Source organism: Hymenobacter sp. HD11105 (genome assembly GCF_054051685.1).
The window spans coordinates 801605-859275 of the sequence record NZ_JBSWBR010000001.1; the positions used below are offsets into that span (position 1 = coordinate 801605).

The window sequence follows — 57671 nt, forward strand, 5'->3', positions numbered from 1 at the left end:
CACCGCTGAGTTTAAAAGCTACGCCTGGCGCGACCCCGAAGTCATAACGATCAAAGCCCGCGACGGCGCCGACGTGTACGCTCGCCTTTACCGGCCCGCCAATGCAGTGGCTCAAGGTCCGGCCGTTATTTTCGTGCACGGCGCCGGCTACTTGCAGAATGCCCACAAGTGGTGGAGCCAGTACTTCCGCGAGTATATGTTTCACAATCTGCTCGTCGACCAAGGTTATACCGTGCTTGATATCGACTACCGCGGCTCCAGCGGCTACGGCCGCGACGTGCGCACGGGCATCTACCGCTTTATGGGTGGCAAAGACCTCACCGACCACGTAGATGGTGCCAAACTGCTTACGGAAAAATATGGCGTCAGTCCCCAGCGTATCGGTATCTATGGCGGCTCGTATGGCGGTTTTATTACCCTCATGGCCATGTTCACTGAGCCCGATGTATTCAAAGCCGGCGCGGCTCTACGCTCCGTCACCGACTGGGCCCACTACAACCACGGCTATACCGACAATATTCTCAACGAGCCTTATAATGACTCGCTGGCGTATGCTCGCTCGTCGCCTATCTACCACGCCGAGGGTCTAAAAGGCGCCCTACTCATGTGTCACGGTATGGTGGACACCAATGTGCATTTTCAGGACATAGTGCGGCTCTCTCAGCGCCTCATCGAGCTAAAGAAGGACAACTGGGAGCTGGCCGTGTATCCCGTAGAGGACCACGGCTTCGTGGAGCCCAGCTCTTGGACCGATGAGTACAAGCGGATTCTGAAGCTGTTCGAAACCAACTTGAAGCCAGCCGGCACGAATGCTACCCGAAGTAGCAGCGGTGGTAATTAAAGATACGTACTACACAAAAAAGCCCCCAGGATGATTCTGGGGGCTTTTTTGGGACTGTTTATTGAGCCATTTATCGTTCCTGTCTTCCTTTTAAAATATATCACTTACGACGGTAGTGGAGCTCTGCTAATGGAAATACTAATTGCTAATCCGAAGTAAAATTAGGCCAAAGCTATTTTTCGAGCGAAAGGATAAAAGGCCGAATTAGCGATTCGCAGGCCGATTTCGTTGCAAAACCAATGCGTTGCTTCAACACCAAAGCTACTGGGGGGCTTTTTAGGCGAGTTATTTCCTTCGTCAATTTCCGTTAGCTTTGCCCCCCGCTACGCTTACTTGCGCGCGACCTAGTTTTTTCACCGACGACGTTTTATTCCGACGCTGATGCCCTATTTATTTACTTCCGAGTCTGTTTCGGAAGGCCATCCTGATAAAGTTGCCGATCAAATATCTGACGCTATCCTCGACGAGTTTCTCCGCCAGGATCCAGATTCTAAGGTCGCTTGCGAAACGCTGGTAACGACTGGCTTAGTAGTAGTAGCCGGTGAAGTAAAATCCAAGGCTTACGTAGATGTACAGTCCGTGGCCCGCGACGTGATTCGTCGCATTGGCTATACCAAGGCAGAATATAAGTTTGAAGCTGAAAGCTGCGGCATTCTATCAGCCCTGCACGAGCAGTCGCCTGATATTAATCAGGGAGTAGAGCGCAAAAGCCCGGAAGAGCAAGGTGCCGGCGACCAAGGAATGATGTTTGGCTACGCCACGCGCGAAACAGCGAACTACATGCCTTTAGCGCTGGATCTGTCGCATCGCCTGCTGCGTGAGCTGGCTGCTATCCGCAAAGAAGGTCAGGAAATGACGTATCTGCGGCCTGATGCTAAGTCGCAGGTAACCATTCGCTACTCCGACGACAACACGCCCGAGGCCATCGACACCATCGTGGTCAGCACCCAGCACGACGACTTCGATGAGTCGGAGGTAGGTATGCTGAAGTGCATCTCGGAGGACATTCGCAACATCCTGATTCCCCGCGTGAAAGCTGGTTTGAGTGCCGAAGTACAGCAGCTTTTCACCGACCAGATTACCTACCACATCAACCCCACTGGCAAGTTCGTCATCGGCGGACCTCACGGCGATTCTGGCCTCACAGGTCGCAAAATCATCGTGGATACTTACGGTGGTAAAGGTGCACACGGCGGGGGGGCATTTTCGGGCAAAGACTCCTCAAAAGTTGACCGCTCAGCCGCTTACGCAGCCCGCCACATCGCCAAAAACCTAGTGGCTGCCGGCGTAGCCGACCAGGTGCTGGTACAGGTAGCTTACGCCATCGGCGTGGCCCAACCTGTAGGCTTGTATGTAACTACCTATGGCACCACGAAAGCACAAGGAAGCAACGGTCTGCTCACCGATGGTGAAATTGCTGAGAAAGTAAACGCTCTGTTCGACATGCGTCCTTTCGCTATCGTGCAGCGTTTCGGCCTGCAAAACCCCATTTTCGGCGAAACTGCTGCTTACGGACATATGGGCCGCGAAGCCGGTACCACGCAAGTAAAGCTGCCAAATGGTGAAACCCAGACTTACGAGACTTTCACTTGGGAGAAGCTAGACTACGTAGATAAGATTAAAGCTGAATTCAGCTTGTAGAAGCTCTTAGCTTCAAGTTAGTATAAAACACAACGGCGCCCTTCCTCAGTGGAAGGGCGCCGTTGTGTTTTAATCAATATGTAAATCCAGCTTAATGACTGGTGAGCTTTTCCTTATGTTTTTTGATCTGACGCTTCAACCCTTCGGTAGCTTCGTCGGTCGCCGCCTCGAACGTAGGGGCATCAGCCTGACTAAACAAGGTATTTCCGGGTACGAAGATCTTGAGTTCAACGGTCTTATTGGCAATCCCGTCCTTATTATTCATCTTCAAAATGACCTCGCCATCCGTGACGCGGTCATAGAAGGTTTCGAGCTTGTCGAGACGCTTCTGGATGAAGTCAAGCAGGCTCTTGTCGGCGGTGAAATGCACCGAATGCATCTGTACTTTCATCGGAAAAAGGGGTTTGGTAAATAGAAAGGAAAAACACTCAACTAGTTACTTAAGCTTTCGGATGGGCTTTGTCGAAGACAGCTTTAAGCTTGTCGATGGACAAATGGGTGTACACCTGAGTGGCCGCTAGGTTAGCATGGCCAAGCAGTTCTTTAATGGCATTCAAATCGGCTCCTTTGCTGAGCAGATGCGTAGCAAATGAATGCCGCAATACGTGCGGATGCTGCTGAGATGAAGCAGTGGTAATCTGGCTCAAATAGTGCTTCACAGTACGATAAACAAGCTTTTCATACAAAGGCCCATGTTTATCTGTAACGAGGAGAAATCCACTGGCGTTGTCGAGCGAAACAAATTCGGCCTGCTTGCGCGCTATATAGTTTTCTAGTGTTATTAGAAGCGTTGGGTTCAGTGGCATTACCCGCTGTTTGTTGCCTTTGCCTGTCACGCGTACTGTGCGAGCCATCATGCTTAGATCATCGTGGCGTATACCAATCAATTCCGATAAGCGGATACCCGTACCGTAGAGCAGCTCCAGAATCAACTGGTCGCGGGCGCCAGCAAAGGAGTCATCAAACTTAAAGCTATTAAGCAGGCCATTTAGGGCGTCCTCCGGCACAAAATCGGGCAGCTTCTTAGCTGTCTTAGGCGAGCTTATGCGCAGCATAGGGTTACGCTGAATAGCGCCGGTGCGCAGCAGATACTTGTAATACGAGCGCAGACAGGCGATTTTACGGTTCACCGTACGCGGATCGCGCTGTTGCTGCATTAGCTCCACAATCCAGGAGCGAATCAGCATGTGGTCGGCCTGCACTGGGTCAGCCAGCTCATAGGTTGTGAGCAGGTAATCGGCAAACTGCCGCAAGTCGGTCTGATAAGAAATAACGGTGTGGGGGCTAAAACGCCGCTCAAACCGCAGATAGTCAAAAAACAGGTTCATACGCTGGAATTCGGCTGCTGAGGGCAGTTATCCAATGTAAGAATTAAATCTGGAAGTTATAGACGCGAAAAAACCGGCTGGTTCGCTTGAGTAAGCAAATCAGCCGGTTATCGCAAAAGCTTTGTAAGCTAAACGCTAGTAATTTTCAGTAGCGTACATAGTCTGCTTGTACACAGCCTTCTCCTTCTGCTTACGCTTGGTAACGGAGGGCTTTTGAAAGAACGTACGGCGACGCAATTCCTTTAATACACCCGTGCGCTCGAACTTCTTCTTGAAACGCTTCAGAGCCCGGTCAACCGACTCGTTATCTTTGATTTGAACGATGATCATATATGCAGTGGAGTTGAAAACTTTCTATTACGGGGGGCAAAGATAATGATTGAGTTGGAAGTTTTAAAAAGATTACGTCGATTTCAACATAAGGATGGGGACAACACTCTCATGATCTACAAAATCCGTACTTCTTATTACCTTATTTGAGCAGCGTCCGAGCAATTACCAGCTTCTGAATTTCGGAAGTTCCTTCGCCAATGGTGCAAAGCTTAGAGTCACGGTAGTACTTCTCGGCTGGGTAATCTTTGGTATAGCCGTAGCCTCCAAAGATTTGAACGCCTTCGTTGGCAGCGCGCACGCAAACTTCCGAAGCATACAGCTTAGCCATAGCCGATTCCTGTGTTACGTTCAAGCCACGATCCTTCATGTCAGCAGCGCGGTACGTTAGCAAAGCGGCAGCTTCGATTTCAGTAGCCATATCGGCTAGCTTGAAAGCAATTCCTTGAAAGTTGGAAATCGGCTGATTGAACTGGTAGCGTTCTTTAGAGTATTGGGTAGCCGCTTCAAATGCCCCTTGGGCAATACCTAGGCTCAAAGCCGCGATAGAAATTCGCCCCCCATCCAGCACTTTCATCGACTGAATGAAGCCTTCGCCTACTTCGCCTAGAATATTTTCTTTTGGTACGCGGCAATCAGTGAAAATCAACTCAGTCGTTTCGGAGGCGCGCATGCCTAGCTTATCTTCCTTGCGGCCGTGTGTGAAGCCCTCCGTGGGTTTCTCAATTACGAATGCCGTCATGCCGTGCGAGTCACCTACTTGGCCAGTACGAGCAATAACAACGGCAATGTTGCTACTCTTACCGTGAGTGATAAAGTTCTTGGCACCGTTCAAAACATAGTAATCACCATCTTCTACGGCAACAGTACGCATGTTACCCGCGTCAGAACCAGTGTTGGGTTCAGTGAGGCCCCAAGCACCAATCCATTCAGCCGAGGCGAGTTTGGGTAACCATTTGCGCTTCTGCTCTTCTGAGCCAAACTGAAGAATGTGGCCGGTGCAAAGTGAGTTGTGTGCCGCCATTGAAAGGCCGATGCTGCCGTCAATCTTCGCTAGCTCGGCAATAGCTGTGACATATTCAACGTAGCCAAATCCGGAGCCACCATATTCCTGCGGCACTAAAACGCCCATCAGACCTAATTCGCCGAGCTGTTTAAATACGTCGATGGGAAATTCCTGACTTTCGTCCCATTCCATCATGCGAGGCTTGATGTGAGTGGCGCCAAAGTCGCGCACCATCTGGGCAATCATTGTTTGATTTTCGGTGGCTACTAATTCCATTGGTGGAAATCGTTTGGGTGGTGGGTGGTGGGTGGTAAAGGTATAACCAGCGAGAGCCGGATTTGGGTTCGCAAAAGTACTACTTTGCTTCCACAGAAGTTTATGCTTGACCTCCGTAGTGCAGCCTGATTTTGAAAGGGTGCACTAATTTGGTTACTTTGAAGGTTTTTCAGGAAGAAAGCAGGCTCATTTTCGGCTCATTTCCCGGTAATTCTCTCTTTTGACTTCGGCTTTTTGGCCTGTATGCTACAACCCATCTTCCGCCGTTTGCTACCTTTCTGGTGGCTTGGCTTACCAGTTCTGTTGCTGTCATTTTCCTGTACTACCTCGAAGGTAACCCGGCAAAATGTACTATTCCGCTTAGAAGGAACCACAGTTGATACGGCCCGCTTACGGACGGCAGTAAACAGAACGGAGCGCAATTATATCATTCAAGCCAATGATTATTTAGACGTTCGGGTCTACACAAATAAGGGGGAGCGCATACTGGATCCCAATGGTGAACTTCCGTTTGGTAACCCTGGCGGATTAAGAGGCGCTACATCCCGACCAGGGGCTGGGGGGAGAACTGGGACAGTTCAACAAGGTGGAGGAACTACAAGCGGCGGAGCTGAATTCTTAGTGCAAGATAATGGCATCGTGAAGCTGCCAATGGTGGATTACGTAAAGCTCAGTGGGTATACCCTTTTGGAGGCTGATAGCGTGCTGCAGATTGCTTATAGCCAGTATTATGAGCAGCCTTTCGTCGTAACGCGAGTAACAAATAATCGCATTATCATACTAGGTGCCGTCGGAGGCGGGGGAGGACAAATAATCCCGTTGACGAATGACAATATGAACCTGATTGAAGTATTAGCTATTGCGGGAGGCATTGATGGCGGAGCAGTAGGCACAGGTGGTAATAGAGTGGGACGTACGACCAATATTCGGCTCATTCGTGGAGATTTAAAAAATCCGCAGATACAAGTTATTGATCTATCGACGTTTGAAGGAATGCGCCGCGCCAATCTGCAGGTGGAACCCAATGATATAGTTTATGTTGAGCCTATACGTCGCCCATTCTATGAGGCTTTGGCTGACGCCGGCCCGGTATTTGGGCTCGTAACCAGCTTAGTAAGCGTGATAAGCACGCTATATATTATTACTACAGTATACAGGAACAATAATTAAGCTTGTTTCCTTCACCTAATAATGTGCGCTGATGGCAGCGAAAGAAGAAACCGAGCTAGAAGAACTTATCCGTAATGCGGGAGGCGTAGAAGCGGAGGAAAAAGAAGACGAAGGGGGCGGATTAGATATTACCACCCTAGTCCAAGTGGCTCGCAAGAGTTTACCCTGGATTGCATTGCTTATCGCCTTAGGCCTTACAGCTTCGTGGCTCTTTTTACGTTACACAAAACCTGTGTACCAATCATCCTCAATTCTGAAAATTGATGAGAAAACGGAAGCCGGTTTATTGGGCCTAGGAGCAGGTGGAACAGTTGAGAAACGTCGGCCCGGAGCCAATTTATCAGGCGAGGTAGAGTTAATTAAATCAAATCTAATTTACCGCAGGCTAAAAGATTCTCTTGCTCTCGACGTCAACTATTACGTCGAAGGCACAGTCTTGGAATCAGAGTTATATACTAGATCACCTTTTAAGGTTACTTATAATATAAAGAACCCAGCCTTTTATAATCGCAAGTTCAATGTCAATTTTAGTAGTTCTACTCAATTTCGACTTAGTTATTTAGAAGGAGAGCAGGAGATAAGTGGGGTATATAATGTAGGCCAACCGCTTAATCTTGCTGGATTAAATCTGCAGTTAACTACCCATGACACGTACTTTGATGCAAATGCACTAGGGGCACAGTTTTACTTCGTTATTTTGGATGAAGGAACGCTCAATGGTTATTTAAATAATAATCTAACTGTTGAGATTGTTAATCCTGAGGCTAATACTGTTCAGATTTCATTTAAAGATTTTAATCCTGCGAAAGCTCAGGATATTGTCAATAAAATTGACACCGTTTATTTACAGGAAAAACTTGCTCAAAAGAAAAAGGCCTCTGATCAAAGTTTGCAGTTTTTAAGTCAGCAGGCTGACGAATACAATAACAGGCTGCAGCGAGCGGAGGATAACTTGCAGTCATTTGCGCGGGAAAACAGAACGTATGATGTACGAGCTGACGCGGCGGCTGTGAATAGTAAAATCATCGCCCAGGAGGAGAAACGCCAGGAGCTACTACAACGCCAGAGCCTATTAGGAGACCTAGCGCGCTTAGTGGAGCAAGAACAGTTAACTGCTTACGAAGACTCAACTGTAGCCCAAAGCATACCAGGGCTAGCAGACTTAGCTGACAGCCGACTGACTCAAGAAATCGAGTCACTTAATAGCCTGCAGTGGGATTTGCGTAGGGTGTTGCGCTCTTATAAAGAAACGACTGAGGCTGTAAAGCAACGACGTGTTCAGATAGACTTCACGAAGAATACTATTCGCCGGCTTCTAGAGCAAAACAGAATATTGCTGCAAGAGCAAATAGCAACAATGAACCGTCAGCGCGATGAGCTTAATAATAAGCTAGATGCATTGCCGCAAAAGGCTACGCAACAGGCTCGCTTACAGCGTCCTTTTGACTTATTCGAAAAAACGTATTTAAATCTAATAAACAAAGACTTAGAGTTTAGGCTCGGACAAGCGGGTACTACAGCTGATTTTCAAATTCTTTCGCCCGCTAGCTTACCGAGCACGCCTATCTCACCTATTCGTACTATGGTGTATGCAATTGGGCTGGCTAGTGGCATTATATTAGGTTTGGGGTTAGTTGCTGTACGCTACTTCTTACACGATACAGTCACCAATGTGCGAGAATTGGAACGGATGACTTCCGCGGCCTTACTGGGAGTAATTCCGACCTACGACAAGGAAAAAATGTCGGTCTCAAAGTTAGTAGTAGACAAGAATCCTAAATCAGCCATTTCTGAATCGATTCGCTCTATTCGCACTAATCTTGACTTTATTAGCTCGGCACGAAAAAAGCGCATTATCTCTGTAACCTCAACGGTGTCAGGAGAGGGCAAAACCTTCGTGACAGTGAATCTGGGGGGCATTATTGCGCTATCGGAGCAGCGAGTTGTGATTCTGGATCTTGATATGCGTAAGCCTAAGGTGAATCTGGCTTTTGGCGCTGAGAACGTACGTGGTATCAGCACTATTCTGATTGAGAAGCATACTATTGACGAGTGTATTCAGCATACCAATATTCCTACACTGGACTTTATCTCAGCTGGTCCTACGCCACCTAATCCATCTGAGCTGATTCTAAATCCCAAATTCGACGAGCTTCTGGCTGAGTTGCAGCAGCAATACGATGTAATTTTGATTGACACTCCTCCGGTCGGCTTAGTGACGGATGGTATCTTGATTATGCGTAAGGCCGATATTCCGCTGTACATCGTTCGAGCTGGCTACTCCAAGAAAGCCTTCCTTAAGAATATCAATAAGCTGATGCGAACTAACAACTTCACTCGCCTCAGCACTATCCTAAATGATGCTAAATCCACTGGCCTCACTGGCTATGGGTATGGGTATGGATACGGATACGGACAGGGTTATTACGATGAGCCAGCTCCAGCAAAAGGCATCATTGGACGTTTGCGGCAGCGCATTTCATAACCCCAAATTTGTAAGCAGTATCTATGGCGTCTTTTCTGCGCAAGCTTTTTAGTAGTACAGCCCCTGTACCACCAAGTGATGAAAGCTTATTAGTAGAACTAGGAGCCGATATGCACTCGCATTTGCTGCCTGGTCTTGACGACGGTGCTGAGACTGTAGAGCAGTCGCTTGCTTTGCTAGGGGCAATGCAAGCGTTAGGGTATCAAAAGTTGATTATGACCCCCCACATTATGGGGGATTTTTATAAAAACACGCCCACAACAATACAGGCGGCACTATTTCGGCTCCGTGAGGCTGCTGCCACTGCAGGCCTAGGCAACATACAGCTCGAATGCGCCGCTGAGTATTACTTAGATGAGTGGCTGGGGGGCAAATTAGACAGTGGAGAAGAGTTGTTGAGTTTTGGTGGTGATAAGAAGTACCTGCTACTGGAAACTTCTTACATGAATGAGCCATTCAACTTCCACCAAATCATTTTTCGGCTCCAAGCATTAGGCTATCAACCCGTATTGGCGCACCCTGAGCGTTATACTTACTTTTACGGTCGTTTTACGGACCTAGAGAAAGTATATCAAAATGGAGTTCTTTTTCAGCTGAATCTTAACTCGCTGGCTGGGTATTACTCAAGTGGGGCCCAACGGGTAGCAGAGAAGTTAATTGATGCTCGCATGGTGAATTTCGTAGGCACCGATGCGCACAATCTAAAGCATACCGAAACCTTACGCACAAAAGTGCTACCAACTGGTTATCTGAAAAAGGTATTAGCTCTGCCGCTGTTGAATAATACCCTACTTTCTAGCTAAGCCCATATCAGTTAATGGGCTACAACCCCACCTTTTGCTTGAGCATACAGTTCTCCAATTTTAAGCCCTCACATGATATTTGTCACCGGTGGTAGCGGCCTGCTCGGCAGTTTTCTAATTCCGGCTCTGGTGAAACAGGGCCATACGGTGAGGGCCTCGTATCGGAAGCAAATACCGTCTATTCCAGCCTCCGACAAAGTAGAGTGGGTAGAAGGTGATGTGCGTGATACCACCTTGCTGCGCAAGGCCTTAGTGGGCGTTACGCACGTCTTTCATTGCGCGGGGTTGGTGTCCTATGCTCCTCAGGATGAAACGCAGTTACAGCAAGTAAATGTGGAAGGCGTAGCGGCTGTAGTAGATGCTTGCCTAGATCAAGCTAATGACATTCGGCTATGCCATGTGTCGTCGGTAGCGGCGCTAGGGGGAGCGGCACCTAAAGATGACGGCGAGGTCGTGAATTTTGTGGTTGATGAGGATGCTAAGTGGGATTTGGGTGCCGAACACGCAACCTATGCTACTTCGAAGTACCTAGGCGAATTAGAAGTGTGGCGCGGCATATCTGAGGGATTGTCAGCTGTCATTGTGAATCCTTCAGTGGTGCTAGGGCCAGCCGACTGGCAACGTAGCAGCACACGTTTATTCCGCTACGCACATCAGGAGCATGCTTTTTATACGCCGGGCAGCCTAAACTATGTCGATGTTCGTGACGTGGTGGAGGCTATGCTGCGGTTGATGTTTCAGGTGGAAGTATCCGGCGAACGGTTCGTTTTGAGTGCCGGATCGGTGCCGCTCCGCGATTTTTTAGCTCAGGCGGCTGCGTGCTTCGGCAAAAAGCCCCCCACAGTGGCCGTCCCAGACTGGGCCGCCGAAACGATCTGGCGCTTAGAACACATACGCTCCTTGCTAACGGGGGCTCGCCCACTTATTACAAAAGATACGGCTCGCGCTGGCCGGCGGCCGGTGGTATATAGCGCGACCAAAGTACAGGCGCTGACCGGTTTTCGCTTTCGACCTTTAGCCGAAACTATAGCTTGGTGTTGCGCGGGGCTGACATCGGCGAACCAGCCTTCGACCGGTGTGGTTATTGTATCCTAAGCCAGCGGCGCTATCTTGAGTAATTCCGCCGCCGGGCGCCGGCAAAGTCTGCCGTTTTGGCGACCTTTGAGTCTTGCACACGAATGAGAATGAACGAGAACTTTGAAGAACGGCAGCAAGTGCTGGATACGGTGCGCCGCTTTGAGCGCATGGTAGCCCAGAACGAGCCCGTCTTTTTTGATTTGGCCGATTTTGAGAATATCATCGACCATTATACAACCAACACGCAGTATGACAAAGCTTTACAGGCTTGCGAAGCTGCTATAGCCCAATATCCGTTTTCCACCGAACTGCTTATCGACCGCTCTCAGGTATTGGCTATGAAAGGCGAATACTCGGCGGCCGCTCAGCAGATTGAAGACGTAGCCCAACTCGATCCTACCAATCCGGATGTGGCCGTAACGCGCGGTATAATTGCCACCCAGAAAGGAGAATTTGCTGAGGCCGTCGCATTTTTTCACAATGCCGCTGAGCATTCTCCTGACCGCGAGGACATTTATTTTAACCTCGGTCTGGCGTATCAAAGCTGGCAGAAGTTTAAGAGTGCAGCTAAGTACTACAAGATGAGTCTGCGCCTAAACTCTGACAACGATATGGCGGTGCAGGAACTGCTGTACTGCTTGGAAGTAAGCGAGCGGCTAGAGAAAAACCTGGAATTCTTTCGGCGCTTCACCGATGAAGACCCTTACTCAGCTATGGCATGGTACAACTTGGGTCAGGCGTATTATCGTTTGGGTAAGTTCGACCAAGCTGTAGCTGCGTTTGAATATGCTATCTTGGTAGATGCAACTTTCTATGATGCGCACGCTTTTTTAGCTAGCACTTATGTAAGTCAGGAGAAATACTCGGAGGCCATAGCTGAGTTCAACCTTAGCCATCCGGCGGGTGAGCCAACGGCGGAAGCACTATGTAACATTGGTGAGTGCTACGAGAAAATGGCCCAGTGGGACCTCGCTCGTCGCCACTATCAGCGCGCCATCGACCTAGATCCGGAAATGGATGAGGCTTGGTTTGGCATGGGCGTAGTGCTAAATGCACAGGAGCGGTGGTTTGAAGCGGCCCATTTCTTTCGTAAAGCCGTCACGCTCTACGATGAAAGTGTGGAGTATTGGCTAGCCCTAGCTGCCGCTGAGTACCAAGTTGGTAATGTAGTAAGCGCCGTGGAGTGCTACGACCGCGCCACCCAGGTAGGCCCCGACAATAAAGACGCGTGGCTGAACTGGAGCATTATTCTCTACGAGCAGGGCAACTACGATGGCGCCATTGACTTGATGCGCAATGCCGTGGAGATTCAACCCGCTGAAGCTGAGCTTCACTACCGGCTGTGCGCCTATTTGCTGGCTGCTGGCCGCTACCGCGAGGCGTACGAGAATCTGGAAAATGCGCTAGTTTTGGACTTCGACAAGCATCGTTTGCTCTTCGAGTATTTTCCGGAGCTGGAATCGCAACGAGCACTGGCTCGCCTGATAGATCAGTATCGGAAGTAGAATTTATCAATGAGTGAATGAGCAAATGGGTGAATGAGAGCAAGACGACTTCATTCACCCATTTGCTCATTCACTCGTTTACTCACTCACACGCATGAATTATCACCTCGACCAACTCCCCGAGCGCACCGCCAAACCCCGCGAACAAGGCTATACCATGGTTATGGATAAAGGCCTGAGCATCCGTGAAGTAGAAGACTTTATAGAAGTAGGCGGCGCGTATACCGACATTGTAAAACTCGGCTGGGCCACTTCCTACGTGGTGCCAAACCTGAAGCGGAAGCTGGAAGTGTACAAGGAAGCCGGTATACCAGTGTACTTCGGCGGAACGCTGTTTGAGGCCTTTATTATTCGTAATCAGTTCGATGACTACCGGCGGTTGCTTTCCACCTTCGGGATGGAGTATGCCGAGGTGTCAGACGGCTCGCTGGAACTCCCCCACGATAAAAAGTGCGAGTATATCCGCACGCTTTCCCAAGATTTACAAGTATTGTCGGAGGTCGGCTCTAAGGATGCGGAAAAGATTATCCCGCCCTACAAGTGGATTTCGCAGATGCAGACTGAGCTAGATGCCGGTTCCATCAAGGTAATCGGGGAGGCGCGTGAGGCTGGCAACGTTGGCTTGTTCCGGAGCACTGGCGAGGTACGCTCAGGCTTGGTGGAGGAGATTCTGACCAAGATTCCTTTTGAGAAAATTCTCTGGGAAGCTCCGCAGAAAGCTCAACAGGTGTGGTTCATCAAGATGCTGGGCAGCAATGTCAACCTAGGCAATATTGCGCCTAATGAAGTAGTAAGTCTAGAGACTATTCGCCTGGGGCTGCGTGGCGACACCTTCACACATTTCCTCGATATGGACGGCGTGGATCCTATGTTCAAGCCTGAAATAAAGACGGGCCGGCCTGGCACTTCGATGCCACGAGGCTAAAGTTCTCCCTTTGAGTTTATAAAAAGCCCCCCGGTCAAGCGCATTGCTAGGCTGGGGGCTTTTTTGTGCGTAGCTAAATACAGACTCAGTTTTCCTTGCTTGGGTTATGGTTTAGTTAACTCTGGCTGCCGTGGCGCGTAAGCGACTATTGCGCGCAAATAATTGGCGCGAGCCTAACTTGTATGAAAAGATACCTGCTATATCTGCCGCTGGCGGCCTTCTTCGCCTGCAATCAATCATCGAACAAAAACCAGGAGGAAACGTCTGCGGCTACTACCGCGCCCGACTCGGCTATGACGGTAGCTACTCCTCAACTGCCGGCACCTTATGCCACTCCATCCGTCAAAAAATTCAGTAAGGTCATTGGCTGGCCCAAGGGCAAAACGCCCACTGTGCCAACCGGCTTTACCGTAACCGAATATGCGGCTGACATGCAAAATCCACGGTGGATTTATGTGGCTCCCAACGGCGATATTCTGATTGCCGAATCAAATTCAGTTGAAAAAACCTCTACGGCCAAGGGTGAAAAGGCGAAAGGCTTAAAGCAGTCGGGCTCGATGAAGGAAACGAGCGCCAACCGGATTACCCTGCTGCGTGACGCCAATAAAGACGGCAAGCCAGAGGTGCGCGAAACCTTCCTGACGGGCCTGAATCAGCCCTTTGGAATGCTCATTATTGGCAATAATTTCTACGTAGGTAATACGGACGGAGTAGTGCGGTATGCTTATCAGCCGGGCCAAACGAAGATTACCACTGGGGGGCAAAAAATCCTGGAGCTGCCCGTGGGCGGCTACAATAATCACTGGACGCGCAACCTACTAGCCAATGCCGATGGCTCCAAGATCTACGTATCGGTAGGCTCGGCCAGCAACGTGATGGAGCGAGGAATGAAGGAGGATGAGGGACGCGCCTTGATTCTGGAAATTAACCCTGACGGCTCCGGAAAGCGAGTATATGCCAGTGGCCTGCGTAACCCCGTTGGGATGGATTGGCAGCCTGGCACGCAGGTGCTCTGGACGGCCGTAAACGAGCGCGACGAGCTCGGCGACGACCTCGTGCCCGATTACATGACCAGCGTCCAAGATGGTGGCTTCTACGGCTGGCCCTACTCGTATTTTGGCCAGAAGGAAGACCCCCGCCGCAAGGGCGAGCGTCCCGATCTGGTAGCTAAGGCTATTGTGCCTGATGTGTCTCTGGGCCCGCATACAGCTTCTCTCGGCCTTGCTTTCTATGATGCCAAAGGCTTCCCGGCCAGCTACCAGAATGGTGCTTTTGTGGGACAGCACGGCTCGTGGAATCGGTCGGCTTTTTCGGGTTATAAAGTGGTGTTTGTGCCTTTTCAGAATAACAAGCCCGCTGGCGCACCCGAAGATTTCATGACTGGTTTCGTGGCTGATGAAGCTACCCGTGAAGTGTACGGCCGCCCCGTAGGCGTAGCTGTGCTCCCCGATGGCGCCCTATTAGTAGCTGATGATGCGGGGGGCAAATTGTGGCGTGTAACGGCAAACCAGAAAGCCAAATAAGCCGCTCAAGTGCGTCAAAATAACGCTAAGACACAACTATGTTGTTCTTCGTTAGACAATTCGGGGCCGAATGACTCACGCTGTAAAAACGCAACATCTCGCGTTTCCTCGTGCGCGCCATTGAGTTTCGCTCGCACTCGTTGTTCAGCGACGAGACGCAAAATGTTGCGTCTTTACAGCGTTCTAGCTAACTCAATCAGCTTCTTACTAATTCTGAAATACATAAAGTTGCTATGCCTACGCCTGCATCGCCCGTCAAAACGCCCCCCAGAAGCCCTTCTCAACGGTTAGGGGAGTTGCTGAAGCGGGCCGGCCTCGATTGGTTTCTGCTGGGCTTAGTGAGTGTTATCGGGCTGGCATACTTGCAGCCAGAGTTTGGGTCTGAAGACGGGCCATTGCCTTTGGATCGAATAGCCCACTACGGTGTTTCAGTCATTTTCTTCTTTTACGGCTTGCGTTTAAGTCGTGAAAAACTGCGGGCTGGCCTGAGCAATTGGCGCTTACACCTGGTCGTACAGGGCACTACTTTCCTGCTGTTTCCGCTGCTATTGCTGGCCGTGCGGCCGCTATTCGATTCGGAGAACGGTCGTTTGCTATGGCTGGGGGGCTTTTATCTGGCCGCCTTGCCTTCCACGGTTTCCTCGTCGGTGGTGATGGTGTCCATTGCCAAAGGCAACCTACCGGCGGCTATTTTCAACGCCAGTATCTCCAGTTTGCTAGGAGTGTTTATTACACCCATCTGGATGGCGCTCTTCCTAACCCCCGGCGCGGGCGGCGGCTTGGGCGCTACCATTCTCGATTTGTCATTGCAAGTGCTGCTGCCGGTGGTCGTGGGCATTCTGCTGCATGGGCGTTTGCACCACTTGGCGCAGCGCTACGCCGGACCCTTGCGCATCCTCGACCAAGCCATTATCCTGCTGATAGTGTACACCTCGTTCTGTGAGTCCTTCGCGCAAGGCATCTTTGAGGACTACTCAGCAAAAGATATTGCGTGGCTTGGAGCGGCTATGCTAGCACTGTTCTTCGCGGTGTACGCCTGCGTGCTGCTAGTAAGCCGGTTAGTCGGCTTCAACCGCGAAGACACCATTACAGCGCTGTTTTGTGGTTCTAAAAAGTCGCTGGTGCAAGGTACAGTTATGTCGAAGGTGCTTTTCCCCGATGCGCGCATTGCGGGCGTGGTGCTGCTGCCGCTCATGCTGTATCACGCCCTACAAATTTTGATAGCCAGCATCATTGCGCAGGCCCTCAGCCGCCGCGCGCCAGCCGAGGCTAGATAGCTATCCTGTAAATGCTAGCTCCATGAAAATGCCCCCAAGCCGAGACTTTGGTAGCAGCCTGCTTTCTTTGCGGTAAAATAACTTCGCCCTCACTTCCCCCTTCATGGAAATCCTCAAGGAAATCATCGATTTTATCTTACATCTCGATAAGCATCTCAGTGAGATTATTCAAGATTACGGCACCTGGACCTATGCCATTCTCTTCCTGATCATCTTCGTGGAAACGGGCGTGGTAGTCCTGCCTTTCCTACCTGGCGACTCACTGCTTTTCGCGGCTGGCTCGCTGGCGGCTCTGCCCGGCTCGCCCCTGAATGTGTGGGTAATGATGGGACTGCTCATCGTGGCGGCCGTGCTCGGCGACACGCTTAATTATCATATCGGCGACTATTTGGGGCCGCGGGTATTCCGCGAAAACTCTCGCTTTCTAAAGCGTGAGCACCTTATTCGCACCCAAGAGTTCTACGAAAAGCACGGCGCTAAAACCATTATTCTAGCCCGCTTCATTCCGATTATCCGCACGTTTGCCCCTTTCGTGGCTGGCGTAGGTACCATGAGCTATAGCAAGTTCCTGTCGTACAATGTGGTGGGGGGCGTTTTGTGGGTGGTTTCGCTCACGGGTGCCGGTTACTTCTTCGGTACTATCCCGGTTGTGCAGAAAAACTTCTCGCTGGTAGTGCTGGCTATTATCGGACTTTCAGTGCTGCCGGTGGTATTTGAGTTTATAAAGTCGCGCAGGAGCAAGCCTGTGCTGTAGGTTTATTTATTAGTCGAGATTATTTCTGAAAAAAGCCGCTCCAATGCTCGTTCGTTGGGGCGGTTTTCTCTTATTGCACCCCCAAGCGCTGGGAGCAGGTAAGCTTCAGTGAAGTATCGTTATGAAAGAATTCGGCCTCATTGGCAAGTCACTCGCCCATTCGTTTTCCCAAACCTATTTCTCCCAGAAATTCTCTGCTCTGGGGCTCGATGACCACCAGTACGAGTTATTCGAGCTGCCTACCATTACTGATTTGCCGGCCTTGCTCGCCCAACACCCCGACCTGCGCGGCCTCAACGTGACTATTCCTTATAAAGAGCAGGTTTGGCCGTATCTGAGCGAGATATCATCGGCTGCCGCCCGTATTGGCGCCGTCAACGTCATCGACTGCACACCCGATGGGCGCTACATCGGCCACAACACCGACTATGTCGGCTTTCGAGAATCGCTGCGTAACTTCTACCCGTTGCGCGGCCCGGAAGCTAGAGCGCTGGTCTTAGGTACTGGAGGCTCGTCTAAAGCCGTGGAAGCGGCCTTGCGTGAGCTGGAGATTTCTTATTGGCTGGTGTCGCGCAATCCCTTGAGCAAAGGGCTCACCTACGACGACCTCACGCCCGAAGTATTAGCTGGACATTCGCTGATTATCAATGCGACGCCCCTAGGTACCTTTCCGCAAGTTGAGGAGTGCCCGCCTATACCGTATGCGGCGCTTACGTCGGGTCACTACCTCTACGATCTGATTTATAATCCCAGCGAGACAATGTTTCTGCGCAAAGGCCGTGAGGCTGGGGCTCAAACAAAAAATGGTTTCGAAATGCTTTGCTTACAAGCCGAGGCCGCTTGGGACATCTGGAATAAATAATTGCATGAGCAGCAGCAGCACCATTTCCATATAGCCTTAAAACACAACAAGCCACCCAAAACGGGTGGCTTGTTGGCTATTGCAATTTGTGTGTTCAGAATATAGGTTGCAAGTAACGCTTATTTTCTGGAAAGCTTGCTGGCAATTTCCGCCGTGTACTTACCCTGATGGCGAGCACCTTCCAATTCGTTCTCGCTGGGCTGGCGTTCCCCTTGGCCGCCGGCTACCGTGCTGGCACCGTAGGGCGTGCCACCGGTTACTTCCTCGTGGCCCATTTGACCTTGCCAAGCGTAAGGCAAGCCCACGATGACCATGCCGTGGTGCAACAGCGCAGTATGCAACGCGCGCAGCGTAGTTTCTTGGCCGCCGTGCTGGGTAGCGGTGCTTACAAAAGCACCTCCAGCTTTGCCTACAAGGGCGCCACGAGCCCACAGGCCACCGGTGGAGTCGAGGTAAGCTTGGATCTGGCCGCAGGCGTTGCCGTAGCGGGTGGGCGTACCAATGATGATGGCATCGTACTGCTCTAGCTCCTCGGGCGTAGCCACGGGCACGTGGTTGAAAGCTTGCTGAGCCTGCGTAGCGCCAACTTTGTCCAGAATCTCTTTGGACAGCGTTTCGGGCACGCGCTTCACGACTACATCATTGTCAGCTACTTGGCGGGCGCCTTCAGCAATGGCTTCGGCCAATTTCCACACGTGGCCATACGTGGAATAGAACAGAACTAGAGTTTTCATGCGGGGTTGTTAAAATGAAGAATGATTAGGAAAGCCTATGATTATGTGCTGCGTGGGGGCAGTGCAAGCGTGTATGTGAAGAAAGATACTCGAATGAGGAGCAAATATATGTATGTACATTAAATGTATTGACATTGTTTCACGGAAAATATTTTCTTTTGTAAATATCTCACATTCAGCTGTTGGGGGGCATTTATAAAATTTTGGCTAAACCCATGCAACCTTACAAGCCAGTACAGGCCTCTACTACCCAAAGCCCGCTACCGCCCGCGAGCATTATTCAGCTATAAGCTACTACGACCGCAACGTATGCAGCGATTTTACACCGACCTATCCAGCAGTAGCCGGGCAGGTTATAAAGCCGGCCCAGAAGGCTACCGTATACGATGAGCGCTTTATCGTCGGCTCTGAGCGTCGGAAAGTTGCGCAACCTATTGTCGGGGGGCATTTCCTCCGATTCTAGCGCGTCGCCTTCGGCCGCTTCCACACTCTCTACTGCTCCTGTGCGCAGCCTCGTTCCGCCCTCCCAGCTCACCGAAGCAGAAATTATCGATGGGTGCTTGGCGGGCAGTCGGCTTATGCAGAAGCATCTCTACGACCGGTTCGCCGCCCGCATGATGGCCGTGTGCTTGCGCTACGCCCAGACCACCTTCGAGGCGGAGGATGTGTTGCAGGAGGGCTTCGTCACGGTATTTACCAACTTAAGCAAGTTCCGCCGCGAATGCCCCCTAGAATTCTGGATTCGGCGCATCATGATCAACGCTGCGCTGCGCCAACACCGGCGCAATAGTGGCCTGGTAGCCATGAGTGAGGGCGAATACCCAGAAGATCTAGCCGGCGAGGAGTTTACGCTCTCCAATTATGCCTTTGAGGAGCTACTAACGCTGGTGCAGGAACTGGCCCCGCGCTACCGCATGGTGTTCAACCTATTTGCCATCGAGGGTTACGGCCATAAGGAAATAGGGGAGCTGCTCGGCATCTCGGAGGGCACCAGCAAATCACAGTACTCCCGGGCTCGGGTCATCTTGAAATCAAAATTAGAGCGCCTCGACGCGCAACGTACGAATGGCACCTTTAGAAAATAATCATACACCTGACCCGCGGCCGACCGGCGACCTGGAGCATTTGTTCCGGCAGAAGCTTGGAGAAGCCGAGGTACCGCCCCGCCTGCACGTGTGGGAGCAACTCGACCACGAGTTGCTGGTGCGTCAGAACGACTCGTATCGGCGCCGCTTACTGCTGCACCGCTGGGTGGCCGCCGCCTGCGCCCTGCTCGTGCTGGGCTGCGGCAGTTGGTTACTGCTGCATAATGCCACGCATTTGCCTCCCAGCGCTACTATAGCCTCCACTACTGTCCGCTCAAATCCAGCTAAGTCGGCTGCATCAACTGCTGCCTCCGAGGCCTTATCGCAGGAGACGTTAGGGGTCGCGCGCGCTGGCTCGACTAATGCAGGACGTACTAGCTCCAGTAATCTGACTGGGTCGGTGGCCTCGGCGGCTAATCAAAGCGCAGCTCGTCGGGAGAACGGTTCTGAGGATGCGACTGGCACTGTCGCCGGCAGGCTCCTACAAGCGGCTAAGTCAGCGGTGGGAATCTCTTCCTCTTCATCGCAAAGCCTGGCTTCATCTGCTTCTGCTGGTAATTCTACTGAAGGAGCCGTTGTGGCTGCGCGTAACCGCCAGGGCCAAGATGGGAGTAGGGCTGGACGTAACGTTGGAACATTCACGCCCTCACTGACCGAAGCTAACGCAGCGCAAAGCGCTACAGGCCTATTTTCTCAATCGGGAGCTACGCTAGCTGGGGCACCCGCGGTAGCCGCACCATTCCGCCGTCCCGAAACTTTGTCGCTGTTGGAAGCTGTACCTCCTACAACCACAAGTTTGTTGGTCCAAACTGCTAAAAATGCCCCCCAGCCAGCTCTCGAAGATATACCCAAGGAGCCCAAAACACAGGGCAAATGGCGCGTAAGCGGCACCTACGCCGCTACGGCTTTCAACCCCAACATCGACTTTAGCTCCAGCGGGTCGGCCAGCGCTATGGACTTTGGCCTCGCGCCCTCTAATTCGGCCGGGGGAAACAATGCCTTTGATCGTAGCCAAAGCATCTATCAATATGGAGCCAGTGAATACCGCGAAAACTTAGAGGCCGGACCCGCGCAGCGAGTGGTAATAGCCGCTGCTTATGCCTTAAACAATAAGTGGACCTTGCTAACGGGCGTAGAAACCGCGCAGCAGCGCGCTTCATCCAAAACGTCGTTAAGCTTCGCTGATTCGAGGTCGGCCTTCGCCGGCCGCGCCAACAATTCTATGGTTGCCCAGTTTTACGCCGGTCAGCGCACCACTGATTTTTCGTATCGCACAGTGGGCGTGCCGGTAGCCGTCCGCTACGGCGCCGCTAAAACGGGCCTGTCGCTGTACGCCAAAGTTGGGGCCGCTGTGAATGTGCTGCTGAAAAGCCGTACGGAAGTGGACGGCAACTCGGCTGCGACCCGCGACTACACGCTTTCCTCTTCTGATTCGCCTTACCGCAAGGTATTAACCTCGGTGCGTGGCGGCGGCGGCGTCCGCTACCAGCCTGCCGATGCCACCTGGAGCCTAGCCCTCGGGCCTGTAGCGGAAGCCGGTCTGAATACACTCAACCAAAACCCCGGCGGCTCGTTTTTCAAGCGCTCCCGGCCATATTCGGTCGGTCTGGAGGCCAGCGTAGAGTTTGGGGGGCAAAAAGCCGCTGCTGCCCGCTAAACGATCAGCGAACTAACGCGTAACTTCCCTACTATGAAACGTCTACTCACGCTTTTCCTCCTCACGAGCTTGCTCAGCGCTTTTCAGTGCGACGACAAAGATTCTTCTCCTTGTCCCAACGATTTTGTGAAAGATAAAATAGCGGAGCTGCAAGCTAAACCCAAGCAGAATCCCGCTGCTGAAATCACCGAATATCTTTATCAGGGCCAACAGGTATACATCGTCTCCAGCGACTGCTGCGACCAGTTTAACTACCTCTACGATGCCTGCGGGCAGGTAATGTGCGCGCCTAGCGGTGGAATAACCGGTAGGGGCGACGGCCAATGCCCCGACTTCAACGACCAAGCTACCAACGCCCGCGTGGTATGGCGCGACCCCCGATAGCATCTGTACCGCAGTAGGGCGAGAGGGTGCGTGATGAATCTAAGTTATAAATTGCCCCCCAAGGCCTAAAAAAGCCCGACTGATTTGGTTGGGCTTTTTTCGTTTCCCGGAAACCTCTGTTGACGCTACGGAGTTATCATGGGCTATCATTTCTGGCAACTGCAAGTCAGCGCCGCTAATATTTCCCTGCATGGAATATCAACTTACTTCCGAGTTCAAGCCTACCGGCGACCAGCCCAAAGCCATTGCTCAGCTGGTGGCTGGCGTAGAAAGCGGGGAGCCGGCCCAAGTACTGCTCGGAGCTACCGGCACGGGTAAAACTTTTACCGTGGCTAACGTAGTGGCCCAGACTGGCCAGCCAACCTTAGTGCTTTGCCACAACAAAACCCTGGCGGCTCAGCTCTACGGCGAGTTTAAGGCGTTTTTCCCCAATAATGCTGTTGAATATTACATCAGTTACTACGACTACTATCAACCCGAAGCCTACATTGCCAGCACCGATGTCTTTATCGAGAAAGACCTTGCTATTAATGAAGAAATCGAGAAGCTGCGGCTACACTGCACCTCCACGCTACTAAGCGGGCGCCGCGACGTGATTGTAGTGGCCTCTGTATCGTGTATTTACGGTATCGGCAACCCGGAGGAGTTCAGCAAAAACGTCATTTATATGGCGCCCGGCCTGCGCTACTCGCGCAATAACCTCTTGTACCAGTTCGTGCAGATTCTGTACTCGCGCACGGAAGTGGAATTTACGCGCGGCACGTTTCGGGTGAAGGGCGACACGGTGGATATTTATCCGGCCTACGCCGACTTTGCCTATCGACTATTCTTTTTTGGCGACGAAATAGAGGCCATTCACCGCATTGACCCTGAAAGCGGCAAGAAGCTGGCCGACGAGAAAAGCGTGACGCTGTATCCGGCCAACCTCTTCGTGACCGGCAAAGACACTTTGCATCAAGCTATCAAGGAGATACAGTTCGATATGATGGCTCAGCAGAGCTACTTCGTGAAGGAGGGCCGCGACCAGGAAGCCAAGCGCATTACCGAGCGCACAGAGTTTGACCTGGAAATGATTCGGGAACTAGGCTATTGCTCCGGCATTGAGAACTACTCGCGCTACTTCGACGGCCGGACGCCCGGCTCGCGCCCGTTCTGCCTGCTCGATTATTTCCCTCAGGATTATCTGATGGTCATCGACGAAAGCCACGCCACCATTCCCCAGATTCGGGCGATGTGGGGCGGCGACCGGAGCCGCAAAACGGCCCTGGTGGAGTACGGCTTCCGTCTGCCCTCGGCTATGGACAACCGACCCTTGACTTTCAATGAGTTCGAAAGCATGTACCGGCAGGCCATTTTCGTGTCGGCCACGCCCTCCGATTATGAGCTGGAAACCAGCGGCGGCGTTATCATTGAGCAAATCATTCGCCCTACCGGCCTGCTCGACCCCGAAATCGACATCCGCCCCAGCGTCAATCAGATTGACGACTTGCTGGATGAAGTAGACAACCGCGTGAAGATGGGCGACCGGGTCCTCGTAACGACGCTCACCAAGCGTATGGCCGAGGAACTACAGAAGTATATGGAGCGCCTGGGCATCAAATCGAGCTACGTGCACTCCGATGTCAAAACCCTGGACCGCGTAGAGATTCTGCGCCAACTGCGCCTGGGCGTAATTGACGTACTGATTGGCGTGAACCTGCTGCGCGAAGGCCTCGACCTGCCGGAGGTAAGCTTAGTGGCTATTCTGGATGCTGATAAAGAAGGCTTCCTGCGTGACCAGCGCAGCCTAATTCAGACTATGGGCCGCGCTGCTCGAAATGACAAAGGTAAGGTGATTATGTACGCCGACCGTATTACCGGCTCCATGCAGCGCGCCATCGATGAAACGAATCGGCGCCGCGCTGTACAGTTAGCTTACAACGAGGAGCACGGTATCACGCCGCGCACGGTGCGCAAATCGCACGACGAGATTATGGGCCAAACCTCGCTGTCGGATATGCGCCGCATCGAGCCCGCCGCGTATGCTGGCCCCGATACCGATACGTTGACGCTGGCAGCCGAGCCCGTTATCGCGTTGATGAAGCGCGATGAGTTGGAAAAAGTCATCAAGAAAACGGAAAAGCAGATGGAAGGTGCGGCCAAAGACCTCGACTTCCTGCAAGCCGCCAAGTATCGCGATGAGCTGGCCCAGCTTCGGCAGATGCTAAAAACCAAGCGTGATTAAAAATTTGCTGTGCCTTACCTTGCACGCTGAGCAAAAAAAGCCCCCCATGAAGCCGTTGAGGATCATTTTTAACTTAGTGCATTGGGGCTGACGATTCGGGCCAGAAAATTGTTGAGGCCCACATCTACTTCTTCTTAAGTTTAAGACTACACTTTGTTGTCGTTTATATGATCTCACTTTCTAACGCACTGCGCATCTATTTCGAAAACCCAGTTGGGCGGGTACTAGAGCATTCCGATGGGTACGCCTACGTGATTTATAATGCGGGGCCGCGTAAGCTCGACCATCTAAAATCTTTCCTGACGCATACTAGTCAGCTACTACAGCGACGCGGATGGCACAAGCTGCTGGGTGACCAGCGCCTGATGGCACCATTCACCGAAGAGGAGCGCCTCTGGATTGTTGATTACTGGATAAGCAGCACCGCCGCAGGCAGCCAGATTTATGGGGCTGTACTTATTCCTGAAGATGTGTTCGCGCGGCTATCCGTGAGCCAAATGATGGGAGAGGCTCGGGAGGCCGCCATGACGTATCGCCTGTTTGAAAGCGAAACAGACGCAGCAGCGTGGCTCCGCCAACTCCCCGATAAGTTGTAGCAAGTTCTACTACAATAGGCTGGTTATCAGCCTAGAGTATATTATATACTATATATAAAAAGCCCCCCAGAGCAGAATCTGGGGGGCTTTTTCGTGCGCAGTATTCATGTTGAGCTAATCTTGCTAAGATACAAATCAGCTAATTCTTGCTTTCAGATAAATAACTGATTAATAGATAAATAAATATAATAAAAAGCTTTCCCGAGAATGTATGGATGCTAGCAATTAGGATTATAATATGGTAATAACAATTTTATAGTGTACATGATTTTGGCAAATGCTACTAACTATTTGAAAAACTATAATTTAAAGCTCGTTCATTCACCCAATATGTATGCATTATGAATAGAATCTACCCATTCTTAGCAAGGCCACTGTTGATTGGTGCCCTACTATTTGGAGGCCACAGCGCCTTTAGCCAAAATAATGACCTTTCGGTGGTCAAGGGCGTTCCGCAGGCAGCATTACAGCACCTGAAAAACAGTAAGAATACTCTTCAACTCACCGATGAGGACATTGCCGACGTAAAGCTCAGCAGCCAGACCCTATCTAGGAAGAGCGGCGTAAAGCACTTCTACTTGCAGCAGATGCACCAAGGCATTGAAATTCATAATGCCATAAGCACCGTTAACATGACCAGCGACGATAAGTTGGTAAGCCTAGGCAGCAAGTTTGTAGAAGATGCGAGCAAGAAGGTCAAATCAAGCAAGGCTTCTCTCAACGCCGAGGCGGCCGTAGCTGCCGCCGCCAAGCACCTGAATATTGCGGTGCGGCAGCCCTTGGTAGTGCAGAAGAAAACCAACAACAAGAATCAGGAGGTTCTGCTGTCTAATGGTGGTATTTCGTTGGAGCCGATTCCAGCCAAACTGGTGTATCAGCCCATGGCTGATGGCAGCCTGCGCTTGGCATGGGAAGTTACAATCGATGAGCTGGATGGTCAGAACTGGTGGATTGTTCGCGTAGATGCAGCTACGGGCGAGTTCTTAGAGAAGGATAATCTGATAGCACACTGTGAGTTCGATAACGACGGCGCCCACGGAGCATCCCTAAGCGACACATATATTGCCCCCAAAGCGGTGGAGCCTCAGCCGTTCAACTTCGCGACGACGATGGCCGATCTGACATCCAACTACTACAATGTGTACCCGCTAACTACGGAAAGCCCAAACGACGGGCCCCGCGTGTTGGTTAGCACGGACGCGGCTGACAAGGTAGCTTCGCCAAGAGGGTGGCACTATACGCCTCTGGGCAACATGACCACCACTCGTGGCAACAACGTGTATGCCTACGAGGATCCTAATGGCTTGAACCCTTTCCCTAATCCTAATAACAACTTTGCCGTTCCGAACTATAGCCCCGATGGTGGCCCAAATTTGATATTTGACTTTCCGATTGACTTCACCAAGCAGCCCGAGACCTATAAGGACGCGGCTATCACCAACTTGTTTTATTGGAACAACGTGATCCACGATGTGTGGTATCAGTATGGCTTCGATGAAGTTAGTGGCAACTTTCAGTTTGATAACTTTAGCAGAGGCGGGCTTGGCAACGACTTTGTGCGAGCCGAAGCCCAGGATGCCCGCATCACCTCGGCTCAAGGGCCACAGCGCAACAACGCCAACTTTGGTACACCAGTAGATGGCCAACTGCCCCGGATGCAGATGTATTTAGGAGTTGGTATTCCTGACCAGAACATGTTCCGGGTTACGTCTCCATCCACGCTGGCTGGTGCGTATCCGGCTGTAGAAGCAGCGTTCAGCCGGCCCCTGACATCTACGCCCGTAACCGGCAAGCTCGTGCTGGCCCAGGCCCCTGTCACGACGCCGACAGGCCGGAGTGAGGAAGGCTGTGGCGCATTCACCAACGCTGCTGTCATTAGGGGTAATATCGCCGTCGTATATCGTGGTACTTGTGGCTTTGCCGATAAAGTGCAGAATGCGCAGATTGCGGGTGCTATTGCCGTAGTTGTAATTAACAATGCGCCCGGTGCCCCAATTGTCATGGGCGGCACACCTACAAACCCACAGCCCGCCATTGTTATCCCGGCAGTCATGATCAGCCAGGCCGACGGGGCCCGTATTCGCAGCCTGCTGGATGCCCAGACTGAAGTAACAGTAGCTCTCAAAAACGATGGCGCCGGTCCTGAGTTTGACGGTGATTTCGATAACGGTGTTATTGCTCATGAATATGGCCATGGTATCTCGAATCGCCTGACCGGTGGTCCTGCTAATGTCAGCTGTCTGCAACCTAATGTTGTCACCAATAATGTTACGGTTGCAACAGAGCAGATGGGTGAGGGTTGGAGCGACTGGATAGGTCTAATGATGACCATCAAGCCCGACGATACGCCTGAAAAACCACGCTTTATTGGTGCGTATCTCCAGGGGCATCCAGCAGCTACTGGTCCTGGTTTTCGTCCGGCTCCTTATAGCACCAGCTTTAGTGTCAATAACTTCACTTATGCTGCAACCAACAACACGGCCGTTGCTGCTCCGCACGGTATTGGTTTTGTTTGGTCGACAATGCTTTGGGACATGACCTGGGATCTGATAAAGCAGTATGGCTACGACGCTGACCTGTATAAAGGCAAAGGCGGCAACAACATCGCCATGCAGCTGGTAATTGAGGGAATGAAGCTACAGGTTTGTCAACCCGGCTTTGTGGATGGTCGTGACGCTATTCTTCTAGCTGACAAAGCACTCTACGCCGGTGCCAACCAGGAACTGATCTGGCGGGCATTTGCCAAGCGCGGCCTCGGGTTTAGCGCTTCCCAAGGATCTTCCCGGAGCAGGTTTGACCAAGTGGAAGCCTTTGATATGCCTCCCCTATTCGCCTGCGCGGCTCCTACCATTACGGTTACGCATATCGGCGGTACTGCGGTTGAGCCCGGTCGCAACACTATTTATTTGGGGTATGGTCCGCAGAGTATCAGGTTACAAGCCAGCGGTGATCCTACGTTCACGTATAGCTGGGCCTTCGTTCCCGGCCTAAGCGGCCTCTCGACTGCGAATCCCGTGTTCACGCCTACCAATCCTGGCACTTACGACCTCACTGTAACCAGCACTAATGCTCAGGGCTGTACCCGCACTACTACTATCCGTGTTGTGGTCGTTGATGTTCGCTGTGGCATCAGCTTCTTCCGTATCCCCGGCAAAGTGCTGGTGTGCCACAACGGCCGTCCAACCTGCGTCAGTACGAATGCCGTAGCTGATCATTTAAAGCATGGGGATACGCTGGGTGAGTGTCAGAACTCGGCCGCTGCCGGCTTAGTGGCGGGCGAGGAAGTAGAAGCCCCAGAACCGCTAGGTCTGACGGCATCGCCTAACCCAGCTAACGACCAAACCTGGCTTGACTTTACCCTCACGCAGAGCGGCAGCTACCGCTTAGAGGTGCTAAATATGCAAGGCAAGGTTGTCAGCGTGGTTGCTGAGGGATCCGGCGAAGCTGGAGAAAACTATTCCTTCAAGTTTGTCAAAGGCCGCTTAGCCGCTGGTGTGTACATGGCGCGCCTATCTTCTGGTAAGCAGAACAAGTTTACCCGCGTCGTCTTGCAGGATTAGAGCTGCAAGCAAGTAGTTAGCAAAAAGCCCCCCAGCACAAATACTGGGGGGCTTTTTTATGTGCGATTATTACTGTTTAGTCTTAAATACATTCAATCAGGGTAAAATATGAGCTCTACAGGGCCATAAGTGGATAATTGCCGGGTTTTAGAACGTTACAGCATTAAAAGTAGGTTAAAGCTAGTTTTGAGAAGCGATGTTTGTATTATTCTATTTTTAGAATGTACATAATTTTGGCAAATGAAATAATTTATTCAAAAGCCTATATAAATAATCTTACTTTCAGAGCCTAATTCATAATCTATCCAAAACCATAAAAAATGAGGAAACTCTTACCATTTTTAGCTAAGCCAGTTCTGCTGGCTATGATGCTATCAGGAAGCTACACTTCCTTCAGCCAGGGAAACAGTCAGGGGAAAGGAAAAGCTGGCAAAAAAGCTGCCCCCCAGTCTGCCGTTAATCACATCAAAAAGAACAAGCAGAAGCTTGGGCTCGAAGACAAGGATATTGCTGACTTGACCCTAAGCAGCGAGACCGATTCGAAGAAAAGTGGCGTTAAGCACTTATATGTACAGCAGCAGTACGAAGGTATTGAGGTGTACGGGGCTATCACCACAGTCACTTTAGATGGTAACGACAACGTTATTTCAATGGGTGACCGCCTGCACAAGCATGTTGGCGAAAAAGTAAAGTCTAAGCAGGTTAACTTAAACGCCGAGGCGGCTGTAGCCGCTGCTGCGAAGTACCTGAACCTATCCTTGAGAGAGCCTCTTTCAGTAAAGGAACAAAGTGGTGATGTAGATAAAGAAACCCTCTTCAGCACCGGCGGTATTTCCTTGGAGCCCATTCCGGCCAAGCTGGTGTATCAGCCTATGGAAGATGGTAGCTTGATGCTGGCTTGGGAAGTAGCGATCTATGAGCTAGATGGCCAGAATTGGTGGAACCTGCGCATTGATGCTGCCAACGGCAACGTGCTGGATAAGCACAACCTGGTTTTGCATTGCGAATTTGACAACAATGGCCCAGCAGGCACTGCATTGCATGATAGCCACGGCCATACGGCCATGTCGCCTTACATAGCGGCCGATGTGAAAGCAAACGTAGCAAACACTGCGGCTGCTGGTGTTGGTAGCTACAATGTGTTTGCTATGCCTTTGGAGAGCCCAAGTGAGGGCCCCCGTTCAATTGTATCTGGCTCCGTTGCCGACAAAATCGCATCTCCTAGCGGGTGGCATTCTACTGGCACTACCAACTATACAACAACCAGAGGCAACAACGTATTTGCCTATGAGGATCCAGACAACACGGGCTACATTGGTTTAGCGCAAGATACATATGGCTACAGCCCAGAAGGTGGTTCTTCCCTAAACTTTGACTTTCCTCTTGACTTCACCAAGCAGCCTGTAGTAAATAGAGATGCAGCCATCACGAACCTGTTCTACTGGAACAACCTGACGCACGATATCTGGTATCGGTACGGCTTTGATGAGCAAAGCGGCAACTTCCAAACGAGCAGCTTTGGAAGAGGTCCTGCTGATGGCGACTTAGACCATGTGATGGCTGAAGCCCAGGACGCGAGGAATATTCCCAACCCTCCTGCTGGCGTGACTACGCGCAACAACGCCAACTTCGCTACTACTCCAGATGGTCAGCGCCCCCGCATGCAGATGTACCTGTGGAGCCCCATCCCAGACCGGGATATGTTCCAGGTTACAGCTCCAGCTGATCTAGCCAAAAGCTACCTTGCTGCCCAAGCATCATTTGGTCCACGGCTGAAGGATACTCCAGTTACCGGTAAGCTTGTACTTGTTAATGGTATCGGTGGCACTTCTACTAATCCAGTAGAAGGCTGTGGCATCCCGACCAACGCAGCTCAGATTCAAGGAAATATTGCTGTGGTGTACCGCGGCAACTGCGACTTCAGCTTGAAAGTGTATAATGCCCAAGCTGCCGGAGCCATCGCTGTCGTCGTTATTAACAACGTGGCTGGTAACCCAGTTATCATGCCTGCGGGTGCAATGCCAGCACCAATTACTATCCCTTCAGTAATGATTTCGAATGTGACGGGAGCGGCTATTCGGGAAAAGCTGAATGCTGGCGTAGAAGTACGCCTGCGCTTGAAAGATGAGAGCACGGGTATTGAACTGGACGGTGACTTTGACAATGGTATCATCGCCCACGAATATGGTCATGGTATCTCTACCCGTTTGGCTGGTGGTCGTCTGCGTACCAACTGCCTTCAGAATGCAGAGCAAATGGGCGAAGGCTGGAGCGACTGGTTCGGCCTGATGATGACGATGAAGGAAGGCGATACGCCTGGTAAAGTTAGGGGTATCGGTACCTACGTTAAGGGTGAGCCAACGACTGGCCTGGGCATCCGGCCTGCTCCTTACAGCACCGATTTTGCCGTTAATAACGCCACGTACGCTACTACCAACCTGACTGCTATCACAGCGCCCCATGGTGTTGGCTTTGTTTGGTCGACTATGCTCTGGGATATGACCTGGGACCTGATAGCTAAGTACGGCTTTGATAAAGACTTGTACAACGGCAAAGGCGGCAACAACATGGCTATGCAGTTAGTAATTGACGGCTTGAAGCTACAGGATTGCAGCCCCGGATTTGTAGATGGTCGCAATGGCATTCTGTTAGCCGATAGAATCAACTACGGTGGCGCTCATCAGGAATTGATCTGGAAGGCTTTCGCTAAGCGTGGTCTGGGCTTCAGCGCTAGCCAAGGCTTGCGTACCAGCCGCTTTGACCAAGTACAGGCATTCGACTTGCCTCCAACGTATCTGTGCACCACTCCGCTGACAGTTACTGCAGTGGCTACTTCCAATGTATTCACGGGCAGCGCAGCTAATGTAGTTTACTTAGGCTATGGTCCTCAAACGGTAATGTTGCAGGCTGATGGTGATCCAACCAACAAGTACACTTGGACTCCAGCTGATGGCTTAAGCGATGCCACCATTGCTAACCCTGTGTTTACGCCTACTGCTGCCGGTACCTACACCTTCACGGTGAAGGCTGTCAACACGGATCTGTGCACCAAGACTGCTTCAATTACTATCACAGTAATTGACGTTCGTTGCGGCAAGAAGAACGACAAAGTACAGGTATGCCAGAAGCAAGGCAATGAGATATGCATCAGCGCTGCTGACGTAATCAATCACCTGCGCAATGGCGGCTCGCTAGGTACCTGCGGTGTGCAAGCAAAGGCCGCAGTAGCTAGTGCAGTAGCTAGCGATGCCTTGTCAACTAACGACTTAACCGCTGCGCCTAACCCCACCAACGCGAACACGACGCTGGCCTTCACATTGGCCGAGAGTGGTGCTTACCGCTTGGAGGTAATGAACATGCAAGGTGCCGTAGTAGCCGTCGTAGCCCAAGGTAAGGGCGAAGCGGGGCAGCGCATCGCCCATGAGTTCAGCAAAGGCCGCCTGGCTACGGGCGTGTACATGGTTCGCTTGACTTCGGGCAAGCAAAGCAAGTTCACTCGCGTCGTGCTGCAGGATTAACGCGGTAGGAATACAGGAGCTTACCAGGAAGGCCGCGACTAGTTCGCGGCCTTCCTTTTTTTGCCTATAATGTCACTGTAAGTCAGCTAATTATCCACGAATGAAGGATCTTGCGCATGAGCAGGGAAGAGTTGAATTAGAAAAAAGCCCCCCAGCTCCACAGCTGAGGGGCTTTTTTCTGAGCGTAGATAAACTTAAGCTGCTGAAGAACACGACACGTGAGCGCCACCCCGCGCAGCAGTTTGCTCAGGTACTAAGGCAATATTATCAATAGACTGCTACTTAGTCGCTGCAGCGCTAGAACATTGTAGCATATCGGCTTGCGCTCCTGTGGTATAGATCGTAGCTATTGCACAGGTACATGAGCGGTTTTGCTACATGCAAGAAGCCGCTCGCTGTCAGCTTAGGTGATGGGCATCATCAGATCAAGTGATCTTGCTCGTGGCATTTGGCCTTGCGCAGTTGCTATTTAGCAGTGCTGGCATCAGTTGTAAAATGGTCAGCAATACGCTTTCTGTCTTACTTTATTCTTTAATGCGATGCTACGCCTGATTGGAAGTGCCGTGTTGGCTGTGCACGGTCTAATTCATTTACTGGGTGTAAGCCCTCAGTTCACTCAATCTGTAACAGCTATTAGCGCCAACTCTGCGCTGAAGAAGTGGTTGCAACTACCTGCAGGCTGGGCAGTTGCTGCGCTTCTGCTGGGCACCGCCGCCCTGGGTGTTTGGGCCAGAAAGCCCTGGTGGTGGGCTGTAGCCGCGGTGGGCATACTCGTGTCGCAGGCGTTCATTATCACACAGTGGCGCGAAGCCTGGGCGGGCACCATTCCAAACATTGCTATTGGACTGGCTGTCCTGGTAGCTGCAGCACTTTCCCTGAGTACGAGCCGAGTTCGGGCCGAGGCGCAGGCGTTGGCCGCTAGTAGTCGGGTCGCGAGTGTGCCACAATTAGTAACGGCTAAGCAGATAAACCGCCTGCCCGATCCGGCCCGCCGCTACTTTACATATGCGGGCATAATAGGGCACCCTATCGTGCAAACAGTGACTGTGCATCAAACTGGCCGCGTCCGCACGAAGCCTGATCAGCCCTGGATGGCCATGAAGGCCGAGCAATATTTTACGGTGCGCCCAGCCAGCTTAATTTGGCTTGCCACTATGTACAAAGCAGGGGTGCCTTTTCTTCAGGTTTGCGACCGTTACAGAGCAGGGCACGGTAGCATGCAAGTACGGCCCGGTGCCCTTCTGACCGTAAGCCACGTTCGTGGCCCCGAAATGGATCAGGGTGCTTTACAACGATTTATTGCTGAGGCCGTCTGGTTTCCAATGGCGTATCTGCAGGATAATATCACCATAGAACCAGTAAATGAGCAGGCTTTCAATGTAACTTACTCAGAAGCTGCCCAACGAGTGACCATCACTCTACACATTGATGCGCAAGGCAAGCTGACGGAAGTAACTGCCCGGCGCTATCGGGAAGTAGATGGGTCATTTGAGCTAAGCAACTGGTCGGTGCAGGTAATAGAATATGGCGAGTTTCAGCACCTAAGATTGCCGAAGGAAGTAAAAATTGTATGGCGCTTACCCGAAGGTGATTTTGAGCCGATAAACATAACTGTGACTAAGCTGCAGTACTCATCTGTTGGCTTTCCGCACGTAAACCAACATTCGCATAAGACTTCTGCATCAGCCTCAACAGCTCTTTTACATCCATTCTCGCTCAACCTTACCGCCTCCTAAGATTGTGAATATAGCTTTTCGAGTTAATGCTTAATGGCAGCAGACATAAAGCCCCCAGCAGCACTCCTGGGGGGCAAAGTAGGCAGGGCCTTAATCTGGGCTTATAATTCTGAGAAGTATACTTTATGCGCTACGTGAGCCAAGCAAACCGGCAATTACATTGAAGCATGATACTACAGGCTCCACCTCATTGACATTTTAAAACTCACTATTGCTTCATGAACCGTGTGCGTTGTGTGCCAGCCCGTAGCTGATATACGCCGCTAGCCAATCGTGATACATCAATTACCACCTGGGAGCTTTGCGCTGGCTGCCGATACACAAGTTGCCCGCGCATATTCCAGATTGTAACCTCCGTATTGAGCGATACGCCGCTCACCTTTAGCACATTTTCTGCGGGCACCGGGCTTACCTCTAGCGCTGCCGGTCCTGTGTTACTAACCACTACTATTTGGGAAAAAGTATTGGCGCCATCTGTATCTGTTTGCCGCAAACGGTAGTACACTATGGGCTGCGGCGGTGCAACATCGAGAAATGAATAGCTGTGGCGACGAAGGGTGGTGCCTTGGCCAGCTACTCTTCCAACGGCTTCAAACTCGGTTCCTGATAGACTCCGCTCCAAGGTGAAGCCCGCGTTGTTCTGTTCGCTGGCCGTAGTCCATTGCACCCGCACACCCGCAGGCACAGCTTGAGCACTAAACTCTACTAAGCTCACGGGCAGCGGTTTGCCTAATATGCTTTTCAAGCGTAAAGCCTCATACCAGCGCTCAGCCATCTTTTCCTCCCCGCGCGCGTTGGGGTGAAGTGCATCATACAGGTCTACTCCTTCTTCAAGACTGAAACCGGTGTTTTGGTCAACCACAACAACGGGCGACTCGGTAGTGCTTTTCTGATTAGCTAAGGCGGGTAGTAAGGCATTCAGCGCCGTGATATCATCATTGACTTCGCGGGAGATGTTGCTGGGGATAAGCTGCGCCAGTAACACTTTCATTGCTGGGTTTGCTTTCCGCACCTCATCAATGATTTTGCCCAAGTTGTCGCGCGTACTTTCTATGCTCTTTCTGTCTACTAGGTCGTTGGTGCCGGCATGTAGCAGTATAATGTCTGGCTGGTGATCGATGGACCATTGTCTGACTTCAGGAAGAAGCATGGTGGTATTCCACCCACCATGACCATGGTGTTGCTTATCAAAGTCTGGGTTTGGCGGGGGGCCATCGTAATTACTTTCTTGCCCACCTACAAAATCCACACTATCCATCTCAGCTAGAGCTATACTAGCTAGCAGTTTCTTCCAAAGCGGCCGGCGATAGCTATCCAAAATGGTGTCACCATGAGTAATAGAATCACCCACTGGCATAATCTTAATTTTGGTCTGCGCTTGGACAATTGTCGGCCATAGTCCCAAAATGCTCAGTAAAACAACCTGCAAAAGACGATTTGCTGATCGTTTTGGTGGAAGAATTTTAATAAGAGTGTAATGACTATGTATCAACTTATTCTTGCTTTGGCCCTATTAGGTAAATTTAAATAGCCATACGAATGAATCATCTAGTTAGATCTCCTCGGCTAATAATACAATATTGCCTTATGAAGCTGCAATAACCGAACTTAACCACTGCTAGAGAGCATTGGTTCTTGCCATTACTAATTAATCAAGTTATCCGAGGCTATAGTTGAATAAATTATGACACTTTCAGAACCGAGCAGGCTCCAACAAGTTGATGATAACAACCGCACATTGACTATGCATATAAGCAAAATCGCCAGCTAGCTATCAAGCTAACTGGCGGGTTTATAATGAGCGAGAAACGAGGTTCGAACTCGCGACCCTCAGCTTGGGAAGCTGATGCTCTACCAACTGAGCTACTCTCGCGATATATGTGGTAAACAAAAATACGTTACATAAATCAATTTGCAACTAGGGTGCGTATCGAAAGAAAGCACCGTTGTAATAGGGTCGTGCTGAGTGCCTGAACTGCTCGTGCCGACTAGTGCCTGATTCGTTTACTTTAAATTGTGTTCTATGGCTGATCTACCTGCTAGCCGCTCTCGTAGTTATTTGTACCTGATAGCAGGAGTTACGCTGTTGGTGCTACAATTCATACGTCTGCCTGGGCACTACGCTGCTTGGCAGAGTGGGACTGTTGACACGTTCCGGTTTACAATGAGCGTCATAGCGATAGTAGTTGCCATTCTTATGATTCGTTTTGGCTGGCGAATGCGGCGTGATGGAAAAGCGTCCGATGAGCCCGGCGACCATTCTATTTCTTAAGCAGACCTAGGTTGTTTGCTGACAGCGTAGCTTTGTGCTGTCATTCTTTCTGGCTTTATGTCCTCTCCACTTCGTATCTCAGTAGCTAAACGCACTGCCACGGTGGCGTCCCAACTCGCTGAACTGGGGCGGCAAACTTTTCAGGCCACCTTCGCTGCCGATAACCGGCCCGAAGATATGGCGGCTTATCTAGACGAGAATTTCAACCCGGAGAAGCAGTTTGTTGAACTGCAAAATCCGCAGACCACTTTCCTGTTGGCGCACATGCAGCAGGAATTGGTTGGGTATGCTAAATTATCAGTCGACTCTACTCTGGGGCTGGAAGACAACAAACCTGCTACTGGACGCCTGGAAATTGAGCGGCTTTATGTGCGCGAAGATTGGTTGGGTACTGGTCTCGGGGCCACGCTGATGCGGCGAACAATAGAAGAAGCCCGCAAGCAAGGCTGCCGAACAGTTGTTTTGGGCGTGTGGGAGCACAACCGGCGGGCTGTCGAGTTCTACAAGCGCTTCGGATTCAGAGAAATAGGTCGTCATGAGTTTCAACTCGGTGAAGACGTTCAGAACGACCTCATTCTGCGGAAAGGACTTTAAGCACCTGTCTCCTATAGCTGAGTTGGCGACTAGTATGTAGCTTAAGTCTTCCGATAAGTAGCAATGGGCAAGTTGCTTATAAGCAACAATCATAGCTGGCAAGTAGGCACTTGATAGCAGCTTGCACCCGCACATATACCGTCTTCGGTGCCAACTGCGTTACTTTGCCCTATTGCTCACCAACCCACATGCTGTGCGAAAAGACCGGCGCGCCTACTTCTTCCTTGGTTCTTTATTGGCTACTCGGCTCTCGTGGTGCCTACCGCTTGTTCTGGCTTATCTGCTCAGTGGCTGTTCTGCAGATAGTCAGGAAAGTACGTTGCCGCCGCCCACTGGGCATTTTGAAGGGCCCCTGACTTACCAAGGTACCGAGCTACGTGCTAGTCTAGATTTGCGGGAAGTGCAGCCAGGACAATTGCAGGGCGAAATACGATTGGCCGACCGGCAAAATATGAGTCTGCCCACGCAGCAGATTACGTATCAGCACCCACGCCTGACGGTGCGCTGGGCTACCGGCGCATCCAGCAGCTTTACTGTTGACCTCACTCGTGAGGGAGATTTTCTGAAAGGAAAGTTTGCTGTCGACAGCGCAAATGCAGATGTTTTGTTGGTTCGTAGAGGTGAGGCGGAGCCATTGCCGTATCGCCAGCAGCTACTTAAGTATAACAGTGGGGGCAATACGCTGGCGGGTACGCTACTCGTGCCCGACGATACTTTGCAAGCGCATCCGGCCGTGGTTGTGCTTCAAAATGCCCCTCAGCAAACGGCGCTGTCGGTCCAGCTCTTGACCGATGTACTGGTGCGCCAAGGTTTTGTCGTGCTGTTTACAGCCGGACGGCCTGCTACCTCCGCTGCGCCGACCAACCCTGATTCGCTAGCCACAGATGTGCTGGCGGCGGCGCGAGCATTGGGCAAGACAGCGGACGTCGACTCATCTCGTGTTGGATTGTTAGGTAGCAACAATGGGGCTATCGCGTTGGCAATGGCGGCCATCCAAGACGATAAAAAAGACAGCGCGATACGCTTTGTGATAGCCGTTGGAGCGCCAGGTACTTCGCCCGCGGCCCGTGCAGCCGGGCAAACTACGCAGGCGTTACGAAAGCAAGGCGCCAGCCTCGCCGATCAGCGGTTGGTTGCGCTAACTCATGGGCAATTGGAAGAGTATGTGCAGCGCGAAGGACAGGGCGACACGAACCGGCTGCACCGTAACCTGCGAAAAATTGCCCCCCAGCCCTGGGCTAAGCTTACTGGTTTGCCAACTAGAGTACCCACCCGCGCTGAGCTTAACCAGCCTCGCTGGCGGGAGATGTCCTTCGACCCGCACCGCACGTGGGCTCAGGTGCGCGTGCCCGTGCTATTGCTGTACGGGGGAGCCGATACTACGCTGAACGTCCAGGCCAGCGCTGCGCGCCTGCGCGGTAGCGCTGGCAGCCGGGGTGGGTCGGCGGTGCGAGTGTACGCTGGCGCCGACGAGCATCTGCTGTTGCCCATGAGTGCTGACAGCGGCAAGTGGCAGTGGCCCCGTCCCGCTCCGGGCTATGTAAACGATCTTATTGGCTGGCTACGCGAGCGCCTATAGGTTAGCAGCTACAAGGGCGTGTGGTAGCAGCTTAAAATAGGAGCATTCCTTTTTCTCGTAGTAGTCGCCACGCCGCCGAATTCAAAAAGGCTTCGAATGATACCCCCGCCGCTGCAGGAAAGCTGCGGGCTACGTCCTTCAGCAGCACTTTCGTGTCATAGTCGGTGGTGAGCTGGGCGCAGAGGTCGTGCAGCCACTGGCCAATGATGGGAGTGGTTTTGATCTCGAAATCTTCAGCTTGTTCATAAAACGTGAGTACCGTTAGGGGGGCTTTTTTACCCGCCTCGACGCGCAGCTCGGGCGCATTACCAAGCCAGAAAAGCCGCAGGTTCTGTTTGGCAAAGTCAGGCTTTGGCGCTTCCTGTACGGCCTGTTGAATAAGGTGGCGCGGTACGGTTGGTTTGGGTACCCGGAAGTCAAACCAAAAGGAAAGTGGCTCCGTTAGGTTTACGCCGTGGAGATAATTGTACAAAGCTTTAGCTAAGCCGGGTCCAAATTGCTCGTGGTCGGTGCCGGTGGGGTCGTCGTGCCAGAGGTCGTTCCAGGCAAAATTGCCGGGCTCAGGCCCTATGGGCACAACCTGGTATTTAGCGGGGTTCTTACCCACTGGGCTGTGCGCCGTCATGGAGAAGCGGTGCCAATACCCCGACTGAACCACGCCCGCGGCAAATAGCTGCCGCACCACCTCGAGCGAATCAATTGTTTCCTGGGCAGTTTGAGTTGGGAAGCCGTACATCAGGTAGGCGTGCACCATAATGCCGGCTTGGGTAAAGCCATCCGTCACGCGAGCTACTTGAGCAATAGTCACTCCTTTCTCCATCAACGCCAGCAGCCGATCAGAGGCTACTTCCAAGCCACCGGATACAGCAATGCAGCCCGAGGCGGCTAACAAACGACAAAGGTCAGGTGTAAAGGTTTTCTCAAACCGAATATTACCCCACCACGTGATATTGGTGCGCCGCTTTAGCAGCTCAAAGGCCAAGTCGCGTAGGGCTAGAGGCGGAGCAGCCTCATCCACGAAGTGAAAGCCCGTTTGGCCGGTTTGCTGCACAATTTGTTCGATGCGGTCGGCCAAGAGGGCCGCGGGGGCCGTTTCGTAGCGGGAGATATAGTCGAGCGTGACATCGCAGAAGGAGCAGCGCTTCCAGTAGCAGCCATGAGCCACGGTAAGCTTGTTCCAGCGACCGTCGCTCCAGAGGCGGTGCATGGGATTTAGCACCTCAATTACCGATAAATACTCGCTCAGCGGCAGGTCACTATAGTCGGGCGTGCCGACTTCCGGGTGCGAAATATTCGGTGCCTCCGGATTATTGAGATACTCTACTTCACCAGCTTCATTGCGCAGAAAGGTGCGTTGTAGTAGCGTTTTGTTTGTAACCAGCATAGACAACGTATCCTGGACGCTTTCCTGCAATGCTACAGAACCGAAGGCTGATTGACTCAGCGCACCGGCCACTTCGCTCTGCTGCTGGGCGTAGTGTTCTGCCTTTTCCAGTTGAATGTGCTCCAACAGGCGTAGCCACGGGCCTTCCCCGTCGTCGAGGGTTAAGTAATCGATGTAATCGAAAAAGCGAGGCTCTTTTATTTGCCGCAGTTCGGTATTGGGGTAGCCCCCACCCATCAGCGTCTTGGTTTTGGGGCGACGCTCCTTTATACGCTTAGCTAAGCGCAGGGCACCGTATAAATTACCCGGGAAGGGTACCGTGAAGCCTATTACGTCGGGCTCGGTGCGGTCTAACAGATCATCAAGTAGCTCTAGTAACAGCTCGTCCAGTAGGTTTGGCGGCGCTTGGAGGGCTTCGTACAGCGGCTCAAAGCTAGTGGCCGACATCGCCAACTTTTCAGCGTAGCGCGAAAAGCCGAACTGTGGTCCTACTGTCTCCTTAATCAGGTCAGCTAGATCTTCAAGGTAAAGCGTAGCCAAATGACGGGCCTGATCGGTGAGGCCCATGGTGCCGAAAGCTGCTTCAAGGTCAGCTACGTTGTCGAAGCGAGAAGCTTCGGGCAAAAAGCGGCCGTGACAGATTCGCGAGGCGAGCGTCGTGTCCTTGTTCTGCAAAAATCGAATAACGGGCGCAATGGTAGCAACATAGCTGCCTTGAAGGCGCAGCATGCGACGGGCATTGTCGGAAAGCGTAAAGCTGCCGGCTTCGATGGCGGCGAAAACACGTCGCAGCCCGGCCGGCGAAAACAGCTTCAGCACCAACTCCAACCCTAAGTCGGCCTGCGTGCTAGCGTAACCGCGTCCACCCAAAAAGCCTTTTATGTAAGCAGTGGCTGGGTAGGGCGTATTAAGCTGCGTAAGCGGCGGCGTAAGGAGAAGAATGCGGGGACTGGTCACAGCGGCAGGACTACGGATAAGGGCATAAAGGTACCGAACCGTAAGGGCGCATCAATCCGTTCCGTCAGCTTACAGCTGTTTTGCGAGGGCAACAAAGGCGAGCACCGTAGTATCGAAAACACGGTACTCGCCTCTGCCCCGACAACAAGGCTGTAGCACTAACGGCAGAAAAGACGAAAGGCGAAATTTGCCCCCTAGCGGCCTATAGCTCGTCGAGGGAAAGGCGCTTAGGCATTAGGTCGCGGCGGAACTCGCTCACCGACCGGCCCGTGACCTGCCGAAACTGGTTGCTTAGGTGCTGGCCACTGCTATACCGCATCTGATCAGCTATTTCGCTGAGGGTCATTTCGCTGTAGCTAAGCATCTCTTTTACGCGCTCAATTTTGAGGCGAATCAGATACTTCTCAATGGTGAGATTAGCGGTGCGCGAAAAGACTTTGCTGAGATGCGAGTAGGTGGCTGAAAACCGGTCCGTGAGGAAAGCCGACGTAGTAAGCGGCATTCGGGCGGTTCGGAGGTGCTCCAAATACTCAATTAGCGAGCCTTTGATTTGCTCGGTGAGTTGCTCGGCCCGGCCAGTGAGTACGTCGAAGCCAGCTTCGCGTAGAATGGGGGCCACAGTGGCGGGGTCAACGGGGGTCGAATGATTCAACTGGGCGTGGCCTAGCTTTACCTCGGTTGGTTGATACCCAGCCTGTTCGAGCAGGTGCCGCACGGCGTCAATGCAACGTGGGCAAACCATGTTTTTGATGTGGAGCAGTGTAGTTTTCAAGGGCGAGGGTTTAGGTTTTGGTTTGGACGCGGGGCCGAACGAGTCGGCTTCCGAGAAGTTGAGGCAGTTGCAGCTGGACGGCTGCGGGGGGCGGGTTTTGACTGATCGGAGGCCCAAGCTGGACCGAACCAATTAGCCGTTGCCCAATTGACAAAAGGGACAACTCCTAGAAAGGTAACAAACAAGAGCCAGAAAAATAAAAAGAAGGCTCCGAACACACGCGTAAACAACTCATTATGTAAGCCAAAAACATAGACAACTAGCAGTATCGCTAGGGCCAAGCTTACACCCATTAATACGCTTATACGGCGCAACAGCGGCCGATAAGTGAATAGTAGAGAACGACTAGATGGCATGGCAAAATGGTAAGCACGACATCAAAGATATTGTTTCTAAAACTTTTTTGTTTGCCAGGCCACAACGCACTCCAAGAGCTCTTGTTGTATAGCTTGGCCTTGATCTTTAACGGACCACGCGTTCATCTGTTTGATTAACTGCGTGATAGGTAAATCAGATTCTGCGTGAAGACGCTGAGATAAGGCCTCAGCAGCCGTTGGACGTGGGCCCCAATTTCCTAATTCGGTAAGGGTAGCGGCGTCCAGACAAATAAGCTTCGGGATACTGTTCTTGCCGTTGGTCTGGTACTCGGCCATTACGTCAGGGTGTTCGAAGCGGAGCAAAATGCGCAACTCGATGCGATGCTTGGAGGCTTCGGCCAGATGAGCTAATAGAGGTAAGTGGTGGGCCGTATCACCGCACCACGCTTCGGCCAGCACCACCCACCGCCAAGAGCGAGCCAACTGACCTAGTAACTCTACTAACTCCGGAAGTAAGGGATATTGGTAAGCTTGGTCAAGCAAGGCTTGATTTTGCTCAGTGGTTCTGATAAGCAGCGGCAACTGATCGGGGCCACTCGTGCGGCGCTCCTGGGCTAGCTGACCCACCAGAGCACGAAACTCTGGATAGCTCAGCGCAGCATCAAGCACGGCAGAAGTGAGGGGCATAAGGCCGGGAGTAGGAGAAAGCAAAAAGCTGAACAGAATACTCTAATGTACATACATTAATTTATTTTTTCTAGTTCGCATTTGCTCGCTAAGTAGTTGGCGCCAACCGCCGCCCCAAACTGCCGTATCTAGAGTCTGGCACTTCATCTCAGCATGTGTACTCTTCCTTTCGAACTATGAAAATCTCCTTTTTGCCTCGCCTCCTGCTTCTGGGGGGCATTTTTGCAGCCGTTCTCACTAGCTGCAGCACCGGCACCGACTCGGGTGATACCAACGTGGAAAACGGCGCGGCCAAAGAACAAGTAAATGAAAACGTGTCGGAGGGCAACGACCCCGATGACAAGTTATATACCACCTCCGACGCAGCCACCAACGGCACGGCCTCCGACACGTCTACCGCCAAATCTGGGAAGCAGGTGTACGACGAAGCCCAAGACCGGCAAGACGAAAACGTGGACGGCAAAGCTGGGCCACAGTAATCATATCGCACAAAAAAGCCCCCCAGAGCTACTCTGGGGGGCTTTTTTGTGTTGATGGAATATTAATAGAACACAAAGCTGTTGGGGCCAATATTGACCGTAAACGAGTCGATGGCGGCACCAGTGGCTTGGTAGCGAATCACTTTGCCTGCTGTAGTAAAAGGTGAAATAGAGCCGTAAATCGTGTTATCCTTGGGGTCGATGCCCAGACCGTAGAAGCTGCGACGAATAAGGGGCGTCGTGGGCAGCGCCGTAGCACTCGCGCTGAGCTGGTACACCCCTCGGCCATATCTATAATATAGCTGGTTGCGGGCGCCGTTAGTGGTCAAGCCGCTGGGGCCGCCGCTGGTGAAGGGCAGCGTTGTCTTGGCCGTCGGGTTGCTGGGGCTAAAGCGTATCAGCGCGCCGTTGGTAGAGGAAAGCACAGCGTACGGAGGCGTAGGAGCATAGCGCGTAATGCCCGTGCAGCCTACCCAAATATTGCCTTCACTATCCTGAACTAAGCTTCCGGGCCCATCCTGCACCTGAATAGTCGTTTCTACCGCGTCGGAGTTAGGATTAATAACACTGATGGTGTTTTCATCGGAGTTAGCAACGTATACTTTGCCATTGGCCAATAAAAGCCGTTCTGGCTGCCGACCGACCGGAATGGTCTTCGTTACGGTATTCGTGCGAAGGTCGATAACGGCTATGCGGCCCGGCTGACCGCGTTCAACCCACTCAGTGAGGTAAGCTTTTTCGGCATTCACGGCCAGCAGGTAGCGGGGCTGCTTTAGGTCGGTGATAGTCGCTATTTCCTTGAAGTTGGCCATCGTTACTACTTCCACCTTGCCCGTGGCATTCACCACGATGTAGCCCCGGTCGCCAACCACCGTCATTGACTGCACTACATCGCCCAGAATGCGATTATTGGCACTGAAGAATAAGTTGTTATTCGCTACCGTGCTGGACGTTTTGCTGAAAAGACTGATGGCACCATTAGGGGTGTTGAACTGCCCTTCATTCACGATATAGACACTGGTGCCATCGCCAGCCGGAGCAGGCGGCGCGCCAGGGCCCTCGTTATCCGGGTCGCAGCTAAATAGGGCGAGAGCACCCGCTCCAGTGAGCAGTGTGCGGGTAAAAAAAGAAGAAAGACGGTGTGAAAACATAAAAATGAGGTAAGAGAAAGGAAGAAATATTAGCGCCAGGTAAGCCGTAAGCTAAGAGCCGCATTGCGCGGCGGCATCGCCCGATAGGCGTAGATTTGGTAGTCGCGGTTGGTGAGGTTGAAGCCCTGCGCCAAAACTGTCAGCGCCCAGCTAGGAGCGAGAATTAAGGTTCGGCCCAGGCTGGCGTTGAGGAGAGTGTAAGAGGGAAGAAAAGCGACGGCTGACGCGTCGGTGTAGCGGTAGCCTGTGAAGGTGAGCCCCGTCGTCAGCTGCCACCGATGCCACTGGTGGTCGGTGGTGAGTGTGGCGGTATGCAATGGCACGTAAGGCAGCTGTCGGCCCGCTGGGTCAGGGTCTTCGGCAGTACCTTTTACCTTTTCTGATTGGGTGAAGCCATAGGCCACTCGCGCTGTCAGCAAATAGCCCCCCAGCCGCCCATTAAGCTGAGAACTTGCCTCCAAGCCTTGAGCCCGCACTTGGCGCAGATTGCGGGGCGTATAGCTTCCCTGGACACCTGGCACCCACTGCACCCAGTCATCAACGAGCTGATGGTAGGCTGTTACTTCCGTTTGCAGCTTCCAAGCGGTATTGTGGGTAAACTGATGGCGCAGCCCAGCCTCGTAGCCAAAACCATTTTCGGGGCGCAGATTGGGGTCGCCGGTGCGCCAAAATCGCTCGTTGAGGGTGGGAGCGCGGTAGCTGCGTGAGGCGCTGGCTTTAAGCGAAACTTGTTGGGTAGGCCTTTGCCAGAACTGCCATTCGGCGCCCACCGTCGGGGCCAACGGCGGCTGGCGGTTGGTAATGAGTGCCTGCCGTATGTTAGCCGTAAGCTGGAGCCGCGGCACCGGATCGTAGCGCAATAGCCCGAAACCCGAAAATCGGTTTTCGGTTACCGTTCGGCCATAGCCATCTACTTCAGCCGCAAAGTGCTGGGCTTCCGCTCCAAGACGTAAGCTGGCCTTGCGGTTGAAGGTAAATGTGTGCTCAGCCTGGACCTGCGTTGTACGCACCCGCGAATTGCTCGTCAGGTCGTCGTTTTCGTAGTTAATAATGTCCTCAAACCAAGCCACGCGCACCGCTGACTCGTGGCGGGCGGAGGCTACATGCCGGTAGCCTGCTAATAGGCGCCGGCTCTGGTCCCGCTCGCGGGCGTGGTTGTTACCCGCGCCGATGGCCGGCTGGAGCTGGCGGTCAGCATCGGTGAGCCAGACGGCGGCGGTTATCTCACCGTGTTGACCCAAACGAAGCGTGGCGTCTTGGGTTAGGCTCCACTGGCGCAGGGCTGCGTTTTGCTGCCGACGGCGTACCACGCCTGTTATCTCGGGCGAGTTATAAGGAAAATCGTTGTCGGCCTGACGGTAAGAGGCGGCAGTGCGGAGGGCTATCTTTTGATTACTGAAGCTGCCTTCTAAACTGCCGGCCCTCAAGCTATACTGTCCACCATCAAACTGAACGCTGGCTTGGCTGCCCGCTTCCCAGCGAATAGGAGAGCTTAACAGTACCGTGCCGCCCACCGCGCCCGTCCCATAGGTAGCACCAGCCGGACCGTGCTGGATATCCAGACGAGTATTTGCGCCGGCGGGCAGCAGCGCAAAATCCGCCTCACCCAAAGAAGGCAGATTGATGTTGAACCCATTCCATAGCACTGCCGTGTGCCGGGCCGAGGTACCGCGGATCGTAATGGAGGAAAGCTGCCCCGGTCCGTAGTTTTTGATGTAAAGCGGAGTGCGTGCGGCTAGCACATCGGTAAGCGTGCCGGTGCGAAATAGGCTTAGAGCCAGCGAGTCGATAGTAGTAAGGCGGCTTCCCACGGCAAACCGGCCAGGGCGGGCGGCTTGCACGCGCACATCGGGCAACAGCTGAACAGTTGAAAGCTGGCTGGAATCAGGTGCCGGCGTAGTTGCGCTGGTACTGCCGCTACTTTGCTGCGCTAGGCTGGGCGAAGCAGGCAAAATGCCCCCCAGCAGCGCCAGCGCGGCTAGCAACTTCGACGGCCAAGGCCGACAAACTCTTGGTGTACTCATCATCCGAACTAAATTTTCGGTTTAGGAAAATTCAGTTCAAAACCTCACGAATGCCTTCCAAAAATGGAAAACTGCCGCAAAGCCGAGGCCGAAAACAGGTGAAATCGGCTACTCGCTAGGAGCAGCCACTGCATTCGTTCTCCGCCTTTCCTCCGAAAGCGCTGAACATATACTTGTATAGGCAGGTCTCCTGGCTTGCTTCTGGTGGCGCCGCCTTCCCATTTCTCCGGCTGCTACTTGCGTAGCAGCTCTCAACGAAACAGTGGCAGGGGGATTGGCCCACCCTCACTTGAAGCTTACAGTTGCGGGGACAGCTCCCGAATTGAACGGGATTCCCTTTTCAGCCTCGCCCCACAATCGGGGTCTGGCCACCTATAACGGCGGCAAAGATAGCGGCATTTAAGCAAGAATTGCAGGAGTTAACCCTGATAGTAAGCGACGGTGGCGGTGCCAACCTCGGCCGTATCCGTATAGCAAGCTGAAACTGACGCTCGTACTCAACGCAATGACCACAAAATTGCCCCCCAGCTTTTACCGTCGCCCCGATCCTGTGCTGATTGCCCGCGAGCTTCTCGGTAAGCATGTGTTTTCAAACCTTGATGGTGCTCTGACTGGCGGCCGTATTGTGGAGGCTGAAGCGTATTCACACACCGGCGACCAGTCACTTGTGATGCACCTGAAGCGGCGCGGCAAGCACGGGCAGGCGCTCTACGAGCCGGGTGGGCGAACTTACCTCTACCAAGTGTATCAGCGGCATACATTGTTTAATATCAGCACCAATGAAGCCGATAAGCCCGATACCGTGCTTATCCGAGCCATAGAGCCGCTGATAGGATTAGATATAATGCTAGAGCGGCGCGGTCTGGCAGAAGTCTCACCAAAGCTGACGGCCGGACCGGGCCTTCTTACCCAAGCCCTAGGCATTACGCCCGCACTCACGGGCACCGATTTGCAGGGTGATGTGCTGTGGCTCGAAGATCAGGGCGAATATATACCAGAGGACCAGGTGCGCCGAAGCGCGCGGGTAGGCTTGGCTTACGCTGGCACAGTGGCGGCTACACTTCCCTGGCGCTTCCAGATTACTGGTAGCTCCTGGACAAGCAAGGCTAGTTAAGTTTGATGGAGTCTCAGTAATCTGTAATTAGAAAAAGCCCCTAGAGTTGATTCTAGGGGCTTTTTCTAATTACAGATGAACTTACACAATACTTACTCCGCCCAATCCGAAAAGTCGGTGGTTTGACTTTTCTCGCAAACCAGTACTATAAGACGGCCACGCAAGTCTGTGGTAGCAAACAGGTAGATGTCGCCACCTTCGCGAATGCCGGTGCGAAGGCGAAAATCAGCCACAGAATCAGGAAAATTGCGGGTGGTGACGTGCGCGCGCGCTTCGGGGCCGAGGTGAGGCAAAAGTGCGTCACGGTCGTAGCGCTCAGCGGCCCGAATGCGGAATATGCGGCCTGGGAAGTCGGGGCGAAGGGTATCAGCGGTATATAAATGGCTGTGCTGATGCAGTTTCAGCAGTTCGAAAGCGGTGCCAATGCTCTTGAAGCCACCTGCTTTCAGAATAGCCACATTAGGCTCGTAAAGGTACTGTTGGGGCTCTGCATAGCGCGGAATAGCTCTGGCTTCGCGGGCCCGATTCAGTCGAAATTCCTGTTGCTGGCCATTACGCAGCAAGTTTACAGTCAGACGTTCAGGATCAACGGCAGCTTCGGGACCTAACTCGTAGAGCACTTCCTTACACTCATTATCTACTGCCACTACCCACAGACGTCGTACTTGGCGTAACTCTGCTAAAGCCTGCTCAATGTCGAGCATTGGCGAGGTTTTGAGCAGCACCCGCCGGCTTTTGTGCAGCAGAAGAGGAAGCAGGCGCAACACATCTGGCTCACAGTCTTGCAGCCGATAGATTTTGCGGGCGGCCGTATCGCGCCGGGCTGGGTCCAGATAGATCCAGTCGAATGTGTCGGGCGTGTTTTTAAGGAAGCTAACCGCGTCGGCAGCGTGAAGCTGTACATTATGGACACCTAGTTGGGCCAAGTTGTAGGTGACTACGGATACCAGTTTCGGATCGCGCTCCACGTAATGTACCTCAGGTATCTGAGAGGCAAAGTAGGTAGTGTCGACCCCAAACCCGCCGGTTAAGTCCGCTAGGCGCTGTCCGCCCACGAGGCTGGCTTTGAACGCCGCTGTGCGCGCCGACGAAGCCTGCTCCACGGAAAGCGCAGTGGGGAAAACCAAATCTGGATTATCAGCCCAAGCCGGAATCTTTACCCGTGCCTTCTGGCGAGCCTGGATCTGACGAACCAGGTCGGGCACTGGTAAACCCGGATAACGCCGGGCCTGAAGGGCAAGTTGGGCAGGATCGTGGTATAGGTGGTCGGCAACGTACTGCCGAGCCGCGTCGGGCAGCGGGAAGTTCATGGCTATGCTTACGCAAAAACAAACTCTTTAGCGCAAACTAACGCAAACTCCAGCGCAATGCGAGTTGAGGGTGACCAGTGGAGGCAGCTGTAAGGCCTACCCCAGTAGGTGCCAAACGCTGAAATGCCCCCCCGCGGGCTGCAGGCCAACTAGCGTTGTGCGCTTCTACTGCCCGTTGAAAGTGAGAGTTGGTATTGCGGTTGATGAAGACGTTGGCCAACAAACTGGCTGCCGCTACACCTAGCGCAGCTTTCTGCGAATTGTTGAAATAACGCTGTTCACCTTCACTAGCCAATACTTGCTGACCATAAAAGCCGAGGGCACCAACAAAGGTTAGACGCTCGGCTAAGAACAGCCACTTCTGCTGCCGATAGCTATTCAAGTGCTGTAGTGCCTGCTCGTTGCCAGCTAGATAAGGCCGGAGCCGCTGTCCAAAAAAGCCAGCATTTATATACTCCTCCCCACCTTGGGGGGCAAAATAAAAATTCTTCTGCCGCCCATTCAGCCCCCGACCCTGATCCTCGGGACTAATACGCAGAATAGTGGGCGCCTGCTGAGCACGGGCAGCGCAAAAAACCAACTGAAAACAGAGCAATAGGGCAAAAGAGCGAAGTTGACGCAGATGCATAGGAGCGGAAAATGACAGGAAACGGCGAAAGGTACTTGACTACAGCAAGGCGTAATTAGTTCAGTGCTACTCAAAACTTTAGCCTGCTTACTCAACAAAAGGGCCAGGACCTACGTTCTGAGGCCAGTTTCTTTAGCTTTTTCACCCATCAATCCGCTTATGAACAATTTTGCAACTTCTTTCCGCCGCTACCTCTTACTGGCTACCGTGCCCGCTGCTGCGTTGGCTTTCTCTAGCTGCGGTAAAGACAAAGACAATGGCCCAGGCAATGGCCGTGTGATGGCCGTACACGCGGCTGCTTCGGCTAACGTGCGCGTAAAAGTGCTGATCAATAATTCTGAAGTAGGCCAACTCAACTATGGTCAGAATTCAAGCTATCTGAATGCTCCTGCCGGCGCTCAAGAAGTAAAAATCAACGTAGCCGATACGGATCAGAATGCCGCAACGCAAACCGTCACTATCGAACGTGACAAGAACCAGTCGCTTTTCGCCTACGCTCCAAACACAACGGCGAATGCCGTTGCCTTGCTGGCCGTTGCTGATGACCTGACGGCCCCCGCCACCGGGAAAGCAAAAATTCGTTTGGTTCACCTTGGACAGGGAGCTCCCAGCCCTGTAAACTTGGCGCAGGCATCGGCCTCGGGCGCTCCAGTGAATGTAATTACAACGGTGGCCTTTCCTACGGCTTCAGCTTTTGTGGAAATAACACCCGGTGATTACAATTTTATTGTGACGAACAGTACCAACGCAACTGTGACTTCAGTAGGCAATGGGACTGGCGCAGGTACTGGCATCAGAAATTACGCGCCCGGTAAAATTTACACAGTATTAGTACGTGGCGTAGCCAGCAGCCTTAATCAAACCCTGCAGCCTCGCGCTACAGTTATCGAAAATAACTAGCTCAGCGTTAGCTAGTCTTGCTTATTTAAAGCCCTTATCCTTACTTAGGATAAGGGCTTTGTTTTTACCTCCGACTAACAATTTGATTACCTTTGCAGTTGAATAGCAAAAAATAACTATATCATGGTTGAGACGACCTACGTTCCCTACAAAGTAAAAGACATGTCGCTGGCCGAATGGGGCCGCAAAGAAATCCGTTTGGCAGAGGCAGAAATGCCGGGCCTAATGGCTTTGCGTGAAGAGTTTGGTGCTTCACAACCCCTGAAAGGTGCCCGCATTGCTGGCTGCCTCCACATGACCATTCAAACGGCGGTGCTCATCGAAACGCTTATCGCGCTTGGAGCCGACGTGACTTGGTCGTCGTGCAACATCTTCTCAACTCAGGACCACGCTGCTGCGGCTATTGCTGCTGCTGGCATTCCGGTATATGCTTGGAAAGGCATGAATGAGGAGGAGTTTAACTGGTGCATCGAGCAAACGCTGTATTTCGGTGAAGACCGTCAGCCTCTGAACATGATTCTGGATGATGGCGGCGACTTGACCAACATGGTGCTGAACAACTTCCCTGAACTGGCCGCTGGTATCAAAGGTATTTCGGAAGAAACCACCACAGGCGTACTGCGCTTGCTGGACCGGGTGAAAAACGGCAGCCTACTTATGCCCGCCTTCAATATCAATGACTCCGTAACCAAGTCGAAATTCGACAATAAGTATGGTTGCAAAGAGTCGGCAGTAGATGCTATCCGTCGGGCAACCGACGTGATGATGGCCGGCAAGATTGCCGTTGTAGCTGGCTACGGTGACGTTGGAAAAGGTACGGCTGCTTCGCTGCGTGGTGCTGGTGCTCGGGTTATCGTAACTGAAATTGACCCAATCTGCGCACTGCAGGCTGCTATGGACGGTTACGCAGTAAAGAAGATGTCGAATGCCATTAAAGAGGCCGACATTGTAGTAACTGCTACCGGCAACTGCGATATCATCACTGAGGAGCACTTCCGTGCGTTAAAGGATAAGGCCATCGTTTGCAACATCGGTCACTTCGACGATGAGATTGACATGGCTTGGCTTAACGGCAACTACGGCCACACCAAAGACACCGTAAAGCCTCAGGTTGATTTGTATAACATCGACGGCAAAGAGGTTATCATCCTGGCTGAAGGTCGCTTGGTAAACTTGGGTTGTGCCACTGGTCATCCTTCGTTCGTTATGTCGAACTCGTTTACAAACCAAGTATTGGCTCAGTTGGAGTTGTGGCAGAATGCTGACCAGTACGAGAACAAAGTGTACACACTACCTAAGCACCTCGACGAGAAAGTAGCTTACCTGCACTTGGCCAAAATTGGCGTTGAACTGGACGAGTTGAAGCCTAAGCAAGCTCAATACATCGGCGTAGATGTACAGGGCCCGTTCAAGTCAGACCTGTACCGGTACTAGAATTTAGTTCAGTTTAGAAAAGCCCCCTAGACGATGTCTGGGGGGCTTTTTTATTGAATAAAAATTACTCGGCAACTGTAAACCATGGCACTCTTATTCGGCCGGGCATAGCATATATCTCGACGCTGTCGCCAGCTTCTACCCGCTCATAATAATCTTGGGTGATGGTTACATCTTCACTATTCGGGCGGGGTCCCCAAGGGGTAACCTTCAAATAATAGGTAGTGGTTTTGCCTCCGCTCATACGCTTGTCTAGCACTTTGGCTTCATATCTTGTAGCGGTACCTTCATCGAAAGCACAGTTATAGGATAGAGTACCCGCAAAGCCATACAAGGCGGCACCGATGAGTATTGTAGGCAGCAAACTCACCAGTGAGTCATTGCGAAAAACAAAGTCGCGACTGCCCATTAACAGAGCTATAACAGCAACAAAAGCTACAGCCGCCGCTTGAGGCCAGAGCGGAGTGTAATCTAGGATGTCAAAATCTAGCAGCACACGTAGCAACAACGAAGCTGCGGGTCCAATTACAGCGATAGCCAGAGATGGATAAGCACTGTTTTTTCTCTCATCAAGACGAATAACACCGTTGTGTAGCCACAGAACAATCGCAGCAAGTATCGGCACCACTAAGCCGGCTATAATTGCCCATTGATAAGGCTGCGGGCGCAAAAAAAGCCATAAGGCTGTTGCGCCACCTACAGTATTAAGTATCTGAGCTGCTTTTCGAGCTTTGTTCAGCTTTTCTTCCCGCTCGCTGGACGTACGGCCTAGCTCATCATCTTGCAAAAGCTTTGCTACTTCCTGCTCTTGCTCCAGAGCATCTAGATCGGGGTATCGGTTTGCAAACCAGCGCTGCATGGATTCATAATTTTCGCTGGTGTAGCCTATCCGAATCTTTGGATCGGTGAAGGTAATAGGAAAGATATGGGTGTAATGTTGGTCGATGCGATATCCTTTGATGTTTGCCAGCGGTAGTTCTTTACGCCGAAAGGCACCTTCATAAATAAGCTTATCGTCGGTAATAATATGTTTGGCTTTCATAATCTCTAGTAGACCAGATATGAAAAAGCCAGCCATTCCTATCGCTAAGGCGGAAAGCCCAATAGTCAACCCTAGTTGTTTCTCATCCCACATCAGAAAGGGCATTGCTATAAACAGCAGTATAAGCGGCGGAGCCATAACGTACATAAATAGGCGCCAACCTTTGGCGGTGCCGTATTCCTGCCGCACTTGCGGTGGTTGAGTAGTAAGCATGCAGGGTAGAGTTAGGAAATAGGGGAGAGGGAAATGAGTGAATAAAGGAGTGATAGTTGAGACATTGATAGCGAAACTGAAGCCAAAGTCTGCTTTCCGAGACGAGCAACAGCAAGAAGCTGTGTCCAAATACAGATATTTGCCACTCTATGTCCCTTCCCCTGTCAGTCGTCATTATCACTTTCAATGAAGAGCACAATATCGGTCGTTGCCTAGATGCGCTCGGCGACGTAGCTGATGAGGTAATCGTGGTAGATTCATTCTCCACCGACCAAACAGTAAGTATTTGCCAAAGCCATGGTGCGCGCGTAGTGCAGCACGCTTTTGCTGGCTATGTAGAGCAGAAGAACTTCGCTACCGCCCAGGCCCGCCACGACCATGTGCTCCAGCTCGACGCCGACGAAGTATTGACCGAGGAGCTGCGCCAAAGTATCCGAGAGGCTAAGCAAAACTGGCAGGGCGCAGGTTATACTTTGGCTCGCCTCACTAACTACTGTGGCACTTGGATACGTCACGGCGGCTGGTATCCCGACCGTAAGCTGCGCCTCTACGATCGGCGTCTCGGCCGTTGGACTGGTTTGCTTCTGCATGAGCGTTATGAGGTAGCTGGGGGGCAAAATGTAGGTGCCTTAACTGGCGACCTGCTCCATTATTCCTATGACTCTGTGGCGCAGCACGTAGCGCAGCTCAACCGTTTCACCAGTATTGCCGCCGAAGAGCTACTGTTGCGTGGGAGAGGAGATGCCACGCTTTTTCATCTTTTGCTTAAACCTATCTGGAAGTTCGTGCACGGCTACTTTCTGCGTTTAGGTTTCTTAGATGGTTTTGCCGGTTTGTGCATTGCTAGTATTTCAGCGGGGGGCATTTTTTTGAAATATGCCAAGCTGCGTACCCTGTCAAGACCTGACGCTACATGAAAACCTTCCTAGTAAGCCGGACTGATGCCATTGGCGACGTGGTACTGACCCTGCCTGTCTGCGGGCAATTGAAACGTTTATTCCCGGGGTGTCGGGTTGTACTTATTGGCCGTACCTACACGCAGGCGGTAGCAGAGGCTTGTCCGCAGGTCGATGGGTTTATTAATGCTGATGAACTGCTGAAAATGCCTCCCAGCGTTCAGGTTGCTTTGCTTCAGGCAGAGAAAGTCAGCGCCATTATTCACGTTTTCCCGAATAAGGCGTTGGCTCGACTGGCACAGCGAGCTGGTATTCCCGTGCGTATTGGAACCCGCAACCGCTGGTTTCACTGGCTAACTTGCAATCGGCTGGTTGCTTTGAGTCGCCGCCACTCACCCTTGCACGAAGCTCAGCTAAACTTGCGTTTACTGGCTCCCCTCACAGCTTCAACGCTTGATTTGCCATTAGCTGAAGTAGCGACACTGAGTAATTTGCAGCCCACAGAGCCGCTGGGGAGCAATTTTCAGCAGTTACTTCAGCGCCGTGAAGCGCAGCAGCTCAATATTATTCTGCATCCTAGCTCGCGCGGCAGCGCCCGAGAATGGGGCCTCGACCACTTTGGCACCCTTGCGCATCTATTACACCAAGCTGGTCACCGCGTTTTCATTACCGGCACTGCCGCCGACGGCGAAACACTGCGCCCGTGGCTAAACGCCCACGCCAATACTCTCACCGCTGACCTTACCGGCCAGCTTTCCTTACCGCAGCTGCTCTCCTTTATTCACGCCGCCGATGGTCTCGTGGCCGCCAGCACCGGCCCGCTGCATCTTGCGGCCGCGTTAGGACGATATGCGCTTGGAATTTATCCGCCCCTGCGGCCTACAGATCCTGGCCGTTGGGCTCCGCTGGGCCCTCATGCTGAGTACCTCGTGTTCGACCGCCCCAACTGTACCGACTGCCGGGCGCAGCCTGCAGCGTGCACGTGCGTGCGTGCTATCCAGCCAACGCAGGTGTTGGCACGTATTTCGGGGTGGCAACCATTAGTTGTTTCAGTATCCTGATATTTTGGCTTTACTCTCACCTCCTACGTCCTCTCCAACTCTATCATCGGGCCTGCGACAGGCTTGGCGCCAAGGCTCCGTGTCCCAGTACTTGTTATTGCTGGCCTGTATAGCTGGCGTGGCCGGTCTTTTCGCGTCGCGAGCCCTAGTCGCCTTGAGCCCATTGGTAGGCGTGGCTGCCGTGTTAGCTAACCCAGCCGTACAACCTGCACTACGGCAGTGGCTGCGCAATAAGTCAGCTTGGAGCTTGGCCTTTTTATATTTGCTGCTGCTGGTCAGTGGGCTGTACACTGAAGAGTGGCTAGTATGGCGCCACGAGCTTTACCGGCAGCTGCCGCTGCTAGGCGTGCCGTTAGCCTTCGCCCTGGCAGTGCCTTTGAGCAGCTATCAGCGCTACCTAGTCGGATGTTTTTTCGTCTTAGGCGCCACTTTAATTGGTGGAGCTACCGTCGTGCGCTATCTACTCGACCCAGCTACCAACAACGAGCTGATCATGATGGGGCAGAATACCCTCTCCGTAACCGGCATTTTCCATATTCACTTTGGTTTGATGCTGGCCTTAGCCGCTTACTTTGGCTTTCTACTAAGCCGCAGCACCTACGCGAGTACGGTGGCAAGGCCATTGTTATTGTTGGGGGGCATTTTTTCGGCAATAGCACTGCATATCCTCGCCTATCGGACGGGTTTGCTGGTATTATATGCTTCCCTACTGATAAATGGTGTTGTGCTGATTATCGGTCAGCGGCGCTTCCTACTGGGGGGCATTTTGCTGGTATTCTTAATTGTCGCTCCTGTTTTAGCCTACAACTTTCTGACCCCTATTCGCTACCGCGTAGAAGCTACTGAGTATGATATGGCGCAATTCTTCAGCGAACGAGATATTAATACTTTCTCCATCTCACAGCGTTTTGCGGCCTGGGAAACGGCTCGGGTAGTTGCCACTTTGCACCCGCTAACCGGCGTAGGACTTGCGGACGTACGCGCCGAAATGATGCGTCAGTATGAATGGCGTGACTTCGGTCTGGCCCCAGCCAATCGAGTAATGATCCATAATCAGTACCTCCATTACCTGGTGGGCAGTGGTATTCTGGGCTTATTTTTCTGGTTGCTCGTTTTACTTGGGCCATTGGCGCAACCTGCTTTACGTAAAAACCCGTACGTGATACATTTCCTAACCGTAATGGGCACCGGCATGCTGGTTGATTCGCTGCTGGAGCTTCAGATCGGCTTCAACTTATTTGTGTTCCTCTATAGCTTCCTGTTGGTGGCTGGCGAGCGACGCAGCCAGCAAGCTACTGTGAACCTTCCGTAGGCACAGGGGTATAGTAGTATACGTTTCTTGGCCGATTGTCCTTTTTTGGTGATATTCGGCCGTAATTTTTAGTTCCATGAGCGATTCTCCCGAACGGGTACCCAAGCTGAGCAAGGAAGAAAAGGACCGGCGGTTCCAGGCCGAACTGATGCCGGTGCTCGACCCGCTCTACAACTTTGCCTACCGCCTCACTCTCGATGAAGACGACGCCAACGACCTCGTCCAGGAGACCTATTTGAAGGCCTATCGTTTCTTCGAGTATTTCGAACAGGGAACCAACGCCAAAGCGTGGCTGTTTCGCATCCTGAAAAACTCGTTCATAAACGACTTCCGAAAAAAGAGTAAGCAACCCGCCAAAGTCGACTACAGCGAAATTGAGGGTTACTACAATACGGAAGACGTGGAAGCCGAGGGCGATGTGGGAAGCACGTCGTCGGATATGCGGCAGCAATCCGTGCGTGACCTCATCGGCGACGAAGTGGCTAGCGCGCTCAATTCGTTGCCTGTGGATTTTCGCACCGTCATTATTCTCTGTGATCTGGAAGGATTCACTTATGAGGAAATGGCAAAAGTGCTGGATATTCCGATTGGTACGGTGCGTTCCCGTTTGCACCGGGCTCGCAACTTCCTGAAAGAGAAATTAGAAAAATACGCTAAATCAATGGGCTATGGCAACGACGAAGAAAACGACGCTGATGCTCTCATCACAGACGAAGACTAACAACAATCCCTTTGGCTCCCTTATGGAAACTACCTCTACCACAGCCCCCAACCAGCAAGCTGCCGCTACTGGTCCCGATTGCGAACGTGTAAACACGATTCTCGACCAAATTATTGTGGGGCAGGATCCTACGGCGGAGGATGAAGAATATTTCATCCATCACGCTGAAGATTGTTCTCCGTGCTTCGATAGCATTGATAAACAGCAAGTTTTCGTTGGTTTTATCAACGAGAAAGTAGGCCGTAAAGGTGCTCCCGCTTCTCTTCCTCAAACTATCATGCAGCGAGTTCAGGCAGAAATGGCCTAATTTCGCTTCATGCAGGGTAAAATCATCGTGTTTTCGGCTCCTTCCGGTGCCGGCAAAACTACTATAGTCCATCGGCTGCTGGAGCGCATTCCAGAGTTGAGCTTTTCTATCTCGGCTTGCACGCGCGACCGGCGCGGTCGTACCGAGGCTAATGGCAAGGACTATTATTTCATCTCCGTTCAGGAGTTTCAAGAGAAAATTCGCCACGATGAGTTCGTGGAATGGGAGGAGGTCTATGAGGGTGCCTTTTATGGCACCCTCAAGTCCGAGATTGAGCGTATCTGGGAAAGCGGCAAACACGCCGTCCTAGATGTTGACGTCAAGGGTGGCTTGAGCATTAAGGAGTTTTATAAAGACCGTGCTCTAGCTGTCTTTGTCAAGCCTCCTTCGCTCGAAGTGCTTGAGGAGCGCCTTAAGTCCCGTGCTACTGACTCGGCTGCCAGCATATCAGCTCGGCTGTACAAAGCTAACTTTGAGCTGACATTCGAAGATAGATTTGACGTAACCGTCGTCAATGACGATTTGGACGAAGCTACGGCCCAAGCGCAAAAGCTAGTGCGCAACTTTATCACGGCCGAACCTGCTATTGTGTGACTTCCGGTCAGCCATTAGAGCCTAAGAAGGTAGGGTTACTCTTCGGCTCCTTCAATCCCATCCATACTGGTCACCTCATTTTAGCCCATTTTATGGCTACCCACACCGATATAGACGCGGTGTGGTTGGTAGTATCACCCCAAAGTCCATTCAAAGTAGGGCAACAAATGCTGCCCGAAGAGGAAAGGCTGAAACTGGTTGAGTTAGCAATTGCTGGCAACGACCGGTTGCGTGCGCTCGATATTGAGACCAGTATGCCAAAGCCTAGCTATACCATCGACACGCTTGATGAGCTAGTGCGGCGTTATCCCCAGCACCGTTTTGTGCTGCTCATGGGGGAAGATAATCTGCCTGGTCTCCCACGCTGGAAGCAAGCCGACCGTATTTTAGCCGAGCACGAAGTTTATGTCTATCCTCGGCCAGGTGTAGACGCTACCGAAGTAAAAACTCATCCTGGGGTGCGGGTAGTGGATGCCCCGCTATTGGACATCTCAGCTACTTTTATCCGCGACTGTGTTCGCGCTGGCAAATCAATTCGCTATTTGGTACCTGAAGCTGTAGAAGATCGAATACAGGCTGCCGGTTACTGGCGGCGCTAAGTACAATCACAAAAAAGCCCCCCAGAT

47 protein-coding genes, 1 tRNA gene and 1 riboswitch (1 of these 49 cut by a window edge) are annotated in these 57671 nt (G+C 52.2%); of the genes, 33 read left to right on the forward strand and 15 right to left on the reverse strand.

The genetic code is table 11. From position 1 onward, the window contains the following. Together ACW9KT_RS03550 and metK are read left to right on the forward strand one after the other, a co-directional pair. Positions 1-841 carry the 3' end of a prolyl oligopeptidase family serine peptidase gene (locus ACW9KT_RS03550; RefSeq protein ID WP_457078011.1) on the forward strand. 1652 nt of this gene lie to the left of the window's left edge, so 841 of the gene's 2493 nt are visible here — the last part of the coding sequence; the start codon falls outside the window, past its left edge; it ends in the stop codon at positions 839-841. A gap of 381 nt (positions 842-1222) precedes the next feature. Next, on the forward strand, positions 1223-2482 hold the full coding sequence (gene metK / locus ACW9KT_RS03555; protein WP_457078012.1) for a methionine adenosyltransferase: 1260 nt from the start codon (positions 1223-1225) through the stop codon (positions 2480-2482). 91 nt (positions 2483-2573) lie between these two features. Here the strand turns inward: metK and hpf are convergent, their stop codons facing one another. From hpf to ACW9KT_RS03575, 4 genes are all read right to left on the reverse strand, one after another. Further along, positions 2574-2873, reverse strand: a complete 300-nt coding sequence (gene hpf / locus ACW9KT_RS03560) for a ribosome hibernation-promoting factor, HPF/YfiA family (RefSeq protein ID WP_457078013.1) — start codon at positions 2871-2873, stop codon at positions 2574-2576. 49 nt (positions 2874-2922) lie between these two features. After that, positions 2923-3810 (reverse strand): tyrosine-type recombinase/integrase, encoded by an 888-nt coding sequence (locus ACW9KT_RS03565; protein WP_457078014.1) that lies wholly within the window; start codon positions 3808-3810, stop codon positions 2923-2925. 135 nt (positions 3811-3945) lie between these two features. Beyond that, positions 3946-4140: a 30S ribosomal protein S21 gene (gene rpsU, locus ACW9KT_RS03570; RefSeq protein ID WP_457078015.1), complete on the reverse strand. Its 195-nt coding sequence runs from the start codon at positions 4138-4140 to the stop codon at positions 3946-3948. A 142-nt stretch (positions 4141-4282) separates the two neighbouring features. Next, positions 4283-5422: an acyl-CoA dehydrogenase gene (locus ACW9KT_RS03575; protein ID WP_457078016.1), complete on the reverse strand. Its 1140-nt coding sequence runs from the start codon at positions 5420-5422 to the stop codon at positions 4283-4285. 243 nt (positions 5423-5665) lie between these two features. On the opposite strand from ACW9KT_RS03575, the gene ACW9KT_RS03580 reads away from it, so the two are divergent. The 10 genes from ACW9KT_RS03580 (at position 5666) to ACW9KT_RS03625 (ending at position 17803) form a co-directional block, all read left to right on the forward strand. Further along, entirely contained in the window at positions 5666-6592 is a 927-nt protein-coding gene (locus ACW9KT_RS03580; RefSeq protein ID WP_457078017.1) for a polysaccharide biosynthesis/export family protein, read from the forward strand. 31 nt (positions 6593-6623) lie between these two features. Then, a complete protein-coding gene (locus ACW9KT_RS03585; RefSeq protein ID WP_457078018.1) occupies positions 6624-9077 on the forward strand; it encodes a polysaccharide biosynthesis tyrosine autokinase in 2454 nt (817 codons plus the stop codon). A gap of 110 nt (positions 9078-9187) precedes the next feature. Further along, on the forward strand, positions 9188-9880 hold the full coding sequence (locus tag ACW9KT_RS03590) for a tyrosine-protein phosphatase (protein ID WP_457078019.1): 693 nt from the start codon (positions 9188-9190) through the stop codon (positions 9878-9880). Between the two features lie 72 nt (positions 9881-9952). Continuing rightward, positions 9953-10975: an NAD-dependent epimerase/dehydratase family protein gene (locus ACW9KT_RS03595; RefSeq protein ID WP_457078020.1), complete on the forward strand. Its 1023-nt coding sequence runs from the start codon at positions 9953-9955 to the stop codon at positions 10973-10975. A gap of 89 nt (positions 10976-11064) precedes the next feature. Continuing rightward, positions 11065-12462, forward strand: a complete 1398-nt coding sequence (locus ACW9KT_RS03600; protein WP_457078021.1) for a tetratricopeptide repeat protein — start codon at positions 11065-11067, stop codon at positions 12460-12462. 94 nt (positions 12463-12556) lie between these two features. Beyond that, on the forward strand, positions 12557-13387 hold the full coding sequence (locus ACW9KT_RS03605) for a phosphosulfolactate synthase (RefSeq protein WP_457078022.1): 831 nt from the start codon (positions 12557-12559) through the stop codon (positions 13385-13387). 182 nt (positions 13388-13569) lie between these two features. Continuing rightward, positions 13570-14910 (forward strand): PQQ-dependent sugar dehydrogenase, encoded by a 1341-nt coding sequence (locus ACW9KT_RS03610; protein WP_457078023.1) that lies wholly within the window; start codon positions 13570-13572, stop codon positions 14908-14910. Between the two features lie 233 nt (positions 14911-15143). Beyond that, complete coding sequence (locus tag ACW9KT_RS03615; protein WP_457078024.1) at positions 15144-16187, forward strand: bile acid:sodium symporter family protein; 1044 nt, start codon at positions 15144-15146, stop codon at positions 16185-16187. 103 nt (positions 16188-16290) lie between these two features. Next, positions 16291-16941 (forward strand): DedA family protein, encoded by a 651-nt coding sequence (locus ACW9KT_RS03620; protein WP_457078025.1) that lies wholly within the window; start codon positions 16291-16293, stop codon positions 16939-16941. A 121-nt stretch (positions 16942-17062) separates the two neighbouring features. Then, a complete protein-coding gene (locus ACW9KT_RS03625; protein WP_457078026.1) occupies positions 17063-17803 on the forward strand; it encodes a shikimate dehydrogenase family protein in 741 nt (246 codons plus the stop codon). Between the two features lie 119 nt (positions 17804-17922). On the opposite strand, the gene wrbA is transcribed toward ACW9KT_RS03625, so the two are convergent. Continuing rightward, entirely contained in the window at positions 17923-18537 is a 615-nt protein-coding gene (gene wrbA / locus ACW9KT_RS03630) for an NAD(P)H:quinone oxidoreductase (protein ID WP_457078027.1), read from the reverse strand. Between the two features lie 386 nt (positions 18538-18923). Here wrbA and ACW9KT_RS03635 point away from each other — a divergent pair, with 386 nt between their 5' ends. From ACW9KT_RS03635 to ACW9KT_RS03670, 8 genes are all read left to right on the forward strand, one after another. Next, complete coding sequence (locus ACW9KT_RS03635; RefSeq protein WP_457078028.1) at positions 18924-19622, forward strand: RNA polymerase sigma factor; 699 nt, start codon at positions 18924-18926, stop codon at positions 19620-19622. Next, the gene (locus tag ACW9KT_RS03640) at positions 19603-21279 is read left to right on the forward strand and encodes a hypothetical protein (RefSeq protein WP_457078029.1); all 1677 of its coding nucleotides are present in this window, start codon (positions 19603-19605) and stop codon (positions 21277-21279) included. The genes ACW9KT_RS03635 and ACW9KT_RS03640 overlap by 20 nt, the downstream gene beginning before the upstream one ends. A gap of 33 nt (positions 21280-21312) precedes the next feature. After that, positions 21313-21663 carry a DUF6970 domain-containing protein gene (locus tag ACW9KT_RS03645; RefSeq protein WP_457078030.1) on the forward strand — a complete coding sequence of 117 codons (351 nt, stop codon included), beginning with the start codon at positions 21313-21315 and terminating at the stop codon, positions 21661-21663. A 190-nt stretch (positions 21664-21853) separates the two neighbouring features. After that, positions 21854-23887 carry an excinuclease ABC subunit UvrB gene (gene uvrB / locus ACW9KT_RS03650; RefSeq protein WP_457078031.1) on the forward strand — a complete coding sequence of 678 codons (2034 nt, stop codon included), beginning with the start codon at positions 21854-21856 and terminating at the stop codon, positions 23885-23887. Positions 23888-24054: 167 nt separating this feature from the next. Beyond that, a complete protein-coding gene (locus tag ACW9KT_RS03655) occupies positions 24055-24483 on the forward strand; it encodes a hypothetical protein (RefSeq protein WP_457078032.1) in 429 nt (142 codons plus the stop codon). Positions 24484-24824: 341 nt separating this feature from the next. Beyond that, a complete protein-coding gene (locus tag ACW9KT_RS03660) occupies positions 24825-28043 on the forward strand; it encodes a T9SS-dependent M36 family metallopeptidase (protein WP_457078033.1) in 3219 nt (1072 codons plus the stop codon). 320 nt (positions 28044-28363) lie between these two features. Then, positions 28364-31561 (forward strand): T9SS-dependent M36 family metallopeptidase, encoded by a 3198-nt coding sequence (locus ACW9KT_RS03665; RefSeq protein ID WP_457078034.1) that lies wholly within the window; start codon positions 28364-28366, stop codon positions 31559-31561. 539 nt (positions 31562-32100) lie between these two features. Then, positions 32101-33297 carry a DUF6544 family protein gene (locus ACW9KT_RS03670; protein WP_457078035.1) on the forward strand — a complete coding sequence of 399 codons (1197 nt, stop codon included), beginning with the start codon at positions 32101-32103 and terminating at the stop codon, positions 33295-33297. A 208-nt stretch (positions 33298-33505) separates the two neighbouring features. Here ACW9KT_RS03670 and ACW9KT_RS03675 read toward each other — a convergent pair whose 3' ends face one another. Further along, the gene (locus ACW9KT_RS03675; protein WP_457078036.1) at positions 33506-34654 is read right to left on the reverse strand and encodes a GDSL-type esterase/lipase family protein; all 1149 of its coding nucleotides are present in this window, start codon (positions 34652-34654) and stop codon (positions 33506-33508) included. A gap of 443 nt (positions 34655-35097) precedes the next feature. After that, positions 35098-35170 (reverse strand) — tRNA-Gly (locus tag ACW9KT_RS03680). Between the two features lie 456 nt (positions 35171-35626). On the opposite strand from ACW9KT_RS03680, the gene ACW9KT_RS03685 reads away from it, so the two are divergent. Beyond that, positions 35627-36163 (forward strand): N-acetyltransferase family protein, encoded by a 537-nt coding sequence (locus ACW9KT_RS03685; protein ID WP_457078037.1) that lies wholly within the window; start codon positions 35627-35629, stop codon positions 36161-36163. A 193-nt stretch (positions 36164-36356) separates the two neighbouring features. Beyond that, positions 36357-37742, forward strand: coding sequence for an alpha/beta hydrolase family protein (locus ACW9KT_RS03690; protein WP_457078038.1), 1386 nt, complete (start codon positions 36357-36359; stop codon positions 37740-37742). 31 nt (positions 37743-37773) lie between these two features. Here ACW9KT_RS03690 and ACW9KT_RS03695 read toward each other — a convergent pair whose 3' ends face one another. From ACW9KT_RS03695 to ACW9KT_RS03705, 3 genes are all read right to left on the reverse strand, one after another. Beyond that, a complete protein-coding gene (locus ACW9KT_RS03695) occupies positions 37774-40083 on the reverse strand; it encodes a B12-binding domain-containing radical SAM protein (RefSeq protein WP_457078039.1) in 2310 nt (769 codons plus the stop codon). 202 nt (positions 40084-40285) lie between these two features. Beyond that, entirely contained in the window at positions 40286-40855 is a 570-nt protein-coding gene (locus tag ACW9KT_RS03700) for an AraC family transcriptional regulator (RefSeq protein ID WP_457078040.1), read from the reverse strand. A gap of 392 nt (positions 40856-41247) precedes the next feature. Further along, positions 41248-41859: a thioredoxin family protein gene (locus ACW9KT_RS03705; protein ID WP_457078041.1), complete on the reverse strand. Its 612-nt coding sequence runs from the start codon at positions 41857-41859 to the stop codon at positions 41248-41250. Positions 41860-42035: 176 nt separating this feature from the next. Between ACW9KT_RS03705 and ACW9KT_RS03710 the strand changes: the two genes are divergently transcribed. Then, entirely contained in the window at positions 42036-42338 is a 303-nt protein-coding gene (locus ACW9KT_RS03710; protein WP_457078042.1) for a hypothetical protein, read from the forward strand. A gap of 62 nt (positions 42339-42400) precedes the next feature. Here ACW9KT_RS03710 and ACW9KT_RS03715 read toward each other — a convergent pair whose 3' ends face one another. Beyond that, positions 42401-43489: a DUF5074 domain-containing protein gene (locus tag ACW9KT_RS03715; protein ID WP_457078043.1), complete on the reverse strand. Its 1089-nt coding sequence runs from the start codon at positions 43487-43489 to the stop codon at positions 42401-42403. A gap of 29 nt (positions 43490-43518) precedes the next feature. After that, positions 43519-45513, reverse strand: a complete 1995-nt coding sequence (locus ACW9KT_RS03720) for a TonB-dependent receptor (RefSeq protein WP_457078044.1) — start codon at positions 45511-45513, stop codon at positions 43519-43521. A gap of 163 nt (positions 45514-45676) precedes the next feature. Continuing rightward, a riboswitch (cobalamin riboswitch) is annotated at positions 45677-45904 on the reverse strand. Between the two features lie 114 nt (positions 45905-46018). On the opposite strand from ACW9KT_RS03720, the gene ACW9KT_RS03725 reads away from it, so the two are divergent. After that, positions 46019-46627 carry a DNA-3-methyladenine glycosylase gene (locus ACW9KT_RS03725; RefSeq protein WP_457078045.1) on the forward strand — a complete coding sequence of 203 codons (609 nt, stop codon included), beginning with the start codon at positions 46019-46021 and terminating at the stop codon, positions 46625-46627. 92 nt (positions 46628-46719) lie between these two features. Here ACW9KT_RS03725 and ACW9KT_RS03730 read toward each other — a convergent pair whose 3' ends face one another. Further along, positions 46720-47937, reverse strand: a complete 1218-nt coding sequence (locus ACW9KT_RS03730) for a class I SAM-dependent methyltransferase (RefSeq protein ID WP_457078046.1) — start codon at positions 47935-47937, stop codon at positions 46720-46722. 37 nt (positions 47938-47974) lie between these two features. Further along, entirely contained in the window at positions 47975-48565 is a 591-nt protein-coding gene (locus ACW9KT_RS03735; protein ID WP_457078047.1) for a hypothetical protein, read from the reverse strand. Between the two features lie 159 nt (positions 48566-48724). On the opposite strand from ACW9KT_RS03735, the gene ACW9KT_RS03740 reads away from it, so the two are divergent. Together ACW9KT_RS03740 and ahcY are read left to right on the forward strand one after the other, a co-directional pair. Further along, complete coding sequence (locus tag ACW9KT_RS03740) at positions 48725-49465, forward strand: DUF4397 domain-containing protein (protein ID WP_457078048.1); 741 nt, start codon at positions 48725-48727, stop codon at positions 49463-49465. Positions 49466-49588: 123 nt separating this feature from the next. Continuing rightward, on the forward strand, positions 49589-50899 hold the full coding sequence (gene ahcY, locus ACW9KT_RS03745) for an adenosylhomocysteinase (RefSeq protein WP_457078049.1): 1311 nt from the start codon (positions 49589-49591) through the stop codon (positions 50897-50899). Positions 50900-50963: 64 nt separating this feature from the next. Here ahcY and ACW9KT_RS03750 read toward each other — a convergent pair whose 3' ends face one another. After that, the gene (locus ACW9KT_RS03750) at positions 50964-52154 is read right to left on the reverse strand and encodes a hypothetical protein (RefSeq protein ID WP_457078050.1); all 1191 of its coding nucleotides are present in this window, start codon (positions 52152-52154) and stop codon (positions 50964-50966) included. Positions 52155-52303: 149 nt separating this feature from the next. Here ACW9KT_RS03750 and ACW9KT_RS03755 point away from each other — a divergent pair, with 149 nt between their 5' ends. The 7 genes from ACW9KT_RS03755 to nadD all read left to right on the forward strand — a co-directional run bounded on the left by ACW9KT_RS03755 (position 52304) and on the right by nadD (position 57644). Beyond that, positions 52304-53071 carry a glycosyltransferase family 2 protein gene (locus ACW9KT_RS03755; protein WP_457078051.1) on the forward strand — a complete coding sequence of 256 codons (768 nt, stop codon included), beginning with the start codon at positions 52304-52306 and terminating at the stop codon, positions 53069-53071. Next, positions 53068-54111 carry a glycosyltransferase family 9 protein gene (locus ACW9KT_RS03760; RefSeq protein WP_457078052.1) on the forward strand — a complete coding sequence of 348 codons (1044 nt, stop codon included), beginning with the start codon at positions 53068-53070 and terminating at the stop codon, positions 54109-54111. The genes ACW9KT_RS03755 and ACW9KT_RS03760 overlap by 4 nt, the downstream gene beginning before the upstream one ends. Before the next feature lie 4 nt (positions 54112-54115). Then, positions 54116-55423, forward strand: a complete 1308-nt coding sequence (locus tag ACW9KT_RS03765; protein ID WP_457078053.1) for an O-antigen ligase family protein — start codon at positions 54116-54118, stop codon at positions 55421-55423. Positions 55424-55499: 76 nt separating this feature from the next. Beyond that, positions 55500-56144 carry a sigma-70 family RNA polymerase sigma factor gene (locus tag ACW9KT_RS03770; RefSeq protein ID WP_457078054.1) on the forward strand — a complete coding sequence of 215 codons (645 nt, stop codon included), beginning with the start codon at positions 55500-55502 and terminating at the stop codon, positions 56142-56144. A gap of 22 nt (positions 56145-56166) precedes the next feature. Further along, entirely contained in the window at positions 56167-56451 is a 285-nt protein-coding gene (locus ACW9KT_RS03775) for a hypothetical protein (protein WP_457078055.1), read from the forward strand. Between the two features lie 9 nt (positions 56452-56460). Further along, on the forward strand, positions 56461-57045 hold the full coding sequence (gene gmk, locus ACW9KT_RS03780; RefSeq protein WP_457078056.1) for a guanylate kinase: 585 nt from the start codon (positions 56461-56463) through the stop codon (positions 57043-57045). Then, on the forward strand, positions 57042-57644 hold the full coding sequence (gene nadD, locus ACW9KT_RS03785; RefSeq protein ID WP_457078057.1) for a nicotinate (nicotinamide) nucleotide adenylyltransferase: 603 nt from the start codon (positions 57042-57044) through the stop codon (positions 57642-57644). The genes gmk and nadD overlap by 4 nt, the downstream gene beginning before the upstream one ends. Positions 57645-57671: the final 27 nt, after the last annotated feature.

What these genes read in the sequence shown, in the direction of transcription:
- metK (WP_457078012.1), top strand. Translation starts at nt 1,223, where the DNA reads ATGCCCTATTTATTTACTTCCGAGTCTGTTTCGGAAGGCCATCCTGAT.
- hpf (WP_457078013.1), bottom strand. Translation starts at nt 2,873, where the DNA reads ATGAAAGTACAGATGCATTCGGTGCATTTCACCGCCGACAAGAGCCTG.
- ACW9KT_RS03565 (WP_457078014.1), bottom strand. Translation starts at nt 3,810, where the DNA reads ATGAACCTGTTTTTTGACTATCTGCGGTTTGAGCGGCGTTTTAGCCCC.
- rpsU (WP_457078015.1), bottom strand. Translation starts at nt 4,140, where the DNA reads ATGATCATCGTTCAAATCAAAGATAACGAGTCGGTTGACCGGGCTCTG.
- ACW9KT_RS03575 (WP_457078016.1), bottom strand. Translation starts at nt 5,422, where the DNA reads ATGGAATTAGTAGCCACCGAAAATCAAACAATGATTGCCCAGATGGTG.
- ACW9KT_RS03580 (WP_457078017.1), top strand. Translation starts at nt 5,666, where the DNA reads ATGCTACAACCCATCTTCCGCCGTTTGCTACCTTTCTGGTGGCTTGGC.
- ACW9KT_RS03585 (WP_457078018.1), top strand. Translation starts at nt 6,624, where the DNA reads ATGGCAGCGAAAGAAGAAACCGAGCTAGAAGAACTTATCCGTAATGCG.
- ACW9KT_RS03590 (WP_457078019.1), top strand. Translation starts at nt 9,188, where the DNA reads ATGCACTCGCATTTGCTGCCTGGTCTTGACGACGGTGCTGAGACTGTA.
- ACW9KT_RS03595 (WP_457078020.1), top strand. Translation starts at nt 9,953, where the DNA reads ATGATATTTGTCACCGGTGGTAGCGGCCTGCTCGGCAGTTTTCTAATT.
- ACW9KT_RS03600 (WP_457078021.1), top strand. Translation starts at nt 11,065, where the DNA reads ATGAACGAGAACTTTGAAGAACGGCAGCAAGTGCTGGATACGGTGCGC.
- ACW9KT_RS03605 (WP_457078022.1), top strand. Translation starts at nt 12,557, where the DNA reads ATGAATTATCACCTCGACCAACTCCCCGAGCGCACCGCCAAACCCCGC.
- ACW9KT_RS03610 (WP_457078023.1), top strand. Translation starts at nt 13,570, where the DNA reads ATGAAAAGATACCTGCTATATCTGCCGCTGGCGGCCTTCTTCGCCTGC.
- ACW9KT_RS03615 (WP_457078024.1), top strand. Translation starts at nt 15,144, where the DNA reads ATGCCTACGCCTGCATCGCCCGTCAAAACGCCCCCCAGAAGCCCTTCT.
- ACW9KT_RS03620 (WP_457078025.1), top strand. Translation starts at nt 16,291, where the DNA reads ATGGAAATCCTCAAGGAAATCATCGATTTTATCTTACATCTCGATAAG.
- ACW9KT_RS03625 (WP_457078026.1), top strand. Translation starts at nt 17,063, where the DNA reads ATGAAAGAATTCGGCCTCATTGGCAAGTCACTCGCCCATTCGTTTTCC.
- wrbA (WP_457078027.1), bottom strand. Translation starts at nt 18,537, where the DNA reads ATGAAAACTCTAGTTCTGTTCTATTCCACGTATGGCCACGTGTGGAAA.
- ACW9KT_RS03635 (WP_457078028.1), top strand. Translation starts at nt 18,924, where the DNA reads ATGAGCGCTTTATCGTCGGCTCTGAGCGTCGGAAAGTTGCGCAACCTA.
- ACW9KT_RS03640 (WP_457078029.1), top strand. Translation starts at nt 19,603, where the DNA reads ATGGCACCTTTAGAAAATAATCATACACCTGACCCGCGGCCGACCGGC.
- ACW9KT_RS03645 (WP_457078030.1), top strand. Translation starts at nt 21,313, where the DNA reads ATGAAACGTCTACTCACGCTTTTCCTCCTCACGAGCTTGCTCAGCGCT.
- uvrB (WP_457078031.1), top strand. Translation starts at nt 21,854, where the DNA reads ATGGAATATCAACTTACTTCCGAGTTCAAGCCTACCGGCGACCAGCCC.
- ACW9KT_RS03655 (WP_457078032.1), top strand. Translation starts at nt 24,055, where the DNA reads ATGATCTCACTTTCTAACGCACTGCGCATCTATTTCGAAAACCCAGTT.
- ACW9KT_RS03660 (WP_457078033.1), top strand. Translation starts at nt 24,825, where the DNA reads ATGAATAGAATCTACCCATTCTTAGCAAGGCCACTGTTGATTGGTGCC.
- ACW9KT_RS03665 (WP_457078034.1), top strand. Translation starts at nt 28,364, where the DNA reads ATGAGGAAACTCTTACCATTTTTAGCTAAGCCAGTTCTGCTGGCTATG.
- ACW9KT_RS03670 (WP_457078035.1), top strand. Translation starts at nt 32,101, where the DNA reads ATGCTACGCCTGATTGGAAGTGCCGTGTTGGCTGTGCACGGTCTAATT.
- ACW9KT_RS03675 (WP_457078036.1), bottom strand. Translation starts at nt 34,654, where the DNA reads ATGCCAGTGGGTGATTCTATTACTCATGGTGACACCATTTTGGATAGC.
- ACW9KT_RS03685 (WP_457078037.1), top strand. Translation starts at nt 35,627, where the DNA reads ATGTCCTCTCCACTTCGTATCTCAGTAGCTAAACGCACTGCCACGGTG.
- ACW9KT_RS03705 (WP_457078041.1), bottom strand. Translation starts at nt 41,859, where the DNA reads ATGCCCCTCACTTCTGCCGTGCTTGATGCTGCGCTGAGCTATCCAGAG.
- ACW9KT_RS03710 (WP_457078042.1), top strand. Translation starts at nt 42,036, where the DNA reads ATGAAAATCTCCTTTTTGCCTCGCCTCCTGCTTCTGGGGGGCATTTTT.
- ACW9KT_RS03715 (WP_457078043.1), bottom strand. Translation starts at nt 43,489, where the DNA reads ATGTTTTCACACCGTCTTTCTTCTTTTTTTACCCGCACACTGCTCACT.
- ACW9KT_RS03720 (WP_457078044.1), bottom strand. Translation starts at nt 45,513, where the DNA reads ATGAGTACACCAAGAGTTTGTCGGCCTTGGCCGTCGAAGTTGCTAGCC.
- ACW9KT_RS03725 (WP_457078045.1), top strand. Translation starts at nt 46,019, where the DNA reads ATGACCACAAAATTGCCCCCCAGCTTTTACCGTCGCCCCGATCCTGTG.
- ACW9KT_RS03730 (WP_457078046.1), bottom strand. Translation starts at nt 47,937, where the DNA reads ATGAACTTCCCGCTGCCCGACGCGGCTCGGCAGTACGTTGCCGACCAC.
- ACW9KT_RS03735 (WP_457078047.1), bottom strand. Translation starts at nt 48,565, where the DNA reads ATGCATCTGCGTCAACTTCGCTCTTTTGCCCTATTGCTCTGTTTTCAG.
- ACW9KT_RS03740 (WP_457078048.1), top strand. Translation starts at nt 48,725, where the DNA reads ATGAACAATTTTGCAACTTCTTTCCGCCGCTACCTCTTACTGGCTACC.
- ahcY (WP_457078049.1), top strand. Translation starts at nt 49,589, where the DNA reads ATGGTTGAGACGACCTACGTTCCCTACAAAGTAAAAGACATGTCGCTG.
- ACW9KT_RS03750 (WP_457078050.1), bottom strand. Translation starts at nt 52,154, where the DNA reads ATGCTTACTACTCAACCACCGCAAGTGCGGCAGGAATACGGCACCGCC.
- ACW9KT_RS03755 (WP_457078051.1), top strand. Translation starts at nt 52,304, where the DNA reads ATGTCCCTTCCCCTGTCAGTCGTCATTATCACTTTCAATGAAGAGCAC.
- ACW9KT_RS03760 (WP_457078052.1), top strand. Translation starts at nt 53,068, where the DNA reads ATGAAAACCTTCCTAGTAAGCCGGACTGATGCCATTGGCGACGTGGTA.
- ACW9KT_RS03770 (WP_457078054.1), top strand. Translation starts at nt 55,500, where the DNA reads ATGAGCGATTCTCCCGAACGGGTACCCAAGCTGAGCAAGGAAGAAAAG.
- ACW9KT_RS03775 (WP_457078055.1), top strand. Translation starts at nt 56,167, where the DNA reads ATGGAAACTACCTCTACCACAGCCCCCAACCAGCAAGCTGCCGCTACT.
- gmk (WP_457078056.1), top strand. Translation starts at nt 56,461, where the DNA reads ATGCAGGGTAAAATCATCGTGTTTTCGGCTCCTTCCGGTGCCGGCAAA.